The sequence below is a fragment of the Stenotrophomonas sp. K-6 genome, assembly GCF_056861555.1.
Genome location: NZ_JBSPUC010000003.1, coordinates 117,755 through 175,425, shown reverse-complemented (window position 1 = coordinate 175,425; position 57,671 = coordinate 117,755). Strand labels below are relative to the sequence as shown.

Here is a 57,671-nt window from a genome sequence, read left to right as displayed (position 1 = left end):
AAGCACGCTGGACCCCGCATTGGCCAACGCCACCGTGTTTGTGATCGCGCGCGCACCGGACGGCCCGCCGATGCCGATCGCGGTGCAGAAGCATCCAGCCAGCCAGTTGCCGCTGCGGGTCACCCTCGGCGATGGCGACAGCCCGATGCCCACCAGCACGCTTTCCCAGGTGCAGGAGGTCGAGGTCATTGCGCGGCTGTCGCGTTCGGGCCAGGCCAACCGCCAGCCGGACGATCTGGACACCACGCCGGTGCGGGTGCGCCTGCCGCATGCCGGGCCGGTGCCACTGGTGTTTGATCGCCCATGACCGATGCGCGGCCGCGACGCAGCGTGCCGCTCACCACTACGGCGCCATCGCGGCGCCCGGCTAAACTGCGCGCATGACTGAGTTCATTCCTCCCGGCACCCGTTATCACGCCCTGCCCTCGCCGTTCGCGTTCAAGCGCGGCGGTGAACTGCGCGACGCCCACGTCGCCTACGAAACCTGGGGCACGCTCGCTGCCGATGCCGGCAATGCGGTGTTGATCGTCACCGGGCTCTCGCCCGATGCGCATGCCGCAGCCAACGCCGACAACCCGGCTGCCGGCTGGTGGGAGGCGATGGTCGGCCCGGGCAAACCGATCGATACCGACCGCTGGTTCGTGATCTGCGTGAACTCGCTGGGCAGCTGCAAAGGCTCCACCGGGCCGGCCAGTATCGATCCGGCGACGGGCGAACTGTATGGCCTGCGCTTCCCCGAACTGTCCATCGAAGATGGCGCGCGGGCAGCGGTGGAAGTGGTGCGCGCACTGGGCGTGACCGAGCTGGCCTGCGTGATCGGCAACTCGATGGGCGGGATGACCGCCTTGGCGCTGCTGATGCTGCACCCGGGCATCGCGCGCAGCCACATCAATATTTCCGGCAGTGCCCAGGCGCTGCCGTTCTCGATCGCGATCCGCTCGCTGCAACGCGAGGCGATCCGGCTGGATCCGCAGTGGAATGGCGGTCGCTACACCGACCAGGCCTACCCGGAATCGGGTATGCGCATGGCGCGCAAGCTCGGCGTGATCACCTACCGCTCCGCCCTGGAATGGGATGGCCGCTTCGGCCGCGTGCGGTTGGATTCGGACCAGGCTGATGACGATCCGTTCGGCCTGGAGTTCCAGGTCGAAAGCTACCTGGAAGGCCACGCCCGCCGCTTCGTGCGCTTCTTCGATCCCAACTGCTATCTGTACCTGAGCCGCTCGATGGACTGGTTCGACCTGGCCGAATACGCCGATGGTGACGTGATGGCCGGGCTGGCGCGCATCCAGGTGGGCAAGGCGCTGGCAATCGGCGCCAACACCGACATCCTGTTCCCGGTGCAGCAGCAACAGCAGATCGCCGACGGCCTGCGCGCCGGCGGTGCCGATGCGCAGTTCATCGGGCTGGATTCACCGCAGGGCCACGATGCGTTCCTGGTGGATTTCGCACGGTTCGGACCGGCGGTCAGCGGGTTCCTGTCCTCACTCTGAGTTTACCCATGCGCCTTCAAGGAAAGATCAGCGAGTGGAACGACGCGCGCGGCTTCGGCTTCGTGCAGCCCAATGGCGGTGGTGAGCGATGCTTCGTGCATATCCGCTCGTTCTCCGCACGGGATCGGCGGCCGGTATTGGGCGATGTGATCACCTATGACGTGCAGAACGATGCGCAGGGACGCCGCAACGCCGTAGCGGTGCGGTTTGCGCTGGGTCGGGATGGAGGCAGAAATACGCTCACCTCCATTACCGCGACCACCGGCGGCAGAGACCGTCTTCCACGCAAGTTCGTCGCTGTGGTGTTCTTGATCAGCTTGGCCGCAGCTGCAGCTTGGCGGCAGTGGCCACTCTGGGTACCCATCCTGTACGTGGCCATGAGTGGCCTGACGTATCTCTGGTACTGGCACGACAAGTCAGCCGCGCAATACAAGCGGGGACGAACCCCAGAGAAGCACCTGCACATGCTTGCGTTGTTGTGCGGTTGGCCTGGCGCCTTGCTCGCCCAGTCCATCCTTCGGCACAAAAACCGCAAAGCGCCATTCCAACGCGTGTTCTGGCTGACGGTGGTCATCAACGTCACGGTGCTGGCGTGGCTGTTGCACGAAGGTCTGCTGCCCGGTTAGATCCACGCCGCGCCTGGATATCTTTCGCCGCTACCCTTCCAACCGTCCATCCCGCAGCCGATAGCTGCGATGCACGATGCCCTCTGGCAGTTCGTCATGAGTGATCATCAACAGACTGCGATTTCCCAGCGCATCCACCATGTCATGCAACAACGCATGCGCGGTGTCCACATCCAGGCCTTCGGTCGGTTCATCCAGCAACAGGATCGGCGCGTCACGCAGCAGCGCGCGCGCCAGCGCCAGCCGCCGCGCCTGCCCGGCTGACATGGTCGCGCCGTTTTCGCCCACCCACGCCGCCAACCCGCCGATCTGCTCGGCCCAGGCATGCAGCCGGACCTTCGTCAGCACCTGCCACAAGCGCGCGTCGCTGGCCTGTACATCGCCGAGGCGCAGGTTGTCCGCCACGGTGCCAGCGAACACCGGCGCGTTCTGCGGCAGCCAGGCGATCTGACGGTGCCAGTCGGCCTGCGCGAAACTGCGGATATCGGCATCGCCGTAACGCACGCTGCCAGCCTCTGGATCCCATAGCCGCAGCAGCAGCGAGGACAGCGTGGTCTTGCCACTGCCGCTGTCGCCGCGGATCGCGATCCGTTCGCCCGGCACGAGCTCCAGCTGCACATGGTCCAGCAGCACGCGCGCCTGTCCGGGCCAACGGAACACCACCTGATCGAACCGCAGCGTTGCGGGCACGGATGGCACCGCCACCGGCGCGTCGGCGTCCACCACGCCCGGCGCCTGATCCACGATCGCCTCCAGCCGCACCGCGGCGACGCGACCGGACAACCACGATTGCCAGGCCAACCCGATGCCGGCCCACAGCTCCAGCAGTGCCACGGTCAGGAACACCAGTGCGGCCGCCAGCGCGGCATCCACGCTGCCACGCTCGAAGGCATGCAGGGCCAGCCACAGCATCGCGACCAGCCCCCCCGCGCCACACAGACCGTGCAGCGCATTGCCACTGATCAGGCGCCAGCGGCGACGCTTGTCACGTGACTTCAGCTGCTTGGCCGCCACCAGCACGCGCTGGTTCCAATGTTCGCGCGCCTGCAGCGCGGCAAGATCGGCCGCACCTTCCAGCCCTTCGAACGATTGGGTCCGCAGCTGCGCACGGTGCAGGGCGCGGTCGCGTTCCTGGTCGGCCGCGCCACGCACGGTCAGCCACGGCACCCCCACCCCGATCAGCAAGGCGAGCACCGCCAGCAGAGCGGCCGCCGGCAGATAGATGATGCCGGCCGATACCACCGCCACCAGCGAGATGCCAGCCAGCGCCAACAGCGGGCCGATCGCGCGTACCAGCAGGCCATCGACCTCGCCGATATCGGACATCAGCCGCGCCAGCAGTTCACCGGTGCGTACACCGGCCAGGCGCGCCGGGGCCAGTGGCAGCGCGCGCCGGAAGAACCATACGCGCAGATCACGTGCGATGCGCAGGGTGACATCGTGGCCGACCAGCTTTTCAAAATAGCGCGACACGATGCGCGCCATGGTCAGCCCACGGATGCCCGCCGAGGGCGAGAAGAAGTTGAAGCCGTTGCCGAGCCCGGCCGCCCCGGCCAGGGCGGCGGCGGTGAGGAAACCACCGGACAGCCCGAGCAGCGCGGTGCCGGCCAGCATGGTGGTCCACAGCAGCAGCACGGTCAGCAGCAGGCGGCCGCGATGCCGGGCGAATACACCCTTCAGCGAATCGATGTGTGGGGCCTTCATGGCGTGACCTCCGAGGCCAGGCGCGCGCCGCCGGCGGTCAAGGTCAGGCGGGTGTCTGCCCAGCGCATCGCGGTCTCGCTGTGCGTGGCGATCACTACGCTGCGCCCACGTGCGAAGGCGGCCAGGGTACGCAGGAGATCGGCTTCGGTGTCCGGATCAAGGAAGGCGGTCGGCTCGTCGAGCAGCAGCAGCTGTGGATCGCGCAGCAGCAGCCGGGCCAGTCCGATGCGGCGCGCTTCGCCACCGGACAATCCGAAGCCGCGTTCACCGATCACCGTGTCCAGCCCCTGTGGCAGTGCGGCAGCGAAGCGCATCACCTGGGCGGCCTCGGCGACGGCGCGCAGATGCGCGTCGGTTGCGCCCGGTGCAGCCAGGCGCAGGTTGTCGGCGATCGTGCCGTGGAACAGATACGGGCGCTGTCCGGCGTAGCCCACGTCCAATCCCGGGCGCAGCACGATGCTGCCCTCGCGCGGTGGCAGCCAGCCGGCCAGCGCTTCCAGCAACGTGCTCTTGCCGCTGCCGCTGGGGCCGACCAGCGCCACGCGCTGCCCCGGCTCGATCTGGAACGAGAGCTGCTGCACCACATCGTGATGCGCCCCCAGTGGACGCAGGCTCACGTCGCGCACGACCACCGGGGGCGCGTGCTGTTCGAGCAGTTCCGGAACGCGTGCGGTCGCGGGCGATGTGTCCTCGGCGACGGGAGCCTCAGGCAGCTCGCCCAGCAGGCGCTCCACTTCCGCAGCTGCGGCCAATGCGTTGGCGCGGTCGTGATAATGCGCGGCCAATCGCCGCAGCGGTGCATAGAACTCCGGTGCCAGCAGCAGGCAGAACATGCCCACGCCCAGCGTCGGCACGTGTGCATGCAGCGACATCAGGCCGAGATAACTCAGGCCCAGATACAGCGCGACCATGGCCACGCTGACCGACGCGAAGAACTCGAGTACCGTGGAGGACAGGAAGGCGATCCGCAGCACTTTCAAGGTGCGCTCGCGCACGCCCTCGGCTGCCGTGGCTACACCATCCAGCTCGGCCTCGCCTCGTCCGTACAGGCGCAGCAGGCCGAGCCCCTTGATGCGATCAGCGAAGTGGCCACTCATCCGCGCCAGTTCGCCCAGCTGCGCACGCCCGGCGGCTTCAGCGCCCCAGCCGACCAGCATCATGAAGAACGGCACCAGGGGCGCGGTGAACAGCAGGATCAGCGCGATCACCCAATCGGTCCAGGCCACCGCGATGGCGATCAGCAGCGGAACCACCACCACTTCGATGCGGACGGGCTGATAGCCGGAGTAATAATTCTCGATCGCATCCGCATGGGCGAGCATCAGTTCGCCGAGTTCCCCGGTGCGTTGCTGGCGCAGCCACAGGGGCCCGCGCCCGAGCAGCCGCTGATAAACCCGTTCACGCAGCGCCAGCCGCGCGGCATCGGCGACATCACCGGCCGCCGCCTGGGTCGCACTGCCCAGCAGGGTGCGGATGCCCAGCACCGCCAGCAACCCCAGCAGCACGGGCGTAGCGTCGGCCAGCGGGCGGTGATCGACCAGCACCGCCTGAATCAACCAGGCGATGGCGGCCGCCTGCCCGATCAGCAAGGCGCCGGACAGGCAGATGCAGATCGCCGCCAGGCGCTGCTTGCTGCGGGCGGCCGCCGCCAGCCCACCCAGCCAATCCAGGCGACGGCGGCGCAGGGCGGTTGTCTCAACAATGGACGCGTCGGGGGGTATGCTCAAAACAAGTCACTGGCGGCCACAGGGAGGTTCCGTCGATTGTAGTAGGTGCTGGCCCCGCCCCCGTGCGGCCAGCGGTCGCAGGGGGTGGGATGCATACGATCCCCGCGCCGGTCTGTTTGTACATTGATCTGAATCAAGGCTGTTTGAAGTTGCTGGTCACAGAATTCACCCCGTAGACCCCCTTCCCGCCACCTGAAACGGCAAAACCCAACGAGGTAGCCAGGCCATGATTGATCAGACAGTCGTAGAACTGTCGCGGCTGCAATTCGCTCTGACCGCGATGTACCACTTCCTTTTCGTTCCCCTCACGCTTGGCCTGTCGTTCATGGTGGCCATCATGGAGAGCGTCTACGTCATGACCCGCAAACAGGTCTGGCGGCAGATGACGCTGTTCTGGGGCACGCTGTTCGGCATCAACTTCGCCATCGGCGTCGCCACCGGCATCGTGATGGAATTCCAGTTCGGCATGAACTGGTCGTATTACAGCCACTACGTGGGTGACATCTTCGGCGCACCGCTGGCGATCGAAGGCTTGATGGCGTTCTTCCTGGAGGCGACCTTCATCGGTCTGTTCTTCTTCGGCTGGAAGCGTCTGAGCCCGGTCAAGCACCTGACCGTGACCTGGCTGATGGCCCTGGGGACCAACCTGTCGGCGGTGTGGATCCTGATTGCCAACGGCTGGATGCAGAACCCGACCGGCGCGATCTTCAACCCGGAAACGATGCGCATGGAGGTGGTGGATTTCGCCGCCGTGCTGTTCAACCCGGTGGCGCAGGCGAAGTTCGTGCATACGGTCAGTGCCGGCTACGTGACCGGTGCGGTGTTCGTGATGTCGATCAGCGCCCTGTTCCTGCTGCGCAACAAGCACAAGGATATGGCACGCCGCTCCTTCGCGGTGGCGGCCGCCTTCGGCCTGCTGTCCTCGCTGTCGGTGGTCGTGCTGGGTGACGAAAGCGGTTATGCCGCCAGCGAACACCAGAAGATGAAGCTGGCCGCGATCGAAGCCATGTGGGAAACCGAGCGTGCGCCGGCTGACTTCACTGCCTTCGGCATTCCGAACCAGGCCACCCAGCAGAACGATTACGCGATCAAGATCCCCTACCTGATGGGCCTGATCGCGACCCGTTCGCTCAACCAGCCTATCCCGGGCATCCTGGAACTGGTGGAGCGTGCCGAGAACCGCATCCGCGGTGGCCAGCTGGCTTACGGCGCACTGGAACGCGTGCGCAAGGACAAGAACGACGTCGAAGCGCGCGAGATGTTCGACCGCCACTGGCAGGATCTGGGCCACGGCCTGCTGCTCAAGCGCTACCGCGAGGACATCCTCAACGCCACCCCGGAAGAAATCTCCAAGGCCGCGATGGACACCGTGCCGCGGGTCGCCCCGCTGTTCTGGACCTTCCGCATCATGGCCGGGCTGGGCTTCTACCTGATCGCCTTCTTCGCGCTGGCCTTCTACTACTCGTGCCGCCACAACTTCCAGGACAAGCGCTGGTTCCTCAAGCTTGCCCTGTGGTCGCTGCCGGCGCCGTGGATCGCGATCGAATGCGGTTGGTTCGTGGCCGAGTACGGTCGCCAGCCGTGGGCGGTGGACGGCGTGCTGCCGACCTTCTACGCCGCCTCGGGCCTGGCCCTGCATGAAATCCTGACCACGCTGGCCGTGTTCACCGCGCTGTACACGGTGCTGCTGATCATCGAAGTGAAGCTGATGCTCAAGGCGATCCGCAAGGGCCCGGACGACATCCTGCCGTCGCTGCAGGCTGCAGCCACGTCCCTTTCCCCCAATGCCGCTGCGCCGACCCACGGTCGGGCGTAAGGCAGGAGAACCCAGATGGAATTCATTGGACTCGATTACACCACGCTCCGCGTGATCTGGTGGCTGCTGCTCGGCATCCTGCTGATCGCCTGGGCGGTGATGGACGGTTTCGACCTCGGCGTCGGCACGTTGCTGCCGTTCGTGGCCAGGACCGATGACGAACGCCGGCTGGTGATCAACACCGTCGGCCCGGTGTGGGAAGGCAACCAGGTGTGGCTGGTGCTCGGTGGCGGTGCGATCTTCGCCGCCTGGCCGCCGCTGTACGCGGTCAGCTTCTCCGGCTTCTATCTGGCGGTGTTCCTGATGCTGTTCGGGCTGATCCTGCGCCCGGTCGCCTTCAAGTACCGCAGCAAGATGCCCGGCAAGCGCTGGCGCGAGAACTGGGACCGTGCGCTGTTCGTCGGTGGCCTGCTGCCGGCACTGATTGCTGGTGTGGCAGTGGGCAACGTGCTGGTCGGCGTGCCGTTCCACTTCGATGACAGCATGCGCATCTTCTACACCGGCACCCTGATTGGTCTGCTCAACCCGTTTGCGCTGGTGGCCGGTCTGGTCAGTGTGGCGATGGTGGTCTCGCACGGTGCCGCGATGCTGGTCCTCAAGACCGATGGCCCGGTGGCCGAGCGCTCGGCCCGCTACGGCAGCATTGCCGCGGTGCTGACCTTCGTGCTGTTTGCCCTGGCCGGCGTCTGGGTGGCCTTCGGCCTGCCGGGCTACCAGATCACCTCACAGGTGGTCACCGACGGCCCGACCAACCCGCTGCTCAAGACCGCTGCCGCCGGTGCAGTGGCCGGTGGCTGGCTGCGCAACTACCAGACCATGCCGCTGACCCTGCTGGCCCCGATCCTCGGGCTGGTAGGTGCGCTGGCCAGCGCGGTGCTGCTGAGGGCCCGCCGTGGTGGCCTGGCCTTCCTGGCCTCGGGGGCCTCGATCGCCGGCATCATCCTGACCGTCGGCTTTGCGATCTTCCCGTTCCTGCTGCCCTCCTCCAGCCAGCCGGGCTCCAGCCTGACCGTCTGGGACAGCTCCTCCAGCCACCTCACCCTGGGGATCATGCTGATCGCCACGGCCATTTTCCTGCCGATCATCATCGCCTACACCTCTTGGGTCTACCGCGTGATGAAGGGCAAGACCACGGCTGAAGAGATGGGCGACAACCCCAACGCTTACTGACGCGCCCCACGGCGCCATAGGAGACTCACCATGTGGTACTTCGCTTGGATTCTGGGTGCAGGGCTGGCTTCGGTCGTGGCCATTCTCAACGGCATGTGGTTCGAAGCCCGCGAGCAGAGCCGTACGGATCACGAAGAAGGCTAAAAAAAGGTTGCCGATCGGGTCTTCACACCGTATCCTTGTCGGCTCCTTCGGGGTGTAGCTCAGTCTGGTAGAGCGCTACGTTCGGGACGTAGAGGTCGCAGGTTCGAATCCTGTCTCCCCGACCACTCCGGTGGTCGTATTGAAGCCTGGGAACACGTTTCCAGGCTTCTTTATCAAGGGCCGTGGCAACACGGCACCGAAGGTGAAAAACGCGATCCCCCCTTGCCGCCGACCGGCGGGATCGATACAATAGGCGGCTCCTTACGGGGTGTAGCTCAGTCTGGTAGAGCGCTACGTTCGGGACGTAGAGGTCGCAGGTTCGAATCCTGTCTCCCCGACCATCTGATGGTCACAATCAAGCCTGGAAGACGTCACTGTCCTCCGGGTTTTTTTGTGCCTGGCGATTGGCACGCCGGGTAGCGGCTGCGGATGTCCCCTTCGCAGCTGCCGGTGTAGCGGTAGCCTTGGCCGAGCATGCAGCGCTGCAGATCATCGAACGTGCGGCCCAGGGCCTGCTGGATCGCCGCCGCGCTGGAACCCTCCGGCGTGGAGACGTGGTAACCGCCATTGGCGGCGCCGCCGCACGCCAGCCAATCGACATTGCGGGTCGCGCCGTCATTCCCTGCCTTCTGCCAGGTGTCGCGTGGCGGCACGAGGGTACGACCGACCGATGGATCGCCATTCATCCACATGCCGCCCATCCCGCAGGCGCTGAGGCTGAAGGCAAGGCACAGGGCGGTGACGGCGCGTGGGTGCCGCTCAATCACACACACCCCGCAGATACGCTTCCGCCCGCGATGCGGGTGACGCGGCCGAGGGTTCGGGCGGCACCGCGCGGAACGTGATGCCCGACTGCTCGGCAGTACTCTGCAGCCCCTGCATTTTCGGCGACGTGCCTACGACTGTCAGGGTCAGGTGCGAAAGGCGCTGCTGCTTGAAGGTATCAAGTGCCGACTGCACTGCCTTGCGCGTGACATCTTCGCTCTCACCCGCGACAACCAGGCGGGTCATGGGTGGTTCGGCGCCGCGGGCCATGAGGGCCTTCAATTGACCCATCCATGCGGCCTTGCCCACCACCGATCCCATCATCAGGTTGGCCACGCGGTTGCCCGCCGAGGGAACATCGATGTAGAACGCCGCACATTGCGCTGATGGCACTGGCTGCGGCGATTGAGGTACCTCCACCGGGTCGGCGCGCGCTGCGCCGGCGATGCCGAGAAGGCCCAGATACAGCACAACGCGGGCATACGTTCCAGGCAGTGGAAGAAAGGGTGACGGCATTTTCTCTGGCTCCCAAGCAGGGTGGCGATCATTGCATCGACATCACGGACGCCTGTGCGGCTCAGCGCGCCGGCACCACATCGTCCGCGCGCTGGCACGCGGGGAACCTGCTGGGAATCTCTCCTTGGCAGGTACCGGTGTATTGATACTCCTTACCCATCATGCAGCGTTGAATCTGGTCGAATTTCTCACCGGAGCGTGCCGCCGTTTCGGCACCTGTAGCGCCCGATACCACGGCATAGCTCCCCTTCTCCGTGCCGCCGCAGGACACCCAGTCGAGCTGACGCGCTTGAAGTGCTTTGGACGGGTGCTGCCACTCCTCCATCAACGAGGGCGGATTGGCCAACCGCTGATACGCCGCTTTGTTGCAGTGGGCCATCGGTGTCTGCGGGCCACAGATATGACCGTTGCCGATCATGCAACCGGGGAGAAGCGCCACGGCAAGCGCCGCAGCAGCGCTTCTCATCGGCCTCATCGCGTTCAACGCGGCGAGGACTGGCAGGCCGGATAGCGGCTCGGGATGTCACCTTCGCAGGTGCCGGTGTAACGGTAGCCTTTGCCCAGCATGCAGCGCTGTGCCGCATAGAGCTTGTCACGGGAAAGATTCGCCGTTTCCTTGCCCGTAGCACCTTGCCGGTCTGGCGAGATGTTCCCACTGCGCTGGCCACCGCAGGCCTGCCAGTCCGTGTCACGCGCCGAGGCGCCGGCGTCCGGCTTGCTCCAGTCATGGCCCGGCGGAACCAAGTGCGAGGTCGCATTGGGATTGCCATTCATCCACATGCCGCCGATACCACAGGCGGTCAGACCCGTGGCCAGGCACACCCCGAACACGACGCGAAAAACATGCTTGCCTTTCATTACCACCTCCTGAAAATCGTCCATGGCCAGCGTGCCATCCTCACCGCGAAGCGCGTGCAAGGATGGAGATCGCTTCCCATACCTGCGGTGGAAGTGCCTTGGCCATTGCGAATGGCGCAGCCACGGGAATGGCCACCACGCTCCATCCTTCATGCACCATCTTCAGCGGCGACGGGCGACCGCGGGTTGCATTGCCCTGCTCATCGTACAGGCCACCCCATTGGCCGCCGATCATGTCGTGCGGGCCGGCGAAGTACTCGATAAGCCTGTCCTGCCACGCGCCAGACGCGTACGGCGTGCCCTTCAAGGTGCCCTCGATGCCTTGGATGCCGCCGGTCAGCCCGCCCATGCCCTTGCCTGCCGGGCTCTGCAGAAACTCCGACAGCGTCATCTTCGCCTTGGCCGAATCCCACTGCACACGTCCCTTGTCGTCCAAGGCGAGTGTTTTGCTCCCCGGCAGGGTCATGCAGCGCTCGTTGCTCTCCCCGCACAGCTGATCCAGGTCGACGCGCGTGCCGCCCAGCTTGATCCCATCGCCGTCAACACCAACGCTGATCCCATTGATGTTGTTGAGCACCGTGGGATCCTTCGAGGTCGGGTCGACTTCGGGATTGGCAGGGTCCACCACGCCGGTGAAGATGCTGGAATTCTTGATCATCTCCTGCCGCATCCAGTCCGCCGCACTGGCCAGCGCCTCCTTGGACACCGCACTGGTCGCCGAGCCGGTCACCGCGCCGATCAGGATGTTGAGCATCTTCTCCTGCGTGCGCAGTTCATCGGCTTCAGCCTGCAGGGCCGCCTTCTGTTCCGGCGTGGAGGCTTCCTCGTAACGTTCCCTGATGCTGGCGCCGCGGCTGGCCACATAGCTGCCCACGGCGCTGTGAGCCTGCTGGGTAAAGGCCGCGCTGATCTGTGCTTCGGCCTGCACCTTCTGCGCCAGTTCCACCGGATCCCAGGTGCGGATCAGCCCATTGGCATCGTCGCCGCTGAGCACGCTTCGGTTGAGGCTGGCCAGGGTGTCGTCGATGCTCTTGCCGGTCCTGGCCAGCTGCGCGTTGCCATCGGTGATGGTCAGCGCGCCTGCGCTGATGCCGCTGCGGGTGGTGCTGGCATCGCTGCCCTTGTCGCTGGCATAGCCGGGTGCGGCGGCGCTGGCATCGTTGCCATAGTTCTGCCACGACCAGCTGCTGCCCTGCCCGGCTGCACCGGTGGACCCGGGCGTGCCGTCGTTGCCGCGGCCGCTGTTGCCGCCACTGGACGGGCCGCCTGTGCCGCTCTTGCTGAAGCCGCCGGACAGGCTCAGGCTGCTGGCCTTGTAGTCGCTGCGGTTGTCCAGATCGCGCACGCTCAAGGTGCTGGTGATCAGCTGGTTGCGACCGTCGGCGATGGCCTGTTCGCTGGAGGCGATCACGCCACCGATCAGATCGGTGTTGCCGCCCACACGCACCTGGTAGCCGCCGTCGCCCGCCTTGATCCCGCTCTGCTCGACCACGCTGGCGTAGTCGCCATCCACCTTGGTGTTGCCGTAGCTGGCGCTGCCGGAGAAGCCCAACCCGACCGTGACACTACCGCCGACACTGGTGTCCTTGCTGTGGAAGGTGGAGGTGTCCTGCAGGCTCTCGATGTTGAGGTCACCGCCGATATCGCCGATCACCTGGCGGCCACTGGCCACCGCGCCACGCAGGGTGGTGTCGCCGCCGGATTGCAGCACCAGCGTGTTGCCCGCATTGACGTGGCTGTTGGTCCAGTTCACGTCGGTGCCCTCGCCCTTGCCCTTGGAGCCACTGGCATTGGCGGTGATGCCGGCGCTGGCGCCACCGGAGCCGATGCTGATGGCCACGCCGACACCGCCGCTGGCCGCGCTGCTCTTGCGATCGGTCTCCAGCGTATTCTTCGCCGCCAGCAGGGCGATATCGCCATCGGCCCGCAGGTAAGCATTGTTGCCGGCGTTGATGTTGCTGCCAACCACGGTCAGATCCGAGTCCTTGCCCGCGCCGGTTGCGCTGATGCGCACGTCGCCGCCCGCGGTGATGCTGGAACCGGCTGCGTTGTCGTGCGTGGTGGTGGTCTTACTGTCGCTGCGTGCGCCGCCCACGGTGATGGAAATGTTGAGGCCACCCGCCGCACCTGGATCAGCCTGCACCGCACCGACCGCTGCCGCCGTGTTGAGCACGGTGGTCGCTGCCGCCAAGGTCTTCATGCGGCTGTCGTCGGTCTGGCTGGCCGCCTTCTTCATCTGCTCGGCGCTCTGGATCGCCGAGATCACCGGCGCGGTCAACGCCACCGTCAGGCCGGCCTGACGGAATTTGTCTTCCTGGGTGGCGACGCCGGTCTCGCGGGCTTCGACGATATCGACCTTGCGCGCGTGGATATCGACATCGCCCACGGGCGCGACGACGTGGCTGCCGACCTGCCGGTAGTTGTTGCCCGCCACCATCACCACGTTGCCCGCGGTGGAGCCGATGGTGGACGCCGCAGCACTGGTACTCACGTCCTTGGCATCGCGGCTCTGCATCTGCGTGCCGACGGTGAATGCGACGCCGCCGTTGTAGAGGAAGCCGCTTTCATCCTTGCGCTTGTAGTGGCTCTCGCCGCGCGTGTTGGTCGCCGCCTGCACGGTCAGATCGTTGTCGGCCAGCAGCACGGTGCCCGCATCGGAAACCACGTTGCTGCCGGTCACGGTGATGTTGTTGGCACGCACCGCCACCTGGTGCCCGCTGAGCGTGCTGGCGATGGCCTGGGTTTCCTCCAGGCTGTCGCGCGTGGTGTTGGTGGTGGACTTCAACAGCCCGCGATGGGTGTGCTTGCGACCCTCGCTCCAGTTGTTGCTCTGCTCGCCACTGGCGATGCTGACGTCGTTGTCGGCCATCACCGAGATCGCGCCATCGCTGCTGTAGACCTGCGCGGCGCGCAGGTTCGCATCCTGCCCGGCCTGCAGCTGCACTGCACCGGCAGTATCGATGGTGGTGCCGACCTCGCGCTCGTAGCCTTGGCGCAGGTAGTTGTCGTTGTTGCGGACGTTGTTCTCCTGCCGTGCTTCGGTGACCGTGCCCAGGGAGAGATCACGCCCCGCCGAAAGCAGGGTCTGGCCCTGCGCGCCGGTGTTGACCACCTGGGCGCCGTCCATGCGCAGATCGCGGCCGGCCTTGGCCAGCAACGTGGCGCCTTGATCACTCACGAACAACCCGGCCACGCGATCGATATTGGTCCGGCTGAAGTCGCTCAGCCCGGCCGTGTTCTGACCGCTGCGGGTGGTGGTGACCATGTTGAGATCACGGCCGGCACTGGCGACCAGCACGCTGCGCGCATCGATCAGGCCGCCGAGATTGTCCAGATCGGTCCGCGCGTTGGCGCTGACCGCATCACCGCTGATGCGGCCATCCAGGTTGCGCAGGTTCTGCGCGTCGATCTTCACCGCGGTGCGGCCAGCGATGGTGCCGCTGTTGACCAGATCGCCGCGCAGGTTCAGGTCCACAGAGCGGCCAGCCAGCAGCGTGCCGGTGCCGTCGATATCGCCGGGGCGTACGCGTACATAGACCTGCGGGACCAGCGCGGTGGTGGTACTGCCATCGGCCAGGGTGACGCGCTGCTCGACCAGCCAGACGATGTCGCTGGTGAGCTGGGCCATCTGCGCCGGGGTCAGCGCCACGCCGGGGCGCAGGCCCCATGCGTCGGCGATGGTGGCCGCATTGTCGAGCAGCGCGCGGTACTGCGCTTCATCGTCGGCGTAGCCATCCAGGAAGCGGCGGCCGGTGAGCTGGGCGACCTGATCGCGGACCAGCGTCTGTTCGTAGAACCCATCGCCCAACCGCTTCTGTACGTTGGCCGGGTCCACGCCCATCTTCTGCAGCAGGTACTCCGAACCGAGCCAACTGCGGTAGTCGGCAAAGCGCGGATCGGTCTCGACCAGGTACTGGCCGGCACCTGGGCCGCTCTGGAACAGGCTGCTCTGCGGCAGTTGGGCATCCACGCCGATGGTGCGGATCACCGTCGGCTGGTTGCCCGCCGCGCCCTGCGCGCCGGTGCCGGCGTTGCTGCCCGGGCCCGCCAGCGAGGCGACGCTCGCGCTGACCTCGGTCACCTGGCGCTGCCCAGCCATGGCGCCGGCGTCGGCTGCGCCGCCGACCTGCCCACCGACGGTACCGGTACTGACGCCGCCCACCTGGTAGCCGCTGCCACCATCGCGGGTGTTCTGCTCGGTGCGGGTCACGCCCAGATTGATGGTGCGCACTTCATCGGCCGGGCGATAGGCGATCTTCCCGTCCCACTTGCGTTCGTGATAGCGCTTGAAGCCACCGCGCCAGCGGCTGTAGGTGTACTGGCTGGTGCCTTCCTCATGCACACGGTACTCGCCGAATGCATCGATGTTGCGCAGGTTGCCAAGGTCGCCCAGCAACGCGCCGCCGGCCAGTATCTGGCTCTTGTCGTTGATCAGCTCATCCCCACGCAGGGTCATGTTGCCGCCCGAGATGATCCGGCCCGGCGCGCTGGAGGTGACCTGGGTTTCGTACTCGGTATGGGTGACGTCGTACTGGGTCCATGCCTTGACGTCGCCGCTGCCGTTCTTCCACCAGTACTTGCCGGCGCGGCTCCAGCTGGACCAGGTGAACTCGCTGGCATCGTGCATGCCCGGCGTGCCCTTGGGCTGGATGTACAGCTTCTTGGTCGGCCCGACCACCATGACTTCAGTGGTGGCAAAATGCTCGTTGCTGTTGAGCAGGCGCGTGGCATCGATGCTCAAGCCGCCCAGCGATTCGATGGTCGCGCTGGCATTGTGCACCGAGCCGGCGCGACCGACTGCATGCCCTTGCGCATCCAGCGCACCGCCGATGTTGAGTGCACTGTCGCCACCGCCGGCACTGAAGATCAGCGCCTGCTCGCGGTTGACCACGGTGCCGGCGCCGATGTCCAGGCGCTCACGCGCGGCAATGGTGGCGGCGCGAGTGACGCCCTCCAGCGTTTCGTCACTGTTGACCAGGGTGGTGGCACCGATCGACAGGCGGTCGCCATAGATGCGACCGGTGCCGACGTTGAGGATCACATCGGCATCGACGCGGGTATCCACGCCGTCGATCAGGCCTCGGTTGCCAAGCACGCCATCGGCGCGCACCTGGGTGCGGATGCCGCTGATCTCGCCGGTGGCGAGGTTGTCGATCTGGCGTGCATGCAGGTCCAGATCGCCGGCCTGCAGTTTGCCCGCATTGGTCCACAGTCCCTGCGTGGAGACCGTGGCCTTGCCGTTGGCGGTGATCTGGCCATCGTTGCGGTAATCCTGCTGCAGCGCCAGCACCAGATCGCCCTGCGACAACATCCGGCCCGTGCCGTTGAGCGCGTTGGCATGCAGCGTCTGGTTGCCCGCCGACAGCAGCGTGCCGTCGGTGTTGCCGACCTGACCGGCGCGCACGTCCAGACTGCCCGCCGAGGACACCAGGCCTTGCCCGTTGAACAGTGCATCGGTCGCCTGCAGCGCAATGCGCTGGTCGGCAGCGATCATGCCGCGGCTGTTGTCGATCTGCGCGGCAGTGAGGTCCACGCTGCGGCCCTGCAGCCCGAGCGCGGTGCTGCCACCGCTCGTGGCGCGGTTGTCGATGCGCGCGGCGTGGGCGACCAGATCGCCGCCAGCGACGGCGAGGCCAGCCTGGTTGACCAGCTCACCGCTCAGCTCGAGGGTCAGGTCCTGCGCCGCCTGCAGGCGGCCGCCGCTGTTGTCCACGCGCTGCGCCTGCAGCAGCAGCGAGGTGCCGCTGCCGACCTGCCCGCCGCTGCGGTTGTCCAGCGAAGCCAGCCGCGCGTCCAGCGCCGTCTGCGCCTGGACAAGGCCGGCACGGTTGTCCAGCTCACCGGCACGCAGGGTCAGCCCGGCACCGCTGACGATGCCGCCACGCGCGCCCGCGTCGGTATTGCCCAGCCGCTGGCCGTGCGTATCGATGCTCATCCCGCCACTGGACTGCAGCAGGCCAGCGCGGTTCTCCAGCGCACCACTGTCGATATCCAGCGTGCCGGCGGTGGCGGCGATGATGCCTTCACTGTTGTCCACGCCGCCCAGACCCGTATCCAGGGCGACGGAGGCGCCGGCCAGCGTGCCACGCACGTTGGTCAGCCCTTGGCTGGTCACCGACAGCGCACGCTCGGCCTGGATCACACCGGCGGTGTTGTCGATATCGCTCGCACTGTCGAGCGTGACATCGCCTTCGACCGAGGCCAGGGTGCCCGCATCACGGTTGATGATGCGCCCGGCCTGCACCTGCAGCGTGTCGTTGGCGGCAAGGGTGCCGGCGCTGTTGTCGAGGGTCTGGGCGACCGCCACGTCCAGCGTATCGCCTGCGTTGACGGTACCACCGCGGTTGTCGAGGCTGCCGGCGCGCAGCTGCTGCGCACCACCGGAGGCGATCAGGCCACCCTCGCGGTTGTCGAGCAGGCCGTCCACGGTGAGCTGCAGCGCGCTGTCACCGGCGGCCTGGAGGGTGCCAGCCTGGTTGTCCAGCAGTCCAGCCTGCAGTGTCAGGCCGCCAGCGCTGGCCAGCGTACCGCGTTGGTTGTCGAACGCGCCGGTCACCTCCAGCGTGGAGGCCGCGTTGCCCGCCGCCAGTAGTTTGCCGTCGCGGTTGGAAAGGCTCCCCGCCTGCCCGGCGAGCGCACCGTTGCCGATGATCTGGCCGCTGTCGTTGAGCAGCGCGTGGGTCACACGCAGGCCAAGCGTATCGGTACCGGTGGCGATCAACTCGCCACGGCGGTTGTCCAACTGCCCGGCGTCGATCTCCATGCGCACGGCCGAGGTGATACCGCCGGAGACGTCGATGCCCTGTCCCTGCAGGTACAGCGCGCCGTTGCTGAGCAGCTTGCCGCCTGCCCCGGCCAGCGTCGCTGCGGTGATGTCCAGGCGGCCGCTGCCGGCCTGCTGCACCTGCCCGCCGGCGTTGTTGAACAGCGCTGTGCCGATGGCCAGATCGCCGTTGCTGGCGAGCGTGCCACCGCTGTTGTCCAGCGCGGCCGCCGCCTGGATGCGGTTGGCCTGGCTGCCGGTCGCCAGCAGCTGGCCGCCACGGTTGTCGAGCGTGTCGACCTGGACGTCGAGCGTACCGGCCTGCAATTCCGCCTGGCGATGATCCACCTGCCCTGCGCGCAGGCTGAGCGTGCCTGCGGTGGCGAGCTCGCCGCGCTGGCCGTCCAGCGTGCCGGTGGTGAGCTGCAGGCCGTCGCTGCCGGCATGCATCAGCGTGCCGTCGGCGTTGACCAGCACTGCGCTGTTCAGCGCCAGCGAGCTGGCATTGCTGGCGAGACTGCCGTGTGTGTTATCCAGCGTGCCTGCCACCTGCAGCTGGGCCGGTGCCGTGCCGCTGTGGGTGATCGTGCCGCTGCGGTTGGACAGCTGCGTGGTGCTTACATCAAGGGCGCCGCCCACATTCAATGTGCCGGCGTCGTTGTGCAGTGCCTGGCCCTGCGCGCGCAGGTCGCGCTGGGTGGTCAGCTCGCCTCGCCGATTGGACAGCGCGCCGCCGTTCACGCTCAGGTCGCGCACGCCGATGCTGCCGCCGTCGTTGTCCAACTCACTGGCACGCAGATCGATATCGCCACCGGCCAGCACCGCGCCGGCATCGTTGTCGAGCAGGCCGGCAATCACCACGCGGCCCTGCGCGAGCGGCGCGGTGGTCGGCGGAATCACGCCCGGCGCGCTGCCGTCGGTGCTGCCGTTGCCGGTGCCCGGGGCGCCCGTCCCCTCCCCATTGCCCGGCGTGCCCGGCGTCGTCGGCGCGGCCCCATCCTGCTGGGCCAGTGCACCGATGCTGCCCTTGTCGCGGTTCTGCAGCTGCCCGCTCTCTACTGCCAGCGCCTGCACACCCGCCTGTTCGATGCGCCCGTCGCGGTTGGCCAGCGAGGCCGCTTCCACATCCAGCCGGGTGCCGTTGAGCTGGCCACCCCGGTTGTCCAGATCCTGGCCGGTGCGCAGGTTCAACTCGCGACCCGCGCTGACCAGACCTTCATTGCGCACACCGCCGCTGGCCGCGATACGGGTGTCGTCGCGCGCCTGCAGTTTGCCGGTGTTCTCCAGCCGGCCATCGACGGTGACCACCAGTTCGCCGGTCTGCGCGCCGAGGTTGCCGGCGTTGCGCACGCCTACGCCATGCTCGGTGCCCATCAACAGAATCTTGTTGGCATACATGCCGCCGAGCTGGGCGACATCGAGCGCGTACTGCGGCGTGCTGCCGTCAGCCGCCTGGGCCTGCACGCGGCTCAGATCGGCACTGACCGTATTGGCGCCAGTGGTGACCTGCAGCTGCTGGGCCCACAGGCCTGCGTTGAGCTGCACCGAGCGCGCGATCAGATCGGTGTAGTCCACCCGGCTGGCATCCATGCCGGCACCCAAGATACGGATGGCACCGCCCTGCACACGGTATCCCTCCAGCGCACCGCCGTTGAACGTCGGGGTGCCGGTAGTCAGGGTGATGCGGTTGGCGTTGATGAAGCCGCAGCCGTCGCAATCGATGCCGGCGGGGTTGGCGATCACCACCTGCGCGCGGTCGCCGGCCACTTCCACGTAGCCGCGCAGCTGGCTCGGGTTGGCGCCGTTGACCTCGTTGAGGATCACGCGTGCGGTGCCGCCGGCCAGCCAGGGATTGCCCTGCACCCAGCCGCCGAGCTGGGACTGTGTGTTGCCGCGCGAATTGTTGAGGATGGCGCCCTGCTGGTCGACATCGAAACGCTGGTAGGTGTTGCGCGAGACACCGGCCGCACTCGGGGTCTGGATATTGATCTGCGGCGTGCCGTTCGCCGTTTCCAGCACCGTGGGCCGCTGGTTGCCCGGCGCGTTCGGATCGGCCACCACCTGCGCCGCGGCCATGCCGGCCACCCCGACCCAGCCGAGCATCACCCACAACGCGAAGGCCATCGGGCGCAGTGCCGCCGTGCGATCACCGCTCTGCCCGGTACCAAGCCCGCCGGGGCGCGGGGTGATCTCCGCGGCGACCTGCCAGAGCTTGAGGGCGTGGTTGAACACGAGGCGGTACAGATGCTTGTTCATGACAGTTCCTTTGTGTGCGTGCGGTCGGCGCGGCGCGCAGGCGCCAGCGCGGGAATCAGAACGACCAGCTCAGGGTGAATCCGGTGACGGTGTACGCATTCTGGAAACCAGAGGGCTTGTTCAACGGGGCGCCGACGAAGCCGTCCCAGTAAAGGCCGCGATAGGACCCGCGCAGGCCGATCACGGTGCCTGCCAGGTCATTGCCCAGCTGCCATTGCGTGGCGCTGCCGCCGACATGGCCGTAATCGGCGCCGACGTAGAACTCCTGCCCACCGCCGAGTGCCAGGCCGATGTCGTTGCGGATGAGCCAACCACGCTCGCCCATCAAGGACATCTCGCCATCGAAGCCGCGCACGGTGTAGCGGCCCCCGATCGCGAAGCGGTCCTGAGGCACCAGCCCGCCACGGTTCCACTGCGCGCGCCAGCTGCCGGTGTAGCGCAGGCGCTGCTGGCCAAGCTGGAACGGGACGCTCAGCTGCGCATCGGCGAAGTAGATCTTCGGGTGTGAAGTGGCTTCACCGAACAGCTCCTCGGGCGCTGCGATCGAGCCGAATGCCCCGGTGCCGCGGCGGAAGCCGAACGTGCCATCCAGCGTCCCCTGGCCAATGAAATGACGGTGGTTCAGGCCGAGTTCCCAGCCGCCCATGCGCCGGCGCTGCACCAGGATTTCGGTATCGTCGATGAAGTTGCGCGAGTCGCGCTCCCATGCACGCAGGTACATGCTGGTCTTGCTGCTCGCAGTGCGGAACAGCAGGCGCGTGGCCCGCACTTCGGCGTTGTAACTCTCGCCGCTGTACAGATACGACTGCTGGTTGCCGGCCACGGTCTGCTCGTACTCGTAGCCGCTGCGGGTGGCGCCGAACAACCAATAGCCGACGGGCACGGAGTAGTGGAAGGTGAAGCCCTTGGTGCCGCGCTTGCCGCCACTGAACACGTCGTGGTTGAGGTTGACGTAGAACAGGTCGTTCTGGCGCAGCGCATGGTCCAGCGACATCGTCGCGCCGGCCTGGGTCTTGCCGGTGGCCTTGCTGCCGGAATCGTCCAGGCTCAGGTTGAAGCGCACCAGCCGCTGCTGCGACCACTGCACGACCAGGTCGCTCTGCCCGGGCGCGGCATCGGCGCCTTCGGCCGGGCTGATCTGGATGTCGGCCTCGGCGGTCGGCACCCGCTTGAAGTTCTCCAGCCCCTGTTCGATGTCACGCAGGTTGAGCAGGTCACCGCTCCGCGCCGGGATCGCGTTCCACATCGTGGCATCGCGGTGGGTGCCTTCGGCGAAGCGGATCTGACGCAGCGTGCCGGGCACCAGCGTCAGTTCCAGCGCGCCGGTGGTCAGGTCCTGCGGCTGGGCCAGCACGCGCGTGGTGACGAAGCCGCGCTCCACGATCGCGTTCTGCACGCGCGACATCACCACGTTGATCCCGGTGGTGCCCAAGCAACGGCCAAGCGCCGGATCGCCGTTGACGTTGGCCGCAGCCAACGCCCACTGGAAGCGTTCGGCCTGCTCGCCGCCCAAGGTGATGCGCTCGATCACGAAACACGGTGCCTCATCCTGGGGCAGCCGCTCCGGGGCCGCCACCGGGGCGTCCTGCAGGCGTGCATCGGGCCGTGTTTCAAGCTGCTCGCGCAGCGCGCGTTCGCGCTCCTGCTGGCGGAGCAGTTCCTGATCAGGGGCCGGCAGTTGCTGGGCACTGGCCGGCAGACAGATCAGGGCCAGCGCGGCCGCCAGCGGGGCCAGAAGGAGGGTGCGCCGGGAAGCGCCATGAGAACCGGCGCGAGCCGGGGTGGGTAGTACGTGGTTTGGCATGCAGGATCTCGAACGTGGGCTGGCACGAACCATCGTTCGCTATAGACCGCCCCTATGGAGGCCCGCCAATTTAAGAGCTATTCGCGACATGAAAACCGTCAAAAACCCCACTCGCCGGGTAGGAAAACCACCCACCTGCATGTAGGTATTTTCCTAAATAGTCATTTTTTTGACGCAGCTCACATGGAAGGGGATCGCGCGACCCTTGTTGTGAACACGTTTTCACACGTAGCGCCTGCCGAAGGGCTCGATGAGGGACCTGCCGGGATCGAACCCGTACAATGGCCGGTCCTGGCCCCGCCTTCGGCGGCGGCCCAGTCCCCTACCCCGCAGATGCCGGCCGCTGGCCGGTCTCTGCCGTTGCACCCGCGTGCCTGAGGCCGTGGTGCGCCACCTGTCAGGAAACATGCTGATGACTCACCCCACCTCACCGTCCCAGTCCCTGCTGCACGGGCGCCTGCTGGCCTTTGCCGCGATCCTGCTGGCCGCCTTGAACCTGCGAACCGCAGTCACCTCGCTGACCCCGCTGTTGGATGTGCTTGGCCAGACCTTCGGCTTCGGCACCACCATGACCGGCGTGCTCGGCATGCTGCCGACGGCCGCCTTCGCGCTGTTCGGCGTGACCACCCCGGCAGTGGCGCGCCGGCTGGGCCTGGAGCGCACCGCCCTGCTGGCGATGAGCCTGGCCACCGTGGGCCTGCTGCTGCGCTCGATGGCCGGCGGCGTGGGCAGCCTGCTGTTCGGCTCGGTGGTGGCGCTGGCCGGCATGGGCATCGGCAACGTGGTCGTCCCGCCGCTGGTGAAGCGTTACTTCGCCAACCGCGTGGGCACCATGAGCACGCTCTACATCACTGTGCTGCAGATCGGCACGATGATGCCGGCGTTGCTTGCCGTACCGGTTGCCCAGCAGGCCGGCTGGCGCGTGTCGCTGGGCATCTGGGCGCTGATGTCGCTGGCCGCGGCGCTGCCGTGGCTGATGCTGTCGCGTGCACGTCCGCACCCGGACACGATCAGCGCTGCCAACGATCCGGCCAGCACGCCGCACGGCAAGGTCTGGAAGACGCCGCTGGCCTGGGGCATGACCCTGATGTTCGGCATGACCTCGTTGATGACCTATTCGATGTTCACCTGGTTGCCGCGCATCGTGGTCGAAGCCGGTGCGACGCCGGCCTTCGGCGGCATCATGGTCGCCATCTTCGCCGCCTGCGGCCTGCTGCCATCGCTCACCATGCCGGCCCTGGCCGTGCGTCTTCGCAATCCCTTCCCGCTGGTGCTGATCGGTTTCAGTGCCTTCCTGATCGCTTTCGCCGGCCTGCTGTACGCACCGATGAAGGCGCCCTGGCTGTGGGCGGTACTGCTTGGCATCGGCCCGTCCACGTTCCCGTTGGCATTGACTCTGATCAACCTGCGCACGCGTACGCCGGCCGGCTCGGCGGCGTTGTCCGGCTTCATGCAGGGCGTGGGCTATGCCTTCAGCTGCCTGGGGCCGTTCCTGTTCGGCTGGCTGCACGCGGTCAGCGGGGGCTGGCACCTGCCGTTCGGCTTCCTGGTGCTGTGCGCGGTAGTGCTGCTCAGCGCCTCCTGGGTCGCCTGCAAGCCGCAGAAGCTCGAAGACCAGTGGTAAGCGACCCGGCGCGTCCATCTACACGCGCCGTGCGCAACTGCTGACGTAGCGTGTCGCTGACTGACCCGATCCAGAGGATCGGGGGGTGTTCGGAGCCCCCTGGCGCGGCCAGGTGGCTGAACAGCTTCATGGCGACGGAGTGCGCTTTCCCATGCTGGCGACATGGTGTGAATCCGTAGAAATTCAACGACTTGCCGTTCCCCTCCGGGTACCACCCGGGGGCTGATCTGTCGTACCCGCGTCTTAACGATTTGGCAGCAACTGCGCAGTCAGGCACGATTGGCATGTGATGTGCGTCACACTTTTGACGCAACACACCTTTGAAAGGATGCTCCAAGGGGGGTTCCATGTACGACCATCGGCCGCTGGCGCTCTGCGTCGGCCTGGCATGCGCGACACTCGCTTTTTCCGCTTCGGCGGCCCCGGCAGACAATGCGCGGGACAACGCCCTGGCCGAGATCGGCCAGTTCCGGGACCACGCCCAATGGCTGGATGCACTGGCCGCCATCGAGCGCGCACGGGCGCAGGCCCCGGACGACGAACTGTTGTATCGCCTGCAGGCGCTGACCCTGTCCGACATCGGTAATGCGCACCGCGCCTGGCAGTTGTACCTGGCGCGGCCCACCCTGTTCGATGCGGCACAGAAAGAACGGCTGGAAGGCAATTACCTGGCCAAGCTGGTGGGCTGGAGCCTGGCCTATGGCCCCAGCGAGGACACCCGCCTGGATGAAGCCGACGCGGCCCTGGCGCAGATGCAGCAGTACCTGGAACGCGATGGCACCACGGTGCAGCAGGCACCACTGCGGATCCGCTATGACCGGCTGATCCTGCTCAACCGGCTGGGCCGCCATGCGCAGGTGCGCGATGAGTACCGCACGCTGCTCGCCGAGGGCCACCCGGTGCCGAATTATCTGCTGGCCGCCGTCGGCGATTCGCTGATGGCCACGCAGCACCCGGCCGAGGCGATCCCGGTGCTGGAAGCTGCGCTCAAAGCTGATCCGTCGCTGCCGCAGGCGCGCTCGGAACTGGCCTATGCGTATCTGGAAGACGAGCAGGCCGACACCGCGATCGCTCTGCTGAAGAAGTGGCAGGCCGATGAGCCCGCGTGGCGCTGGGCGCATGGCGCCAGGGCACCGTATGCGAACTGGCCGCGCTACGAGGCCGACCTCAACCTGGCCATGGTGCGTGCCTACAGTGGCGACCTGCCCACTGCCCAGCGCGACCTGGAGAAAATGGTCGAGATCGGACCGGGCAACACCGGCACGCAGTCCTCGCTGGGCAACATCTATCTGATGCGCGGCTGGCCACGACGGGCACTGGAGCGCTACAGCATGGCCAACACGCTGGACCCGCGCGACGTCCCTGCGCGTCTGGGTCAGTACGACGCCTACGTCCAAGTGCAGCGCGATGACCTGGCGCGACCGGTCCACGACACGCTGCTTGCCGCCTACCCCAACCAGCCCTCCGTGCAGCGCATGGACCGCAGCTGGCGTGCGCACCGTGGCTGGCAGTGGCATGCCTACGCCGAAGGTGGGCGCAGTTCCGGCGGTGGCGGTACATCGCCGCTGGGCAACGATGACGGCCGCTACGGCGTGGAAGTGCAGTCCCCGGTGCTGGATGACCGCTGGCGTCTGGTCGCGTTCGCCGACCGGCGCAGCGTGGATTTCCAGGACCAGACCATCGACCCGCTGCGGATCGGTGCGGGCACGCGCTACCGCTACGGCCGCGCCGATGCGGAAGCCTTCGTCAACCGCGCCAACGACCACATCGGCGATACCGGCCTCAGCGCCGGATTCGGCTGGCAGTTCAGCGATCAATGGCATGCCGGCATCACCGCCGCACGCAACGATCCGGACGCCTCCATGCAGGCGCGGGTGTCGGGCATCACCGCCGACAGCATCGCACTGGCCGCCGACTACCGCCGCGACGAGCGCACCCACTGGAGCGTGGGCGCCAGCCAGTTCCGCTACGACGACGGCAACCGCCGCGATACCGTCAGCACGGCCATCGAGCAGCGCCTGATGACCCGACCGACCGTGTTCCTGGACGGGCTGGGCAGCGTGTATGCCAGCCGCGGCAGCCGCGATGATGCGCCCTACTTCAACCCGTCCGAGGACCACTCGGTGGAGATTGGCCTGCGCGTGGACCAGCAGTTGTGGCGCCACTACGAACGCCACTTCCGCCATCGCCTGACGGTTTCGGTGGGACAGTACTGGCAGCAGGGCTATGGCAGCGCGATCGTGCCCTCGGCGGAATACCGTCACGAGTGGCAGCTCGGCGAAGGCCGCATTTTCGAGTACGGCATCCGCTGGTCGCGACCGGTCTATGACGGACAGCGTGAACGACACATCGGCCTGGATGCCGGCCTGCGGTGGGGAGAATGACATGCGGAACATGGACATGAAGCGTTGGACCCACTGGCTGTTGCTGGCCCTGCTCACCGTGGTGGTAACGGCACAGGCGCAGCAACCGCCGGCCGTACTCGATGCCACCGACAACGGATTGCTGGTGCTGAGCTACCACGACATTCGCGACGAGGTGGCCGCCCGCGGCGATCCGGATGCCTATGCCGTGAGCACGCAGAACTTCGCCGCCCACCTGGACTGGTTGTCCGCACATGGCTACCACCCGGTGTCGCTGTCGCAGCTGATCACCGCTTCACATGGCGGCACACCCCTGCCCCCCAAGCCGGTACTGCTGACCTTCGATGATGGCCTGCGCAGCGTGTACAGCAAGGTCTTCCCGCTGCTGCGCGCCTACAACTATCCGGCGCTGGTCGCAGTGATCACCGACTACGTGGACATGCCGGCCGGGCGCCAGATCGACTACGGCTACCGCCCCTTCACCCGCGACGATTTCCTGACCTGGGCGCAGCTGCGCGAGATGCAGAAAAGCGGGCTGATCGAACTGGCCAGCCACACCGACAACCTGCACCATGGCGTGCAGTCCAATCCACAAGGCAACTCCACCCCGGCGGTGATCACAAGGACCTACGATCCCGCCCGAAAGACCTACGAAACCGCCGCCGAGTACGAAGCCCGCCTGCGCGCCGACCTGGGCCGCAGCGTGGAGCGCATCCAGCGCAATGTCGGCATCAGCCCGAAGGCGATCGTGTGGCCTTACGCGGCCTACAACGCACTGAGCAACACTATCGCCGAGCAGTTGGGCATGCCGGTCTCGTTCGATCTGGAAGGACGCAGCACGCCGGTCAAACGTGATCTGCACGGTCTGGCCCGGTTGCTGGTGACCAACAACCCCACCGTGGTGCAGCTGGCCTACGAGCTGCGCCGCGATGTTGAACGCGATGGCATGCGGGCGCTGCAGATCGACCTGGATGCGGTCTACGATGCCGACCCGGTGCAACAGGGCAAGAACCTGGATGCGCTGATCGATCGGGTCAAGAAGATCGGCCCGACCCACGTGTTCCTGCAGGCCTTCGCCGATCCGGACGGCAACGGCTCGGCCGATGCGCTGTACTTCCCCAACCGCCATCTGCCGATGCGTGCGGATCTGTTCAACCGCGTGGCATGGCAGCTCAAGACGCGCGCCGGGGTCAAGGTATATGCGTGGCTGCCGGTGCTGGGCTATGAACTCAAGGACCCGGCCATCCGCAAGGCGCTGGCCATCGAGAGCCCGGAAAGCGACGGCATCTTCCGGCTGGATTTCACCCGGCCGCAGGTGCGCCGGATCATCGATGACATCTACGAAGACCTGGCGATCAACTCGTACTTCGAGGGCCTGCTCTTCCACGATGACGCCTATCTGCGCGACACCGAGCTGACCCAGCTGCCGCAGGAAGGCGATGACGGCGCACGCACCCAGGCCCTGATCGACTTCACGCTGGAGCTGCGCACCGCGGCGCAGCGCTGGCGGCCCAAGCTGGGCACCGTGCGCAACCTGTATGCCCAGCCCGTGCTGGAACCGCAGAGTGCGAGCTGGTTCGCCCAGCGCCTGGACCTGTTCAACAAGGCCTACGACCACACCGCCCTGATGGCGATGCCGTGGATGGAAGGCAGCCGCAGCCCGGAACGCTGGCTGGACCGGCTGGTGGTGGCGGTGAAGCAACACGATCCGCAGTTGTCGCAGACGATGTTCGAGCTGCAGACGTTGGACTGGCGCACCGGCAAGCCGATCCCCGGCGACCGCCTGCGCGCGCAGATCCGTCGTCTACAGGCGCAGGGCGTGCGTCATTTCGCCTGGTATCCGGATGACTTCATCGCCGGACGTCCCTCCACGTATGACGCCCGCGCGGCCATGTCGGCCCGCAGCTTCCCGTACGAGGAAAAGTGAGTTCGCCATGCATCCTCTTCTCTATATCCTGTTCCAGTTCGCCTTCTTCTACCCGATGGTGATGGCCTTCTTCTGGATGTCCGGCGGCCTGTATTACTTCTTCCGGCGCGAACGCAAGGCACGCGACCGCGATGATCCACCGCCGATGGACGAGTACCCGTTCGCGTCGATCCTGATTCCCTGCCATAACGAGGCGGAGAACCTGGCCGACACGCTCGGCTCGGCACTCAGGCAGAACTACCCGGATTTCGAAGTGATCGCCATCAACGATGGCAGCAGCGACGATACCGGGGCACGGCTGGATGCCCTGGCCGCCCTGCACCCACGCCTGCGCGTGGTGCACCTGGACCGCAACCTGGGCAAGGCCAATGCGCTGCGCATGGGCGCGCTCGCCGCTCGCTCGGAGTTCCTGGTGTGCATCGATGGCGATGCGATGCTGGAGGAATACGCCACGCACTGGATGGTCTGGCACCTGACCTCCGGCCCGCGCGTGGGTGCGGTGACCGGCAACCCGCGCATCCGCAACCGCTCCACCCTGCTGGGCCGGCTGCAGGTGGCCGAGTTCTCCTCGATCATCGGCATGATCAAACGTGCGCAACGGGTATACGGGCGCATCTTCACCATCTCCGGCGTGATCGCCGCGTTCCGTCGCACCGCGCTGCACCGGATCGGCTACTGGGCCGATGACATGGTGACCGAAGACATCGACATCAGCTGGCGCCTGCAGCTGGATCATTGGGACATCCGCTACGAGCCCAATGCGCTGTGTTTCATCCTGATGCCAGAAACACTGAAGGGGCTGTGGCGGCAGCGCCTGCGCTGGGCCCAGGGCGGCGTGGAAGTGCTGCTCCGCCATGGCAGCTCGCTGTTCCACTGGCGCAAGCGGCGGATGTGGGGCGTGCTGCTGGAGTACATCCTCAGCGTGCTGTGGGCGTACACGATGCTGGCGATCATCGTGCTGTGGGCGCTGGGCAAGTTCATGGTGCTGCCGCCGGAGCTGTACATCGCCACGCTGCTGCCGCAGTGGCATGGCGTGATCCTGGCCCTGGTCTGTCTGCTGCAGTTCGCCAGCAGCCTGATCATCGACCGCCGTTACGAAACGCATATTGGACGTAATTACTTCTGGGTGATCTGGTACCCGATGGCGTACTGGCTCATCAGTCTGTTCACGACCCTGGTGGCGTTCCCCAAGACGATCTTCAAACGTCGTGGCAAGCGCGCGGTCTGGGTCAGTCCTGACCGGGGTATCCGATGAACACTGTCAAATCCACCCGCCGCTTCGACTCGCGACTGATCCAGAAACCGCGCCAGCAGCCGCGGCTGCAGCGTACCGCCTGGGGCTTTGTGACCATCGCCTTCTGGGCGTTCTACTTCTACCTGTGGGCCCCGCTGGTGACGCTGGTCTCCTGGGTGCTGGGCGGGCAGATGGCCTGGACCCAGCTGTATGAGCAGAAGCAGACGGTCGATCCGTTCGTGGTGATCGCACTGCCGGTGATGCTGGTCTGCTGCGCGGCGCTGCTGATCGCCTGGGCCGAGTACAACCGCATGCGGTTTTCGGGCAAGGAGCGTCGGCTGCCACATGACGATGTGACCCGCGAGGAGATGGCGCACGATCTGGGCGCGAGTGCCGGGGTAGCGGCGCTGTTGGCGGACGGCAAGGCCGTGACACTGCACATGGATGACCACGCGCGGCCGGTGCGGGTGACCGCGCAGGTGCTGACCGGTTGAGGGTCGTGCCGGCCGGCGGCCGGCACAACCCATTACGTGCGCGTCTGGCCTTCGCCGCGGACGACGAAACGTTCGACGGTCAGCGCTTCCAGTCCCATCGGGCCGTAAGCGTGCAGGCGGGTGGTGGAGATACCGATCTCCGCGCCCAGGCCCAGCTCGCCACCATCGGAGAAACGCGAGGAGGCGTTGACCATCACCACGGCCGAGCGCAGGGCGTGCACGAAGCGCTCGGCTGCCGCGGGATCGTCGGTGGCGATCACTTCGGTGTGGTCCGAGCTGTACTGCTGGATGTGGGCCAGCGCCTGATCGAGGTCATCCACCACGCGCACGGCGATGATCAGATCCAGATACTCGGCGGCGTAATCATCGTCGCTGGCCGCCTCGGCGTCGGGCAGCCACTGCCGCGCCACCGCATCGGCTCGCACCTGCACGCCGCGCTCGGCCAGCGCCTGCGCTGCAAGAGGCAGGAAGCCGGGTGCCATGTCGGCATGCACCAGCAGCGTTTCCAGCGAGTTGCAGGCCGATGGCCGGCTGCACTTGCCGTCCACCAGCAGGCGCAGCGCCAGTGCTGGATCGGCGGCACGGTCCACGTAGAGATGGCAGACGCCCTTGTAATGCTTGATCACCGGCACGCGCGCATGCTCGGCCACGAAGCGGATCAGCCCTTCCCCGCCGCGCGGGATCGCCAGATCGATCAGGTCGTTGAGCTGCAGCAGCGCCAGCATGGTCTCGCGGCGCAGATCCTCGACCAGCGTCAACGCCGCATCGGCAATGCCAGCCTCGCGCAGGGCGCGCTTGAGCGAGGCGGCAATCGCGGTGTTGGAGTGGATCGCTTCCGAGCCACCGCGCAGGATCACGCCGTTACCGGCCTTGATGCACAGCGCGGCCGCATCGGCAGTCACGTTCGGACGCGCCTCGTAGATCATCGCGATGACGCCCAGCGGCACGCGCACCTTCTGCACGCGGATGCCATTGGGACGCACGTCATCACGGGTCACCTGGCCGACCGGATCGGGCAAGGCGGCGACCTCGCGCAAGGCGGCGGCGATACCGGCCAGACGCTGCGGGTTCAAGGCAAGGCGATCCAGCATCGCCGTGCCGACGCCCTTCTCCGTGGCCGCCGCAAGATCGCGGGCGTTGGCGGCGAGAATCGCATCGGTATCGGCATCCAGCGCGGTGGCCATGGCCTCCAGCAGTTCGGCCTTCGCGGCGGAGGACAGCTGCGCGAGTTGCTGGGCAGCCTCACGGCAGGCCAGTACCTGGCTGCGGATGTCGGTAGTGGAGCTGGCGACCATCTCAATATCCTTGAAAGAACACAGTAGAGCCACGCCATGCGTGGCCGGGACGCAATTACAACAGCACCAGATCGTCACGGTGGATGACGTTTCCACCGTAGTTGTAGCCGAGCACGCTTTCGATGTCGCGCGAGTGGCGCCCGGCGACGCGGCGGATGTCGCTGGCCGAGTACTGGCTGACGCCACGGGCCAGGCAGACCTCGCCGTTCTCCAAGCGCTGGCGGATCTCGACCATGTCGCCGCGGCGGAAGTCCCCTTCTGCGCCGACCACGCCGCCGGGCAGCAGCGAGGCGCCCTTGCCACGCAGCGCATCGGCCGCACCGGCATCGACCAGGATCGCGCCCGGCTCCAGCGGTGCGTGCCGCAGCCAGTACTTTCGTGCGGCCACGCGGGTCTGTGCGGGATGGATCCGGGTACCGAACAACCGGCCCTGGCTGAGCGCGCGCACGACCTCGGCGCTGCGCCCGTTGAACAGGCATGTCTCGATGCCCACGCGCCCTGCCTTGGCCGCGGCCTCCAGCTTGGTGTGCATGCCCCCGGTGCCGGCACCGCTGCCGGCACCGCCGGCCATCGCCAATACTTCGACGGTCAGCTCGGGCACATCGTGGATCGGCCGTGCCTGCGGATCGCGACGCGGATCGGCGCTGTACAGGCCGTCGATGTCGGTGGCGATGAACAGCACATCGGCGTCGATCAACGCCGCCACGGTCGCAGCGAGATTGTCGTTGTCGCCGAGCTTGAGTTCATCCACCGAGACCGTGTCGTTCTCGTTGACCACCGGCAGCGCGCCGAGCCGCAGCAGCTCGTTGAGCGTGGCGCGTGCATTGAGATAGCGGCGGCGGTTGCGCAGGTCGTCGTGGGTCAGCAGCACCTGCGCCACCGGGCGCTCGAAGAAGCGCTGCCACAGCCCGATCAGCTGCGCCTGGCCGAGCGCGGCCAGCGCCTGCCGCGCCGCCATTGCCGCGCCGGCTTCCAGCGCGCGGGGCACGATCGCCCGGCCCGCCGCCACCGCGCCGGAGGACACGATCACCACTTCGCGCCCGGCCAATACATTGGCCGAGACGAACTGGGCCAGCCCCAGTGCGTGGCGTGGCGAGAGACCGCCGCCGTCAGCGGCCAGCAGACTGCTGCCCACTTTGAGGACGGCACGTTTCCACTGCGGAACGGCTTGTTCGGTGAACGGCGAAGGCACGGAGTGGTTCATGTGATCGGCGCGCTCAGCGCGTGCTCCATTCGTGGATACGGGCGGTGGCACTGCCCTGCACCAGCAGCGGGTCGGTGTCGACCAGCGCCTGTGCAGCGGCCAGATCGGCGATGTCCTGCAGCACGTAGGCGCCGCCGCTCTTGTCGGTGAAGCCCCCGGTCAGCAGCAGCTGCCCGCGGGCCCGCACCTCATCGAGAAAGCGCACGTGCTCGGCACCCACCTCATCGCGGAAGTCCGGCGTGCGGGTGACCATCACCAGATAACAGGTTTTCATGTGAGTCCTTTTCCCGGGCGCACCCGGCAAGACGTTACAAAAACGGCGGCCTTGCGGCCGCCGTAGTGATTACACCAGTACGGCCCAGCGGGCGCGCAGCGCATCCAGCCGCAGGTCGGCCGCCGCGCCGGGCGACACGCGCGCGGCCAGGCTGCCTTCGGGGGTACGCCCCTGCCCGGCCGTATCCGCGGCAGCGGCCGCCGCTTTGTAGGCCTCGCGGAAGGGCACGCCGGCGACGGCTGCTTCCACGGCGACATCCGTGGCATACATGCCCGAGTCGATCGCCGCACGCAGCTTGTCGTCGCGCCATTCCAGGTTGGCCAGCAGCGCCGGCAGCAGCTCCAGCGCGGCCAGGCCCCGGCCGAAGCCATGGAAGATCGCACCCTTGCTGCTCTGCAGATCGCGGTGGTAGCCCGAGGGCAGCGACAGCAGCTGCTCGATCTCGGTGCGTGCCGCGGCCACGCTGGCGTGGGTGGCGCGCATCAGTTCGATCACGTCCGGATTGCGCTTGTTCGGCATGATCGAGCTGCCGGTGGTGTACTGCGCCGGCAGCGCGACAAAGCCGAACTCGCCGCTGGTGAACAGCGACAGGTCCCAGGCGATGCGGCGCAGATCCAGCGTGGCGCCGCCCAGCGCTTCCAGCGCGGCCAGCTCGAACTTGCCGCGCGACAGCTGCGCGTAGATCGGCGAGATCTGCATCCGAGCGAAGCCGAGTGCCTCGGTGGTGTGCGCGCGGTCCAGCGGCAGGTTGACGCCATAACCGGCGGCCGTGCCGAGCGGATTGGCATCGACCAGGTTGAAGGTATCGTGCGCGCGGATCGCGTTGTCGATGAAGGCTTCGGCCCAGCCGGCCCACCACATGCCCGCCGAGGACACCACGGCGCGCTGGATGTGGGTGTAGCCCGGCACCGGAAGATCCTTCTCGGCCTCGGCGCGATCGAGCGCGACTTTGGCGATCTCGCGGCTCAGCTCGGCCACGCGCAGCAGCTTGTCCTTCAGCCACAGCCGGGTCGCCACCAGAATCTGGTCGTTGCGGCTGCGGCCGGTGTGGATCTTGCGGCCGGCATCACCCAGGCGCTCGGTCAGGCGCGCTTCGATCGCCGAATGGCAATCCTCGAAGCGCTCATCCAGCACGAACGTACCCCTGCGGAAATCCTCGGCCAGCACATCCAGCTCACGCTGCAGGCCGACGCGCTCATCGTTGCCGAGGATGCCGATGTTCTCCAGGCCCTGTGCATGCGCCTTGCTGGCCGCCACGTCGTACAGGAAGAACTCGCGGTCCAGGATCACATCATCGCCGGCCAGGAAGGTCTGGATCTTGGCGTCTACCGCCACGCCGGGCTTCTGCCACAGAAGGTCTGCCATGTCTTGCTCCGTAGGCGGATTCGCTCCGCCGGGTTGTCAGGGCGCGCGCACGACTGCGCTGCGCCGTGGGAATTCAGTGCGGGATGGAAGCCAGTTCGTCCAGGCCCAGCGCCAGGTTGAGGTTCTGCATCGCCTGGGTGGCCGCGCCCTTGAGCAGGTTGTCCAGAGTCGCCACCACCACCACGCGCTTGCCGCCCGGGGCCACGTCGAAGCCGCCGATCTGCACACCGTGCCGGCCGGCAATGCGGCTGACCCACGGTGCTTCGTCCAGTACTTCGATCAGCGCTTCGTTGGCGTAATACTTCTGGTACAGCGCGATCACGTCCTCGCGCGAGACCACCGTGTTGAGCCACAGGTTCACGGTCATGGTGATGCCGCGGAAGTGCGGCGCCACGTGCGGCATGAACTCGACCGGCACGCGCAGGTGCGCGGTGACTTCGCGCTCGTGCACATGGTTGGTCAGCGCGTACGGCATCAGGTTGTCGCGCAGCAGTTCGGGATTGTTCTTGTCCGAGGGCGTGGTGCCCGCGCCGGAGTAACCGGAGACACCGAAGCACTGCGGCGGGCCGGCCAACTGCTGCAGCAGCGGGCTGATCGCCAGCTGCATCGCGGTGGCGTAGCAGCCCGGGTTGCTGATGTGCTTCTGGCCCAGGTAATCGCCCCGGGTCAGCTCCGGCAGGCCGTAATACCAGCTGGGCTCGAAGCGCTGATCGGCCGAGAGGTCGACGATCACGGTGTCTGGCTTGGCCGCATCCAAGGCGTTGACGAAGGGCGCGGACAGCCCATTGGGCAATGCCAGGATCACCGCGTCCATGCCCTTGGCGGCGACGGCATCGGCATCCAGGTTTTCGAACTGCAGCTCACCGTGCCAGTCGCGGTGGTGATCGCTCACGCGCTGGCCGGCCAGTTCGCGCGAGGACACGAAGCCCAGCTGCAGGTGCGGATGGGCGGCGATCAGTTTGATCAGCTCGGCGCCGGTGTGGCCACGGGCGCCGACGATGCCGACGGTGAAGGTCTTGATGCTCATGCGTGTGCGTCCAGGCGGTGCTGCAGGTGGCGTTTCACCCCCTGCCATTCCGCATCGATGATGGAGAAGATGACGGTGTCGCGCGGGGTGCCGTCCGGGTGGCGCTTGTGGTTGCGCAGCACGCCGTCCTGCTTGGCCCCCAACCGCGCGATCGCGGTGCGCGAGGTGAAGTTGAACCAGCTGGTTTCAAACACCACGCTCAGGCATTCCAGCCGCTCGAAGGCATGGGTGAGCAGCATCAGCTTGGCCTCGGTATTGATGCCGGTGCGCTGCGCGGCCTCACCGTACCAGGTGTAGCCGATGCTCAGGCGCGGCACCTCGGCCTCCAGGCCGTAGTAGCGCGTGGTGCCGACCACTTCATCGGCCCCGTTGAGGACCACGAACGGCAACACCTTGCCCTCGACCTGCGCCTGCAGCGCGGCCTGGACATAGGCGGTCATGGTCTTCGCGCTGGGCACCTGGGTGTACCAGAGCTTGGACAAGGTGCCATCCCCCAGTGCACCGCGCAGGCCATCGATATGCGCCATCTGCAGCGGCTCCAGCCGGGCATGGGTGCCGGCCAGTGTGGGGACCTTGGTCCAATCGGCGAGATTCATCGGGTTCAGCCCTCCAGGCTGGGGGTACGTGCAGCGCAATGCTCGACGTACGCTTTGATGCGGTCGAAGCCGTCGGCGCCGAACCAGAACACCTTCCAGTGGCCCTGCTTGTAGCAGCCATCGGATTGCGCGTAGTAGAAGTGATTGATCGGGTTGCCGTTGCGCGAACGCCAGAACAGCTGCGGGGTTTCGTCCAGCATGACGTTCCAGACCGCACGGCCGAGGCCTTCGCCCTGGGCGTCATCGAGCACGGCGAACTTGTCCAGGTAGACGCCTTCGGGCTCGTCGGTGAGGATCACCGCAGTACGGTAGTTTTCACTCACGTACGCGCGCAGCAGCTTGGTCTTCTGGAAGTAATCCGGTACCAGGGTACGGCCGAAGCTGGATTCGATCAGCTGCTTCAGACGCGGCAGATCCAGTGCATCCCACGCGGTGGCGCGCAGCACTTTCTCACCCTTGCGCACCAGCGTGCCGGAGCCCTTGTGGGTGAACAGTTCCTTGGCCAGGTCCGCCGGCCGCGTGATCGACACCGAGGACTCCAGTGGCAGCCGATCCAGCAGGTCCTTGATCTGTTCGATCTTGACCCGCATGCCGCCATGGATCCACGGCTGCTGCATCAGCTGGTCGTACTCGGTGGAGAGGTTGATCGAGTCGATCACCTTGCCCTCTTCATCGAGCAGACCACCGGTACCGGTCAGGAAGATGATCTTGTACGGCTGCAGTTCCTGCACCAGCTCGTTGGCGGCGAAATCAGCGTTGACGTTGAGGATCTGCCCGCAGCGGGTTTCGCCCAGGCTGGTGATCACCGGGATCGAGCCGGCGCGCAGACTGGCTTCGATCGGGGCCAGGTTGACCTTCTTGACTTCACCGACCAGGCCGTAGGTGGTCTGATCCAGATACTCGGCTTCGAACACGCCGCCGGTAATCGAGGTCGCGCGCGCACCGTTCTGCTGCAGCGCTTCGACCAGTTGCAGGTTGGAGGCCTGGAACACCCGGCGCACGATCGCCAGGCCTTCGGCCGAGGTCACGCGCAGGCCGTTCACGGTCTGCTTCTCGATGCCGGCCGCCGAGAGTTCGGCGTCCAGCTGCGGGCCGGCGCCGTGCAGCACGATCGGAGTCAGGCCGACTTCCTGCAGGAACGACAGCGAGGAGGTCAGCGCCTCAAGGTCATCGCGCAGCACCGCGCCGCCCACCTTCACCACGGCGAAGCGCTTGGCGTCCAGCTGCGAGAAACGCTTGAGGTACTGACTGATCTCCTTCGCGCTGGCCATGCTCGAGAGCAGGCGCACGATGGTCTGACGGGTCTGGCGGTGGGGCTGGGAAGAAGGCATTTCGATATCGTCGCAGGCGGCCGCAGCCGCGATGGGAGTTCCGTCAGTGGGGGACCACGACGGCGTCATTCGATCAAGCGCCGTGCGCGATGATGCGGTGCACGGATTTGGTGTAACGCTGCAGCTGCTCCAGCGTCACGAACTCATCGGCGGTGTGCGCCTGGGCGATGTCGCCCGGGCCGTATACCAGCGTGGTGTACCCCCCGGCCGAGAACAGCGAAGCCTCGGTCCAGAAATCCACCGCGTTGCCGATCGGGATGTCCAGCGCATCGGCCACGTCACGCGCAGCCAGACGGCGGTTTTCTGCTTCGGCAATATCGCCGGCCGGGAAGCTGGGACCGCGGAAGGTCTCGGTGAACACCGCGGCCTCCGGTTCGGCGAAACCGGCAAAGGTGGCCAGCAGCGCATCGATATCCATCGACGGCAGCGGGCGGAAGCCGAAGCGCACCTCGGCGGCGGGCGCGATCATGTTGGCCTTGATGCCGCCTTCCACGCGCCCGATGTTGAAGCGCAGGCCGGTCAGCCCGCCAAAGCGCGCATGCGACAACGACTCGACATGGTCCAACGCGCGGTTGCCCCAGCGCATCGCCTGATGCAGTGCGCTGGCGGCCGCATCCTGCTTGCCCGAGGCATGCCCGGCGCGGCCCTTGAACTGCATCAGCACCGAGCTGATGCCACGGTGCGCGAGTACCGCTTCGCTCATCGTCGGCTCGGCCACCAGCACTGCCTCATACGCAATGCCACGGGCGAGGAACGCGGCGATGCAACGCGGGTCGTTGGCCTCCTCGTCGCTGGAGAACAGGAACGCGGCGTCGCCATCGCTGGCGTTCGCAGCCGCCACCAACGCCGCCGCGGCGCCCTTGATATCGCACACGCCCAGGCCGATCACACGATCATCCGCGCGCCGCATCACGTGCGGGTCGGCCGTCCAATGCGGCGAATCCGGCACGGTATCCAGGTGCACGTTGAACAGGTACTTCGGGGTGCCACGCACCGCATACAGGCTGACTGCACCGTCGCCATGGTCGATCACCTCCACGTTGAACCCGGGCAGGTTCGCGCGCAGATAATCGAAGATGCCGCCGGTGGTGATCGCACGCGGCGGATTGCGCGTATCGAACGACACGAGCTGCTGCAGATGATCGAGTGTCTGTTCAAGCATGAATCAACAATCCTGTGGATTTCCGCCGGGCATGGCCAGGCGCTGCTACCGGAATGCGTCTGGTGGAGAGCCCCCTTGGTATTCAAGGGGGCGCGCCAACGGCGCGGGGTTGAGGAAGAATGCGCGGGAGACGCGCGCGCAATTCAATCGCTCAGCGATTGACTTGCGCGTAAAGCGTCGAGCTCATGCCGAACAGCTTGATGAAGCCTTCCGCCTCTTCCACGCCCCAGTCAGCGGACTGCGCATAGGTGGCGCCCTTGGTGTTGAGCAGGTGCGGCGACTTCACCGCCACGGCGTCGACACGGCCGCCACGGGTTTCCAGCACCACTTCACCGTTCACCTTGGCCTGCGAAGACTTCAGGAAGGCTTCGATGTCGGTCTTCAGCGGGTCGTGGTAGAAGCCTTCGTACACCAGCTCCACCCACTTGCGTGCCACGTCCGGCTTGAAGCGGTTCTGCTGCTTGGTCAGCACCGCATCTTCCAGCGCGCGGTGCGCGGCCAGCAGCGACACCAGGCCCGGCGCTTCGAACACGATGCGGCCCTTCAGGCCGATCACGGTGTCACCGGTGTAGACGCCACGGCCCACGCCGTACGGGGCGAACAGCTTGTTGAGCTTGGCCAGGATCTGCTCACCCGGCAGCGCCTTGCCATCCAGCTCGACGGCTTCGCCTTCGACGAACTTCAACGTGACGGTCAGCGGCTCGACCGGCCATTCGCTGCGCGGGGCGCACCAGCCACGGGCACCCTCGCCCGGCGCTTCCCAACGGTCGATCTCGCCGCCGGACATGGTCAGGCCGAGCAGGTTTTCATTGATGGTGTAGGCCTGCTGCTTGGCACGCACGCCGAAGCCACGCTCTTCCAGGTACTTCTGCTCGTAAGCGCGGGTCTGGGTGTGTTCCTTCTGGATTTCGCGGATCGGCGCGACGATCTGGTAATCGCCCAATGCCTTCACGGCCAGGTCGAAGCGGACCTGGTCGTTGCCCATGCCGGTGCAGCCGTGGGCGATGATATTGGTGCCCAGTTCGGCGGCGCGCTTGAGCGCGGCATCCACGATCAGGTAGCGATCGGAGACCAGCAGCGGGTACTGGCCCTGGTAGCCTTCGCCGGCCCACACGAACGGCTTGACGAAGCCACTCCAGATCGCCGGGCCACCATCGACGGTGACATGGGTGGTGACGCCCAGCTCAGCGGCACGCTTCTCGATGAAATCGCGCTCTTCGTCATCCACGCCACCGGTGTCGGCGAACACGGTGTGCACGTTGTAGCCGCGCTCCTGCAGGTAGGGCACGCAGAAGCTGGTGTCGAGTCCGCCGGAGAAGGCCAGGACGATGTCTTTCTTGCTCATGGGGGTCAGGTCCAATAGGGGGGGTGAGAATTCGGTAGAGCCGACCGTTGGTCGGCTGGAATGTGGGATGCGCCGGTTGAGGAGCAGCCGACCAACGGTCGGCTCGACCCCTCGTCGGCTTTACCGGCCGATCAATGCCGACATGATCGCCTTCTGCACATGCAGGCGGTTTTCGGCTTCGTTGATCGCGATGCACTGCGCCGAATCCATCACGCCATCAGTCGCCTTCACGTTGCGGCGCAGCGGCAGGCAGTGGCTGAAGACACCGTTGTTGGTCAGCGCCATCTTGGCTTCGTCGACGATGAAGTGCTTGTACTGGTCGCGGATCGGCTTCTCCGGCTCCCAGTTGCCGAAGAACGGCAGCGCGCCCCAGCTCTTGGCGTACACCACGTCCGCGCCGGCGTAGGCGCTGGCGATGTCATGGCTGACCTGGAGCGAACCGCCACTCTCGGCCACGTTCTGCTCGGCCCAGCCCATGTAGCGCTCATCCAAGATGTAATCCGGGGTCGGGCACAGCAGGGTCACGTCCATGCCCATGCGGGTGGCGATGGTCAGGGCCGAGTTGGCCACTGCGGTGTTGAGCGGCTTGGGATGATAGGTCCAGGTCAGCACGTACTTCTTGCCGCGCAGGTCCTGGGTGCCGAAGTGTTCCTGCAGCGCCATCACATGGGCCAGTTCCTGGCACGGGTGGGTGATGGTTTCCATGTTGATCACCGGCACCGGCGAGTACTTGGCGAAGCTCTTGAGCACTTCGTCCTCGCGGTCCTTGGTCCAGTCGATGAACTTCGGGAAGGCACGCACACCGATCAGGTCCACATAGCGGCCCAGCACCTTGGCCACTTCGGCGATGTGCTCCTCGGTGTCCCCGTCCATGACCGAGCCCAGGTTGAACTCGATCGGCCAGGCGTCTTTGCCCGGCTGCAGCACGATCGCGTGGCCGCCCAGCTGGAACGCACCCAGCTCGAAGCTGGTGCGGGTACGCATGGAGGGATTGAAGAACACCAGGGCAATCGACTTGCCCTTGAGCTCGTCGCCCAGTTTGTTGCGCTTGAACAACGCGGCCTGGGTCAACAGGGCATCCAGGTCGGTGCGGCTCCAATCCTGGGTGTTCAGGAAGTGCTTCAGGGACATCGATCGATCCTTTGCGGCTGGTTTTCCACCGTTTCCGGCGGAGGTTGGGGGCGCCGGGGCGCGTTCAGGGCTCAACAAAACGTATACAGATGAAACTTTTCAAATCGCAGAAACGAAAAAACCCAGCGCGGGGGCTGGGTTTTCCGAACAGACAGCACGAAGCTCCGGTTACCCAGCGAAAATGTGGGGTTCCGGTCGGCGGGCACGCGACGTCATGCCCGTAGCCATACGGGCGGCGCTGGTGTCGTGCTGGAAGTCGGTGAGTTTCATGGCCGCCCATCTTTGCATGCACCCGGGGTGGGTGCAAGGCCTGAATGGAAATTCAGGTTGACCGCGACGACGGCTGGGGCGCAGGCGCGGGTCACGGGTTGGCGCCGCCAGCCTGCTCGTTGCCCACCCACGGGGTGATCGAGACCCGGATCTTGAGCCGGTTGCCCGGGTCCTCCGGCAGGCGGGAGCGGTATTTGGTGCCCTTGTAAACGTAGTCAACGTCATAGGCGATCGGCCGGCGGAACTCGCGGCCGACCGGGATGATCTTGCAGTCCCGGGTCAGCAGCGGCCCGGTATTGGCCGGCGGCTTCTCGACCACAACGGTCTCCGAATAGGTGCTCTCGTCCGTGCTGCCATCCTCCCGGCGGAAGATCGAGCGCACCGAATCCATGAAGCGGCCGAAGCGGCCCTTGTCTTCCTGCGGCTCCTCGCCGGTCACGTTGACCGGGGCCAGGGTGCGGGTGGAGACCGGCTCGCAGTGTTCTTCGGTGCGTGTGGCCCGCAGGGTCTGGAAGATGGGCTCCACGTTGAGCACCTGGGCGTAGTCGAACTTGACGTTCTCCACGATGACGACCCGGTTGCGCACCTCACTGTCCTGGGCGCGCACCCCGAAGGCGGCACTTCCGAGCACGCAGACCAGCGTCAACAACGAAGCGGATTTCATCGGCAACAGGGAAAAGGACAAGGGGGATAGTGTAGGCAGTGGCAGGCACAAGGGGCTGAACATTACCCGTCCGTGACGTTTCTGCCCATAGTCCGGACCGTCCGCTCGCCCGGAAGCCCACAACGGCGGGCCTCGTTCCCGGCGTGCCAGAGGTGTACCGGTGTCGTTCCAGTCAGTTACCCGCCGACAGCCCGCCCCGGCCACATCCCCCCCAAAGCCCCCGACACGTTCTAAAATCGACCGCTTACCCCCGCCCCAGACCCTCATGACCCTGCGCCTGCACAACAACCTGACACGCCAGCTCGAACCGTTCACCCCGCTCGATCCGACCTGTCCGACCCTGTATGTGTGTGGCCCCACGGTCTACAACTACGTCCACATCGGCAATGCCCGTGGCCCGGTAGTGTTCGGGGTCCTGGCCGATCTGCTGCGGCGCCGCTTCGGCGGCCTGCGCTATGCCCGCAACATCACTGACGTGGATGACAAGATCAACACGGCCGCACGCGAGCAGCAGGTCCCGATCAGCACCATCACTGACCGCTTTGCCGCCGCCTACCGCGAAGACATGGCCGCACTGGGCGTGGTGCCGCCGGATATCGAGCCGGAAGCCACCGCGCACATCCCGCACATCGTCACCATGATCGAGCAGCTGATCGCCAACGGACACGCCTATGCGGCCGAAGGCCACGTGTTGTTCTCGGTGAGTTCCTATGCGGACTACGGCAAGCTCTCGCGCCGCGACCCGGACGAGATGCTGGCCGGTGCCCGTGTGGACGTGGCCCCATACAAGCGCGACCCGGGTGATTTCGTGCTGTGGAAGCCCTCCAGCGACGACCTGCCGGGCTGGGCGTCGCCGTGGGGTCGCGGCCGGCCGGGCTGGCACATCGAGTGCTCGGCGATGGCCGCCGCGCATCTGGGGCCGACCATCGACATCCACGCCGGCGGCGTGGACCTGCAGTTCCCCCATCACGAGAACGAGATCGCGCAGAGCGAGTGCGCGCACGGCGGGCAGACCTTCGCCCGCTTCTGGCTGCACAACGGCATGCTCAACTTCGGCGGTGCCAAGATGAGCAAGTCGATCGGCAACATCGAGCGCGTGCACGATCTGGTCCGCCAGCATGCCCCGGAGGCGCTGCGCTATGCGCTGCTGTCGGCCCACTACCGGCAGCCGCTGGACTGGTCCGATGCGCTGATCGAGCAGTCGGTACGCACGCTGGACCGCCTGTACGGCACCCTGCGCGACCTTGTCGAGGTGGACGCCGCTGCGGTGATTCCGGCCGAGATCGAGGCCGCGCTGGATGACGACCTCAATACGCCGCAGGCACTGGCCGAACTGGCCCGTATCGCCGGTGAGGCGCGCAAGGCTGCCGAGGCCGACAAGGCGTACTGGAAGTCCGCGCTGCTAGGTGCCGGCCTGGCGCTGGGCCTGCTGCAGCAGGATCCGGGGGCATGGTTCGGCACCGCGGGCGGCAACGACGACGATGCGGCCATCCAGGCCCTGATCGACGAACGCTCCGCTGCCAAGCAGGCCCGCGACTTCGCCCGCGCCGATGCGATCCGCGACCGGTTGGCCGCCGAAGGCATCGTGCTGGAAGACACCGCTCAAGGCGTGCGCTGGTCGCGCAAGCGCTGAAAGACCGCCCGGCTGACCGTCGCGCGTTACCCGGCACCGCCCGAGCCACTGGGCATTGCCATGACATCGCCCCGGCCACGGACGGCCGGGCTGCCTCCCCCCGCACCTGTACGGTCACCCACGGACGGCGAACACCGACCCGGAGCCCCCATGACCCCCACCTCCCCGTTCCCGCTCGAACCCACTGCTGCTGAAGCCCAGGCTGCCATCGCCGAGGAATTCGCCTTCTTCGGTGACTGGTCCGAGCGCTACCAGTACCTGATCGACCTCGGCCGCAAGCTGCCCACCTTCCCGGAGGAATGGAAGACCGAGGAGCATCGCCTGCTCGGCTGCCAGTCGATGGTCTGGATCGTGCCGGACGGCAATGCCGAGGCGCTGCGTTTCCATGCCATCAGTGATTCGGCGATCGTCTCCGGCCTGATCTACCTGGCCCTGCGCGTCTACTCGGGCCGTTCGGCGGCCGAGATCCTGGCCACCGAGCCGAGCTACATCCAGGAGATCGGGCTGTCGCGTCACCTGTCGCCGACCCGCAGCAACGGCGTCGCGGCGATGCTGGCTTTCATCCGCGACACCGCTCAAGCGCAGTCGTGACGCTCTCCGCCGATCCGCAGGAGCCGGACAGCGCCCTGCAGCTTCTGGCCCGCCCGGGCTTTTCGCTGGTGCTGGCGTACCGCATCTTCGCGATGCTCTCCTACCAGATCGTTGCGGTGACGGTCGGCTGGCATATCTACGAAGTCACCCGCAATCCCTTCTCGCTGGGCCTGGTCGGCCTGGCCGAGGTGCTCCCATTCTTCTGCGTGGCGCCGTTTGCCGGCTACCTGGTCGACCACCTGCCCCGCCGCCGGCTGGGCATGGTTGCCTGCAGCGGGCTGGTGATGACCGCATTGGTGCTGACCTCCGTCGCCCAGGGCTGGCTGCCGTTCCACGGGGTGTGGCCGATCTATGCGGCGATCGCACTGACTGGCATGGTCCGCGCGTTCCTCTCGCCGATCTACAACGCACTGTTCGCCCGCGTGCTGGAGCGCACGCAGTACGCGCGTGGCGCGGGGCTGGGCGCAGTGGTGTTCCAGACCGGCATGGTGGTTGGCCCGGCCTTGGGCGGCGCACTGGTGGCGTGGGGTGGCAAGGGCGTGGCCTACGGGGTGGCCATGGGGGTATCGCTGGTCGCGCTTGGCTGCCTGGCGGCACTGCGGGTGTCCGAGCCGGTGCATACGGGCCCGGCGGCCCCGATCTTCAAGAGCATCGCCGAGGGCGGCCGTTTCGTGCTGGGCAACAAGATCATGGTCGGGGCCATGGCGCTGGACATGTTCTCTGTGTTGCTCGGGGGCGTGGTGGCGATGCTGCCGGCGTTCCTGCACGAGATCCTGCATCACGGGCCGGAGGGGCTGGGGGTGCTGCGTGCGGCGCCGGCGCTGGGTTCGGTGTGCGTGGGGCTGTGGTTGGCGCGCAGGCCGCTGCAGCGCAATGCGGGGCGTGTGCTGTTGTTCGCGGTGGCCGGCTTTGGTCTGTGTGTGATCGGGTTCGGGCTGTCGTCGAATTTCTGGCTGTCGGCGGCGATTCTGTTGTTCTACGGCGCGTTCGACGGTGTGTCGGTGGTGGTGCGTTCGACGATTCTGCAGTTGGCGACGCCGGAGGAGATGCGTGGTCGGGTGTCGTCGATCAATGGCATTTTCATCAGTTCGTCCAATGAGTTGGGCGCGTTCTATGCGGGCACGATGGCGAAGCTGTTGGGGCTGGTCCCGGCGGTGGTGCTGGGTGGCTTTGCGGTGTTGAGCGTGGCGGGCATTACGGCCTGGAAGAATCCGACGCTGCGGCGGTTGAATCTGCGCGATCTGCATTGAGGATTTGGCCGGCTGATTGCTTGGTGCTGCCCAGCTCGATGACTGGCCGGCTGGTTGGCTGGCGCTGCGCGGTTGGGGTGCATGCGTTGTCGGCTCGGCGCCTTCTTGATTCTGCGATTGGGCGGCCGGGCAGCGCAGTGCAGGACCCGCCGTGAACCCATCCATGGGGGCTCGTAGTGCGGCATCCATGCCGCACACGGTCCTTCACTGCGCTACCCGTCCACCCATGGACAGTGGGTTGCTTGCGCGGAATCAACAGCGAAAAGCGAACGGCGAACAGCAAATAGCGGACGTCTCACGGCTTATTACTCACGGTGTACAGCGCCGGTTGATCGCAGTTAGCTGTTGGCTGTTGGCTGTTGGCTGTTGGCTGTTGGCTTTCGGCATACCGCTTGCCTTTTATGAATTCGACACTGCTACGGCGTCCCGCGTCGACTTACGGCTTTGGCTGAAAGTGGATGCCGCGCAAAGCGCGGGACGAAGATCCGGACCAGCACCCAGCATGTCCCGACGATCCAGCCGGCACTGGCAGTCGGCCGAGACCGTGTCCGAAGCGGGAGTCCAAGCTCTTCCTGCCGCCAACCCATGAACCTGTCGGGAGTGGGTCGGGTAGCCCTGGCCGGGACCGTAGGGCGCCATGGATGGCGCACTACGAGCCCCCATGGATGGGTTCACGGCGGGTCCCGGCCAGGGCTACCCGACCCACTCCAGCCACGGATCAACCAAGGCGCCGACGCTTCAGGCGCCCACCCAACCCAAGCAACACAACCCAAAAGCGAACAGCCAAAAAAAACCCGGCCGAAGCCGGGTTTTTCGTAGAACAGCACAACCAACAGCGCGATCAGTCGCCCTGCTGCTTCTGCAGATGCTCCCAACGCTCCTGCGCATCGATCGTGCGCTCAGCGGTCAGGCGGGCTTCCAGACGATCCAGGCCAATCTCTTCGCCCGTATCCACACAGAAACCATAATCGCCATCTTCCAGACGCTTCAGCGTGCTGTTGATCTTGCCGATCAGCTTGCGATAACGATCGCGGGTACGCAGTTCCAGCGAGTTCTCGGTCTCGCGGGTAGCGCGCTCGGCCTCATCGCCGATATCACGCACTTCTTCCTGCAGATTCGCGATGGTCTGCTTGGATTCCTCCACCAGATCATTGCGCCAGTGCTGCAGGCGCTGGCGGAAATACTCCAGCTGCAGCGGGCTCATGTATTCCTCTTCCGCGCTCGGCTTGTAACCGTCGGGCAGGATCGGACGACCGGTGGCTTCGTCAGTCTTGTATTCGACCACCTTCACCTTGGTGCGAGGGGCCGGGGCGGCCGAACGCGCTGCCACGGCAACGGCGACCTTGCCGACCGGACGGGACACGGGCTTGGGGGCGGACTCGGACTTGGCGGGGGTTTTTGCAGGCGATTTCGAAACGGGCACGGGATTCTTGTTTTGCGGGGCCTTGGAGGCGGGGGCCGCTGCCACCGGCGCCGGCGCGGAGGCCGGAGGGGTAACAGGTTTGGCCGCGCTCTTGGCCGGGACAGACTTGGCCGGCGCCGGCGATGCCGGCTTCGGTGCGGACTTCACTACGGGTGCTGCAACCGGCTTGGCGGCCGGCTTGGATGCCACGGGCTTGCTGGCGGTCTTGCTGGCCTTCACCGGCGTGGCCGGTGCCTGCTTGACTGCGGTCTTCTTCGCCGGTGCCGGCTTGGCCGCCGGTTTGGCGACAGCAGGCGTCACGGTCTTCTTGGCTGCCGTCTTGCTCGCAGCGGCTTTCTTGACGGGCGCCTTGCTTACCGGCTTGCCTGCCGCGCGCTTGGCGGGCGTGGCAACCGGCTTGGCGACCGTCGACTTCTTGGCAACGACCTTCTTGGCGACGGTCTTCTTGGCCACCACCGTCTTGGCAGCAGGCTTCTTGGCGACAGCCTTCTTGACGGTCTTGGCCGGCGACGTGCTGGCCGCCTTTTTAACGGGTGCCTTCCTGGCCGCCGGTTGTTTGGATGCAGGCTTGCCCGCCGGCTTGGCGGCCGGCTTCTTGGCAACGGTCTTGGCCGCCAACTTCTTTACAACAGGCTTGGCGGTTTTCTTGGCGGCCTTGACGGCCTTCTTTGCAGTTTTTTTAGCAGCCACGAAACGCTCTTCCTTGGATTCCCCGGGGCCCGGGAAAGCGGGCCTTTATAGCCTACCCGACCAGCAGCAGCAACCACACCGCCTACTCCGTTCAGCCCCGGAGTCGCAAGGCGTGCGACCGGTCCGCCTGGCAGGCGGGCCGACGTGCGCAGTTCGGTACCTGACCCGGCGACACCGCCGGGGCGGCCCGTCGCGCGCGTGGGTGCGGACGGGTCCAACGCCCCATCCTGCGACAAATGCGCCCTTCATGCCAACTGGAATAAGATTGGGGGGTGATCTCACGCCTGCTCATCGCCCTGCTGCGCTTCTACAAGCGCTTCATCAGCCCGCTGCTGGGGCCGCGTTGCCGCTTCATGCCCAGTTGTTCTGAATACGCCATGCAAGCCATCGCCACCCATGGCCCCGCGCGCGGCAGCTGGCTGGCCGCGCGCCGGCTGGGCCGCTGCCACCCCTTCCACCCCGGTGGCATCGACGAGGTGCCACCGCGCGCCGCGCACGACGCCACCTGCCGCTGCACAGGAAAACACTGAATGTCCTCCACCCTCATCGTCAACGCCCGCCTGGTCAACGAAGGCACCATCACCCAGGGTGACCTGCGCATCGAAGATGGCCGCATCGCGCAGATCGGCCCCGGCCTGGAGGCCCGTCCCGGCGAAACCGTGGTCGATGCCGCCGGCCGCTGGCTGCTGCCGGGCATGATCGACGACCAGGTCCATTTCCGTGAGCCCGGCCTCACCCACAAGGGCGACATCGCGACCGAATCAGGCGCGGCCGTCGCCGGCGGCCTGACCAGCTTCATGGACATGCCCAACACCAACCCGCCCACGCTCAACGCCGAGATCCTGCAGTCCAAGTACGATGCCGCCGCCGGCCGCGCACGCGCCAACTACGGGTTCTACATGGGCGCCAGCAACGACAACCTGGCCCACATCCAGTCGCTGGATCCCAAGACCGCGCCGGGCATCAAGGTGTTCATGGGCGCCTCCACCGGCAACATGCTGGTGGACAACCCGGAAACGCTGGATGCGATCTTCCGCGACGCGCCCACCCCGATCATCACGCATTGCGAAGACACGCCGATGATCGATGCCAAGGCCAAGGAGTACGCCGAGAAATATGGCGATGCCCTGAGTGCCGAGCAGCACCCGGACATCCGCTCGCGCGAGGCCTGCCTGAAGTCCTCCGAGCTGGCCGTCTCGCTGGCGAAGAAGCACGGCACCCGCCTGCATGTGCTTCACATCTCCACCGCCGATGAGCTGGCCCTGTTCGAACGCGGCCCGCTGATCCGCGCCGATGGCAGCCGCAAGCAGATCACCGCCGAAACCTGCATCCACTTCCTGCGTTTCGACCGCAGCGATTACGCGCGGCTGGGCAACCTGATCAAGTGCAACCCGGCGATCAAGGAAGCCAGCGACCGCGAGGCGCTGACCCGTGCCGTGGCCGATGACGTGATCGACGTGCTCGCCACCGATCATGCGCCGCACACCTGGGAAGAGAAGCAGAAGCCCTATGCGCAGGCGCCGTCCGGCCTGCCGCTGGTGCAGTACGCGCTGGTCGCCGCGTTGGAGCTGGTGCACGAAGGCAAGCTGGAGATCACCCAGGTCGTGCAGAAGTTCGCGCACGCACCGGCGCAGCTGTTCGACGTCAGCCAGCGCGGCTACCTGCGCGAAGGCTACTTCGCCGATCTGGTGCTGGTCGAAGATGTGCCCTTCACCGTCAAGCGCGAAGACGTGCTGTCCAAGTGCGGCTGGTCGCCGTTTGAGGGCACCACCTTCCGTTCGCGCATCGCCTCGACCTGGGTCAACGGGCAGTTGGCGTGGGATGGCGAGAAGCTGGTGGGTTCGCCGAATGGCCAGCGCATGAGCTTCGACCGCTGATGCGGGCACGGGTGTTGAGCGCGGCCCTGGCGGCCGCCGGCGTCGTGGCGATGGGCAGTCTGCTGCCCTCGCCCGCCGTGGCCCAGGCTGATGCGCGCGTAGTGTTTCCGGCCAGCGCCTCGCAGGGCGCGATGGTGATCGGCAAGGTGCCGGCCGGCAGCGTCGTGCAGTACGGCGGCCGCAGCCTTCGCGTGAGCGGTTACGGCAGCGTGGTGTTTGGCATTGGCCGCGACGAGAAGGGTCCGCTGCAGGTGCAGGTGACGCGACCGGACGGCGGCAGTGAAACGGCCAGCATCGCGGTCACCCCGCGCGACTGGCCGACCGAGCGCGTCAACGGCGTACCGCCGAAGACCGTCAATCCGCCGCCGGCAATTGCCGAGCGGATCAAGCGCGAGCAGGCGCAGGTCACCGCCGCGCGGGCCCGCGATGACAACCGGGCGGACTTCGCCCAGGCCTTCATCTGGCCGGTGCAGGGCCGCATCAGCGGCCGCTTCGGCAATGCGCGCGTCTATAACGGCCAACCCGGTTCGGGTCACTCCGGCATGGACATTGCGGTGCCGACCGGCACCCCGGTGAAGGCACCGGCCGCCGGCGTGGTCACCTTCGCTGGCCCGGACCTGTATCTGACCGGCGGCACGCTGCTGCTGGATCACGGCTTCGGGATCAGCTCGAATTTCCTGCATCTGTCGCGCATCGACGTGAAGGTCGGCGACCGCGTCGAGCAGGGCCAGGTGATCGCGGCGGTCGGTGCGACCGGTCGCGCGACCGGCCCGCATCTGCATTGGGGCATGAACTGGTTCGATACCCGCATCGACCCGCTGCTGGTGCTGGAACGCAGCAAGTAACGGCGTGCCGGCCGCTGGCCGGCAGTCACCCTCAGCCTCGCGCAGCCCACCAGCTCTGCCACAGCGTACGCATCGGCGTGGCCTGGTACTGGCGGTCCTGCGCCCAGGTCTGCTGGCGGGCACGGGCCAACGCGGCGTACAGCCGACGGGGCCGCGGGCCGGCAACGCGCGCCGGCCACTTCGCCAGCAACTGCTGGGCCCATGTGCGCGACGCCTGGTTGTCATCCTCGGCCAGCAGCGAACGCGGAATGGCGGCAACGCCACTCTCATGCAGGCGCTGCGCCAGCGTCTGCACCAGCACCGGCGTCGCGACATCGCCACGTGCCGGGGTATCGAACATCACCGCTTCGACCGCCGCCACTGCGGCCGCATAGGCCTGCAGCGAACGCAGCGCGTGGCCCGGATCCACCGGCACCGCCCGCGCTTCAATCAGATCCGGCAGCGTTTCGGCCAGCGCTGCCCACGGTGCGCGCACCGGCTCGAGCACGCGGCCCAGCGGATGGCGCGAGCGCTGTGCGGACCAGCTGCGCAGCTCTTCGCCCCACCACGCCAGTTTGGCGTCGGACGGCATCGGGTCGCCGGCGGTATTGAGGATGTCGTCGAACTCCTGCAGCAGCGAGAACCACGCCACCACCAGGGTGCGCTGGCTCTCGGGCACGAAGCGTTCGGCCACCTGCCACTCGGGCCAGCGGGTCCGCCACTTGTCCAGGAAACTGTCCAGGGCGCTGGGAGTACTCACGGTGTATTCCTTGAAAGACTAGAGCGTGCGCGGAAGCGGCCACGCCTTGGCATGTTGCAGGTGTTCGGGAAGTGCGGTCAGCGTATCGGCGCCCCAGGCCGCGGGATCGTCGGCGTCGAGCCGGTAACCCCACAACGCGGCGACCGACGCCATGCCGGCGGCGTTGGCGGCGACGATGTCGCGCTCGTCATCGCCCACATAGACACAGGTGCCCGGGGCGACGCCCATGCGTTCGGCAGCGGCCAGCAGCGGCAGAGGATGCGGTTTGCGCTGGGCCAGGGTGTCGCCGCCGATCAGTACCTTGCAGCGCTGTTCCCAGCCCAGCTGCGGCACGATCAACCGGGCCAGGTATTCGGGCTTGTTGGTGACGATGCCCCAGACACAGCCGGCCGCATCGAGCGCGTCGAGCATGCCGGCGATGCCGTCAAACAGCACCGCGTGCTGTCCGATCAGGCCTTCGTAGCGTTCCAAGAACTCCGGCACCAGCGCATCACGTTCATCCTGCCCCAGCTCGGGAAAGGCCACCGAGACCATCGCGCGTGAGCCCTTGGAGACCACCGGACGCAGCGCGTCCAGGGTGATCGGCGCGCGCCCGCGGGCGGCCAGCATCGCGTTGGCGGTGGCCAGCATGTCCGGGGCGCTGTCCAGCAGGGTGCCGTCCAGGTCGAACAGCACCGCCGGCGGGAAACCGGACTCAGACACGCGCGGCGTCGTCCGGCTTGACCGCGTGGGCCAGGTAATTGATGTCGGTGCGCGTGCTCAGGCGGGCACGGTTGCGCCACGGCTCATAGGCCATGCCACTGACGTCACGCAGGTTGAAATCGGCCTCGCGCAGCCACTTGCCCAGCTCGGCCGGCTTGATGAAATCCTGGTAGTGATGCGTGCCCTTGGGCAGCAGCCGCGCCACATACTCGGCGCCGACGATCGCCACGGCGAACGCGGCCGGGGTGCGGTTGACGGTGGACAGGAACAGCTGACCGCCGGGCTTGAGCAGGCGGTGGCAGGCGGCGATGATCGCGCCCGGGTCCGGCACATGCTCCAGCATTTCCATGCAGGTCACCACATCGAAGCTGCCCGGCTGTTCGGCGGCCAGGTCCTCAGCGGCCTGCACGCGGTAGTCAACGGTGACGCCCGACTCCAGCCCGTGCAGGCGTGCGACCTTGACCAGCTCCGGGGCCAGGTCGATCGCGGTGACATCCGCGCCTTCCTTGGCCAGCGCTTCGCTGAGCAGGCCGCCACCGCAGCCGATGTCGAGCACGCGGGCGCCACGCAGCGTCACGCGCTGGGCCACGTACTGCAGGCGCACCGGGTTCAGTGCATGCAGCGGCTTCTGCGGGCCATCGACGTCCCACCAGCGGTTGGCGAGCGCGGCGAACTTGTCCAGTTCGGCCTGATCGAAATTGGTGGAGGCATGGGGGGTATTCATGGGGATCCTTGGTGCATCAAGCACGGATGTGTCGGATACGCTCGCGCCACTGGCGGGCGTTGGCGACGATCGCGGCGGTGTCCATGCCGACCAGTTCGCGCTGGACCAGCTTGGGCTGGCCGGCGATCCAGACATCGCTGACCTGATGGCGGCCGGCGGCGTAGACGAGCTGCGAGAGCACATGGTGAAGCGGTTGGGTTTCCAGTGCGGACAGATCCACGCAGACCAGATCGGCCTGCTTGCCGACCTCGATCGAGCCGATGCGGTCGCCGAAGCCCAGCGCGCGCGCGCCACCCAGCGTCGCCGCGCGCAGCGTGGTGGCCGCGTCCAGCGCGGTGGCGTCATTGGCCACGGCCTTGGCCAGGATGGCCGCGGTGCGGTTCTCGCTGAACATGTCCAGGTCGTTGTTGCTGGCGCAGCCGTCGGTGCCGATCGCCAGGTTCACGCCAGCGCGCTGCAGAGCGCAGGCCGGGCAGAACCCGGAGGCGAGCTTGAGATTGGATTCGGGGCAATGCACCACGCTGACGCCACGCTCGGCGCACAGGTGGATTTCGGCCTCGGTCAGCTGGGTCATGTGCACCGCGATCAGGCGGTCGTTGACCAGGCCCAGGCGGTCCAAACGCGCCAGCGGGCGCTGACCATGCAGCTTGATCGAGTCGCTGATTTCCTGCGCGGTTTCATGCGTGTGCAGGTGCACCTGCATGTCCAGCTGGTCGGACAACATGCGCACACGTTCGAAATTGGCGTCGTTGACGGTGTACGGCGCGTGCGGGGCGAACGAGGTGCCGATCAGCGGATCGTTGCGCCACTGGTCGTGCAGCTCGCCGGCCTTGGCGAAGTACTCGTCGTCGGTCTTGGCCCAGGCGGTCGGGAAATCGATGATCACCGCACCGACCAGCGCACGGAACCCGTGCTGCTTGTAGACGGCGGCCTGGACGTCGGAGAAGAAGTAGTTTTCGTTGGCGCAGGTGGTACCGCCGCGCAGCATCTCGGCGATCGCCAGGGTGGTGCCGTCGGCCACGAACTCCGGCCCGATCACCGCCGCCTCGACCGGCCAGATGTGCTGCTGCAGCCAGACCATCAGCGGCAGGTCGTCGGCGACGCCCCGCAGCAGGGTCATGGGATTGTGGGTATGCGCGTTGACCAGGCCCGGCATCAGCGCCGCGTCCGGGCGTGAGACGGTCTGCTTCGGCGCAAAGCGCTCGCGCGCCTCGGCACGCGGCAGGATCGCGATGATCTCACTGCCACGCACCGCCACGGCATGGTCTTCCAGCACCACCGCATGCGGTTCGATCGGGACCACGTAACCGGCTTCGATCAGCAGGTCACAGGTTTCGGGAATGCGGGCGGTGTCGGTCATGCGGACTCACTTTGCTGGAGAAACAGGTCAGCCTGCGGCAGGGCCTACCTCGAACCTTAGAAGACCGGCCCCATGCTGGACGGCTACCGCGATGCTTCTGGAGGACTGGCCCCTGAATCAGGGGGGCCGCGAAGCGGCGGGGTGCGGGTGCTGGTGAGTCGGGGCCCACGATCCGCAGCGCGGATCGTGGGAGCGCCAGCGCGAATGCGCTGCCGCGTACCCGGATTACTTGCCTGCGCGCGCGGAGTATTCGCCCGAGCGGGTGTCGACCTTGATGATTTCATCCTGGTTGACGAACAGCGGCACGCGGACCACCGCGCCGGTTTCCAGGGTGGCCGGCTTGCCGCCACCGCCCGAGGTGTCGCCACGGACGCCCGGATCGGTTTCGGTGATCTTCAGCTCGACGAAGTTCGGCGGCTGCACGAAGATCGGCTCGCCGTTCCACAGCGTGACGATGCAGGACTCTTCGCCCTTCAGCCACTTCTCGGCGCCACCCATGCCAGCCTTGGTGGCCTGGACCTGCTCGAAGGATTCCGGGTCCATGAAGTGCCAGAACTCGCCGTCGCTGTACATGAAGTCCATGTTGGTATCCACGACGTCGGCCTTCTCCACGTCATCGGTGGCCTTCATGGTCATTTCGACCACGCGGCCCGACTTGATGAAGCGGTACTTCATGCGGGTGAAGGCCTGGCCCTTGCCCGGCTTGACGTATTCGGTCTCGGTGATGACCGCTGGTTCATTGTTGACCAGGATCTTCATCCCGTTCTTGACGTCGTTCATGCCAACAGTGGCCATGCTGAAACTCCTGAATGGGCAAACGCCGCGCAGGCGCGGCGAGCCGGATAGAATGGGAAATCCCACCGACACCGGTGGGGTGACTCGATATTTCTGACCCACATGATAACCGCAGGCCCCCATTCCATGCAGCTTTCCGCCACGCCCCTGGCCGCCCCCGTCCGCTGGCAGCAACGGTGGCGCGAGGCGATCCGCGACCCGCGCGAGCTGCTGCGGCAGCTGGGGCTGGATCCGGCGGCACTGGGCGTCTCGGACGAGGCCGCCGGCCAGTTCGCGGTGCGTGTGCCGCAGGGCTTCGCGGCCCGGATGCGTCACGGCGACCGCCACGACCCCCTGCTGCGCCAGGTGCTGCCGATCACCGACGAGCTCAGGATCGTCCCCGGCTTCAGCCTGGATGCGGTGGGCGATGGCGCGGCCAAGAAGGCCACCGGGGTCATCCAGAAGTACCGCGGCCGTGCCCTGCTGGTCACCACCGGCAGCTGCGCGATCAACTGCCGCTACTGCTTCCGCCGCCATTTCGACTACGGCACCGAGAACGCGGCCCGCGAAGGCTGGCGCGATGCAGTGGAGGCAATCGCGCAGGACCCGGACATCGACGAGGTGATCCTGTCCGGCGGCGACCCGCTGTCGCTGGCGACCCACAAGCTGGTGGAACTGACCCACGCCCTGAAGCAGATTCCGCACCTGCGCCGCCTGCGCATCCACAGCCGCCTGCCGGTGGTGCTGCCCGAGCGCGTGGATGACGAGCTGGTGCAGTGGATCGCGTCGCTGCCGTGGCCGGTGGCGTTCGTGATCCATGCCAATCACGCCAACGAATTCGATGCGTCCGTGGATGCCGCCATGGCGCGCCTGCGCGCGGCCGGCGCCACCCTGCTCAACCAGGCGGTGCTGCTGCGCGGGGTCAACGATTCGATCGAGGCGCTGCAGGGCCTGAGCGAGCGCAGCTTCGCGGCGGGCGTGCTGCCCTACTACCTCTACCAGGTGGACCGGGTGGAAGGCGTGGCCCATTTCGAAGTGGCCGACGACACCGCCAAGGACCTGCATGCGCAGCTGACCGCGCGCCTGTCCGGCTACCTGGTCCCCAAGCTGGTCCGCGAGATCTCCGGCGACAGCAGCAAACGGCCGGTCTAGCGTCAGCGGCCGGCCTCGATCATCTGCACCACCTCGGTCGCGCTGACCGGGTGGCTCAGCCAGTAGCCCTGGCCCAGGTCGCAACCGCGCTGGGCCAGCAGGTCGAACTGCACTTCCTGCTCGATGCCTTCGGCGACCACGGTGATGCCCAGTGCATGGGCCATGGCGATGATCGCCGTGGTCAAGGCCAGGTCGTCCGGGTCGCGCTGCATGTCGGCCACGAAACTCTTGTCGATCTTGACCCCGTCCACCGGCACCTGGCGCAGGTGGCTCAGCCCGGAGAAGCCGGTCCCGAAATCGTCCAGCCAGACCTTTACGCCGGTCCGGTGCAGCTTGTCGAGCAGGGCGGCGGCCAGCATCTCATCGCCGATCACCGCCGTTTCGGTCAGCTCCAGGTGCAGGCGCGAGGCCGGCAGCCCGGTGTCGCGCAGGCAGTCGGCGACCAGCGTCGGCAGCTCGCCACCGCGCAGCTGGCGTGGTGACACGTTGACCGACACGAACAGGCCTTCACCATCAGCGCCCGCCGGCCACTGCACCGCCTCGGTGCAGGCCGCGCGCAGCACCTTGGGGCCGATCACTTCGATCAGGCCGCTCTGCTCGGCCACTTCGATGAACACCGAGGGCGGAATCGTCCCCAGGGTCGGGTGCTGCCAGCGCAGCAGGACTTCCACGCCGACCATGCGGCGGTCGCGGGTGCGGAAGATCGGCTGATAGGCCAGCCGCAACTCGCCGCGCTCCCAAGCCCCGCGCAGCTCCTGCTCCATGTGCACGCGGCGCTCGACCGCGTGGTCCATCGCCCGGCTGTAGTAGCGGTAGCAGTTCTTGCCGGCCATCTTGGCCTGGTACATCGCGATGTCGCCGTTCTTGAGCAGCGTGGTGGCATCGGCGGCATCGTCCGGGAACAGGGTCACACCGATCGAGGTGCCCAGGAACAGCTCCCTGCCCTGCACGACCAGCGGCTGCCCCAGCTCGCGCACCAGGAGTTCGGCAAGTTCGCGGGCGCGGGCGGCCACATCACCTTCACCGATCAGGATCACGAACTCATCGCCACCGAAGCGGGCCAGCAAGGCCTCATCGCCCCCGGCTTGCGCGACGGCAGCGCTGATGCGCTGGGCGAACTGCAGCAGCGCTTCATCGCCGGCTTCATGGCCAAGCGTATCGTTGACGCGCTTGAAGTCATCCATGTCGGCGAACAGCAGTCCCAGCCGATGGCCCGAGGCACGCGCGGCCATCAGCCGATGGTCCAGCGCTTCGCGGAAGGCCAGCCGATTGGTCAGGCCGGTCAGCGCATCGGTGTAGGCCATGTGCCGCACTTCACGGTCATGCCGGGCGATGGCCTGGCTCATCCGCCCGAACGCCCGCACCAGCTCGCCCACCTCATCCTGGCGATGGCTCTGGCGCATCTGCAGGTTGTAGTCGCCGGCTTCGATCTGGCGGGCGGCACCGGCCAGCCAGCGGATCGGCGTGACCAGCGTGCGCTGCACATAGATGATCACCACTGCGCCAATGCCGACCAGCAGGCCCAGCATCAGCAGCAGCCAGCCCAGATGCCGCTTGCCGACCTGCTGCAGCCGCTCGCCCAGGGTCTGGTTGGCTTTCTTCTCCATCGCCTGGACGTCATCCAGCGCCATGCCCACGCGGACACCGCCAATACGCTGGTTGCCGATCATGATCGGCATCGCGTTGTCGAGCACCTTGGGTGATTGCTGGACCACCAGCTCGCGCGCCTGGACCGCACCGCTCGCCAGTGGATCGCGCATCGGCTGACCGAACTCGAGCACGTCCACCGAACCGTCGTGGATCAGCCGGCCCTTCTCGTCGAACACCAGCACGTAGCGCACCACCTGCTGGCGCGAGGTGTTGCGCACCAGCGCACCGACCTGCTCCAGATCGTTGTAGTACAGCGGGTTGGCCAGCGCATCGGACAGCTCGCGCGCCAAGGCCTCCCCCCGGCTGCGCACGCTGCGGTCGAACAGGTCATGGATCACGTTGCCGCTGAGGTGCTGCACCTCGCCCTGCATCGTCGCCTGGCGCCCCAGCACCACCGCCACGATGGCCACCACCACCAGCATCGCACCGCTCATCGCCAGCACGAACTTTGCCTGCATTCCGGAACCCAACCGACTCATTCCACTTCCATCCGCACGCGCGTCAAGCCCAGTTTCAATTCATCCAGCCGGCGTTGCATCTGTGCATCCACACGGTGGAACCCGGAGGTACCAAAAAAAACGTTCAATGCACTGCGCCCCTGTGGATCCGAGGCGGCCTCCAGCAGGACCTGCTGCAGACGGTCGCGCACCCGCGGATCCAGCCCTTCGCGCACCATTTCCACCGCGCGCGGATAGGGCTCGGTGCGGTGGATGACACGGAAGTCACGCACGAAGTTGGCCGGGATGCGCTTGCCATCGGACCAGTCCACGCTGCTGACCGCCCCGGCATCCACCAGCCCCTTGTGCACGAAGGTGGCGATGTTGGACTCGGACCGCGCGAACACATACCCGACCGTGTCCGGCGCGGCAGTATCACCCAGCGAGGCCAGGATCTCCGGGGTCTGCCCGTGCTGCAGCAGGGTCATCACCGGCACCAGGTAGGCGCTGGTGGAGGCCACGTTCTGCAGTGCCAGCGTATGCCCGCGCAGGTCTTCCAGGGTCTGGATGGGGCTCTCGCGGCGCACGAAGAACACCGTGTGGTACTCGCGCACGCCGCTGCGTTCGGTCAGCAGCAGGGGCCTGGCGCCGCTGCGCAGGCCCAGCGCGACGGCGGTGCCGGAGGTTTCAGTGACCCAGTCGACCCGGCCGCGGCGCAGATAACTGGCCATCTGCTGGGCGTCCCGCGCCATCAGGATGCGACCTTCGGTAATGCCGACATCGCGCATGCGCGGAACCACGTAATCCAGCAGCGGCTGCAGCTGTGCATAGTGAGACTTCGGGTCGTCGCTGATCCTTCCCAGCACCAGCTCATGG

Annotated in this window: 45 protein-coding genes and 2 tRNA genes (2 of these 47 running past the window's edge); 20 read left to right on the top strand and 27 right to left on the bottom strand. The window is 66.7% G+C overall.

The window, feature by feature from the left end; translation table 11 throughout:
• The 3 genes from AC13F7_RS11190 to AC13F7_RS11180 all read left to right on the top strand — a co-directional run.
• A protein-coding gene (locus tag AC13F7_RS11190) for a tetratricopeptide repeat protein (protein WP_483001016.1) crosses the window boundary here: on the top strand, positions 1–307 show its 3' end. Its footprint begins 710 nt before the window's first position; 307 of the gene's 1,017 nt are visible here — the last part of the coding sequence; its start codon lies off the left edge, out of view; its stop codon occupies positions 305–307.
• 73 nt (positions 308–380) lie between these two features.
• The gene (metX, locus tag AC13F7_RS11185; RefSeq protein ID WP_481469500.1) at positions 381–1,493 is read left to right on the top strand and encodes a homoserine O-acetyltransferase MetX; all 1,113 of its coding nucleotides are present in this window, start codon (positions 381–383) and stop codon (positions 1,491–1,493) included.
• A gap of 8 nt (positions 1,494–1,501) precedes the next feature.
• Positions 1,502–2,119, top strand: a complete 618-nt coding sequence (locus AC13F7_RS11180) for a DUF1294 domain-containing protein (RefSeq protein WP_483000363.1) — start codon at positions 1,502–1,504, stop codon at positions 2,117–2,119.
• Positions 2,120–2,149: 30 nt separating this feature from the next.
• On the opposite strand, the gene cydC is transcribed toward AC13F7_RS11180, so the two are convergent.
• Together cydC and cydD are read right to left on the bottom strand one after the other, a co-directional pair.
• Positions 2,150–3,823, bottom strand: a complete 1,674-nt coding sequence (gene cydC, locus AC13F7_RS11175) for a thiol reductant ABC exporter subunit CydC (protein WP_483000361.1) — start codon at positions 3,821–3,823, stop codon at positions 2,150–2,152.
• Positions 3,820–5,550, bottom strand: coding sequence for a thiol reductant ABC exporter subunit CydD (cydD, locus tag AC13F7_RS11170; protein ID WP_483000359.1), 1,731 nt, complete (start codon positions 5,548–5,550; stop codon positions 3,820–3,822). Before cydD ends, cydC begins: the two co-directional genes overlap by 4 nt.
• A 226-nt stretch (positions 5,551–5,776) precedes the next feature.
• Here cydD and AC13F7_RS11165 point away from each other — a divergent pair, with 226 nt between their 5' ends.
• The 5 genes from AC13F7_RS11165 to AC13F7_RS11145 all read left to right on the top strand — a co-directional run bounded on the left by AC13F7_RS11165 (position 5,777) and on the right by AC13F7_RS11145 (position 9,021).
• The gene (locus tag AC13F7_RS11165; protein WP_483000357.1) at positions 5,777–7,366 is read left to right on the top strand and encodes a cytochrome ubiquinol oxidase subunit I; all 1,590 of its coding nucleotides are present in this window, start codon (positions 5,777–5,779) and stop codon (positions 7,364–7,366) included.
• Between the two features lie 15 nt (positions 7,367–7,381).
• Positions 7,382–8,536, top strand: a complete 1,155-nt coding sequence (gene cydB / locus AC13F7_RS11160; RefSeq protein ID WP_483000355.1) for a cytochrome d ubiquinol oxidase subunit II — start codon at positions 7,382–7,384, stop codon at positions 8,534–8,536.
• A 30-nt stretch (positions 8,537–8,566) separates the two neighbouring features.
• The gene (gene cydX, locus AC13F7_RS11155) at positions 8,567–8,680 is read left to right on the top strand and encodes a cytochrome bd-I oxidase subunit CydX (RefSeq protein WP_019182852.1); all 114 of its coding nucleotides are present in this window, start codon (positions 8,567–8,569) and stop codon (positions 8,678–8,680) included.
• 48 nt (positions 8,681–8,728) lie between these two features.
• A tRNA-Pro gene (locus AC13F7_RS11150) sits at positions 8,729–8,805 on the top strand.
• Positions 8,806–8,944: 139 nt separating this feature from the next.
• Positions 8,945–9,021 (top strand) — tRNA-Pro (locus tag AC13F7_RS11145).
• 30 nt (positions 9,022–9,051) lie between these two features.
• On the opposite strand, the gene AC13F7_RS11140 is transcribed toward AC13F7_RS11145, so the two are convergent.
• The 6 genes from AC13F7_RS11140 to AC13F7_RS11115 form a co-directional block, all read right to left on the bottom strand.
• A complete protein-coding gene (locus tag AC13F7_RS11140; RefSeq protein WP_483000353.1) occupies positions 9,052–9,372 on the bottom strand; it encodes a hypothetical protein in 321 nt (106 codons plus the stop codon).
• Positions 9,373–9,439: 67 nt separating this feature from the next.
• Positions 9,440–9,916 carry a hypothetical protein gene (locus tag AC13F7_RS11135; RefSeq protein WP_483000351.1) on the bottom strand — a complete coding sequence of 159 codons (477 nt, stop codon included), beginning with the start codon at positions 9,914–9,916 and terminating at the stop codon, positions 9,440–9,442.
• A 106-nt stretch (positions 9,917–10,022) separates the two neighbouring features.
• The gene (locus AC13F7_RS11130; RefSeq protein ID WP_483000349.1) at positions 10,023–10,400 is read right to left on the bottom strand and encodes a hypothetical protein; all 378 of its coding nucleotides are present in this window, start codon (positions 10,398–10,400) and stop codon (positions 10,023–10,025) included.
• Between the two features lie 41 nt (positions 10,401–10,441).
• Positions 10,442–10,843 carry a hypothetical protein gene (locus AC13F7_RS11125; protein ID WP_481469509.1) on the bottom strand — a complete coding sequence of 134 codons (402 nt, stop codon included), beginning with the start codon at positions 10,841–10,843 and terminating at the stop codon, positions 10,442–10,444.
• Positions 10,844–10,859: 16 nt separating this feature from the next.
• Complete coding sequence (locus AC13F7_RS11120; RefSeq protein WP_483000347.1) at positions 10,860–19,838, bottom strand: two-partner secretion domain-containing protein; 8,979 nt, start codon at positions 19,836–19,838, stop codon at positions 10,860–10,862.
• A 55-nt stretch (positions 19,839–19,893) separates the two neighbouring features.
• Positions 19,894–21,642: a ShlB/FhaC/HecB family hemolysin secretion/activation protein gene (locus AC13F7_RS11115; protein WP_483000345.1), complete on the bottom strand. Its 1,749-nt coding sequence runs from the start codon at positions 21,640–21,642 to the stop codon at positions 19,894–19,896.
• A gap of 412 nt (positions 21,643–22,054) precedes the next feature.
• Here AC13F7_RS11115 and AC13F7_RS11110 point away from each other — a divergent pair, with 412 nt between their 5' ends.
• From AC13F7_RS11110 to pgaD, 5 genes are all read left to right on the top strand, one after another.
• A complete protein-coding gene (locus AC13F7_RS11110; protein ID WP_481469515.1) occupies positions 22,055–23,266 on the top strand; it encodes a CynX/NimT family MFS transporter in 1,212 nt (403 codons plus the stop codon).
• 347 nt (positions 23,267–23,613) lie between these two features.
• Positions 23,614–25,650, top strand: a complete 2,037-nt coding sequence (gene pgaA, locus AC13F7_RS11105; protein WP_483000343.1) for a poly-beta-1,6 N-acetyl-D-glucosamine export porin PgaA — start codon at positions 23,614–23,616, stop codon at positions 25,648–25,650.
• A 16-nt stretch (positions 25,651–25,666) separates the two neighbouring features.
• Positions 25,667–27,556: a poly-beta-1,6-N-acetyl-D-glucosamine N-deacetylase PgaB gene (gene pgaB, locus AC13F7_RS11100; RefSeq protein ID WP_483000341.1), complete on the top strand. Its 1,890-nt coding sequence runs from the start codon at positions 25,667–25,669 to the stop codon at positions 27,554–27,556.
• Between the two features lie 7 nt (positions 27,557–27,563).
• The gene (gene pgaC / locus AC13F7_RS11095; RefSeq protein ID WP_483000339.1) at positions 27,564–28,811 is read left to right on the top strand and encodes a poly-beta-1,6-N-acetyl-D-glucosamine synthase; all 1,248 of its coding nucleotides are present in this window, start codon (positions 27,564–27,566) and stop codon (positions 28,809–28,811) included.
• Positions 28,808–29,284, top strand: coding sequence for a poly-beta-1,6-N-acetyl-D-glucosamine biosynthesis protein PgaD (gene pgaD, locus AC13F7_RS11090; protein WP_483000337.1), 477 nt, complete (start codon positions 28,808–28,810; stop codon positions 29,282–29,284). The genes pgaC and pgaD overlap by 4 nt, the downstream gene beginning before the upstream one ends.
• 32 nt (positions 29,285–29,316) lie before the next feature.
• Here the strand turns inward: pgaD and AC13F7_RS11085 are convergent, their stop codons facing one another.
• From AC13F7_RS11085 to AC13F7_RS11035, 11 genes are all read right to left on the bottom strand, one after another.
• Complete coding sequence (locus AC13F7_RS11085) at positions 29,317–30,579, bottom strand: glutamate-5-semialdehyde dehydrogenase (protein WP_483000335.1); 1,263 nt, start codon at positions 30,577–30,579, stop codon at positions 29,317–29,319.
• Between the two features lie 55 nt (positions 30,580–30,634).
• A complete protein-coding gene (gene proB / locus AC13F7_RS11080; RefSeq protein ID WP_483000333.1) occupies positions 30,635–31,783 on the bottom strand; it encodes a glutamate 5-kinase in 1,149 nt (382 codons plus the stop codon).
• Positions 31,784–31,796: 13 nt separating this feature from the next.
• Positions 31,797–32,057: a YciI family protein gene (locus AC13F7_RS11075; protein WP_346489868.1), complete on the bottom strand. Its 261-nt coding sequence runs from the start codon at positions 32,055–32,057 to the stop codon at positions 31,797–31,799.
• Between the two features lie 69 nt (positions 32,058–32,126).
• Positions 32,127–33,422 carry an argininosuccinate lyase gene (gene argH / locus AC13F7_RS11070; RefSeq protein WP_483000331.1) on the bottom strand — a complete coding sequence of 432 codons (1,296 nt, stop codon included), beginning with the start codon at positions 33,420–33,422 and terminating at the stop codon, positions 32,127–32,129.
• Between the two features lie 73 nt (positions 33,423–33,495).
• Entirely contained in the window at positions 33,496–34,449 is a 954-nt protein-coding gene (argC, locus tag AC13F7_RS11065; RefSeq protein ID WP_483000329.1) for an N-acetyl-gamma-glutamyl-phosphate reductase, read from the bottom strand.
• Entirely contained in the window at positions 34,446–35,045 is a 600-nt protein-coding gene (locus tag AC13F7_RS11060; RefSeq protein ID WP_483000327.1) for a GNAT family N-acetyltransferase, read from the bottom strand. The genes argC and AC13F7_RS11060 overlap by 4 nt, the downstream gene beginning before the upstream one ends.
• A gap of 5 nt (positions 35,046–35,050) precedes the next feature.
• Positions 35,051–36,376 (bottom strand): acetylglutamate kinase, encoded by a 1,326-nt coding sequence (locus tag AC13F7_RS11055; protein WP_483000325.1) that lies wholly within the window; start codon positions 36,374–36,376, stop codon positions 35,051–35,053.
• A 73-nt stretch (positions 36,377–36,449) separates the two neighbouring features.
• Positions 36,450–37,538: an acetylornithine deacetylase gene (locus tag AC13F7_RS11050; protein WP_483000323.1), complete on the bottom strand. Its 1,089-nt coding sequence runs from the start codon at positions 37,536–37,538 to the stop codon at positions 36,450–36,452.
• A gap of 151 nt (positions 37,539–37,689) precedes the next feature.
• The gene (locus AC13F7_RS11045) at positions 37,690–38,883 is read right to left on the bottom strand and encodes an argininosuccinate synthase (RefSeq protein ID WP_481469140.1); all 1,194 of its coding nucleotides are present in this window, start codon (positions 38,881–38,883) and stop codon (positions 37,690–37,692) included.
• A gap of 120 nt (positions 38,884–39,003) precedes the next feature.
• Positions 39,004–40,014: an N-acetylornithine carbamoyltransferase gene (locus AC13F7_RS11040; RefSeq protein WP_346472005.1), complete on the bottom strand. Its 1,011-nt coding sequence runs from the start codon at positions 40,012–40,014 to the stop codon at positions 39,004–39,006.
• A 361-nt stretch (positions 40,015–40,375) separates the two neighbouring features.
• On the bottom strand, positions 40,376–40,948 hold the full coding sequence (locus AC13F7_RS11035; protein ID WP_483000321.1) for a hypothetical protein: 573 nt from the start codon (positions 40,946–40,948) through the stop codon (positions 40,376–40,378).
• Positions 40,949–41,213: 265 nt separating this feature from the next.
• Between AC13F7_RS11035 and cysS the strand changes: the two genes are divergently transcribed.
• The 3 genes from cysS to AC13F7_RS11020 all read left to right on the top strand — a co-directional run bounded on the left by cysS (position 41,214) and on the right by AC13F7_RS11020 (position 44,422).
• Positions 41,214–42,581: a cysteine--tRNA ligase gene (gene cysS, locus AC13F7_RS11030; protein WP_483000319.1), complete on the top strand. Its 1,368-nt coding sequence runs from the start codon at positions 41,214–41,216 to the stop codon at positions 42,579–42,581.
• A gap of 150 nt (positions 42,582–42,731) precedes the next feature.
• The gene (locus AC13F7_RS11025) at positions 42,732–43,172 is read left to right on the top strand and encodes a SufE family protein (RefSeq protein ID WP_483000314.1); all 441 of its coding nucleotides are present in this window, start codon (positions 42,732–42,734) and stop codon (positions 43,170–43,172) included.
• Positions 43,169–44,422, top strand: a complete 1,254-nt coding sequence (locus tag AC13F7_RS11020; protein ID WP_483000310.1) for an MFS transporter — start codon at positions 43,169–43,171, stop codon at positions 44,420–44,422. Before AC13F7_RS11025 ends, AC13F7_RS11020 begins: the two co-directional genes overlap by 4 nt.
• An 841-nt stretch (positions 44,423–45,263) precedes the next feature.
• On the opposite strand, the gene dksA is transcribed toward AC13F7_RS11020, so the two are convergent.
• Positions 45,264–46,535, bottom strand: a complete 1,272-nt coding sequence (dksA, locus tag AC13F7_RS11015) for an RNA polymerase-binding protein DksA (RefSeq protein ID WP_481469149.1) — start codon at positions 46,533–46,535, stop codon at positions 45,264–45,266.
• Positions 46,536–46,807: 272 nt separating this feature from the next.
• Between dksA and yidD the strand changes: the two genes are divergently transcribed.
• The 3 genes from yidD to AC13F7_RS11000 are packed head-to-tail and all read left to right on the top strand — an operon-like array spanning position 46,808 to position 49,257.
• On the top strand, positions 46,808–47,065 hold the full coding sequence (yidD, locus tag AC13F7_RS11010; RefSeq protein ID WP_121038212.1) for a membrane protein insertion efficiency factor YidD: 258 nt from the start codon (positions 46,808–46,810) through the stop codon (positions 47,063–47,065).
• Positions 47,066–48,412: a dihydroorotase gene (locus tag AC13F7_RS11005; RefSeq protein ID WP_481469150.1), complete on the top strand. Its 1,347-nt coding sequence runs from the start codon at positions 47,066–47,068 to the stop codon at positions 48,410–48,412.
• Complete coding sequence (locus AC13F7_RS11000; protein ID WP_483000307.1) at positions 48,412–49,257, top strand: M23 family metallopeptidase; 846 nt, start codon at positions 48,412–48,414, stop codon at positions 49,255–49,257. Before AC13F7_RS11005 ends, AC13F7_RS11000 begins: the two co-directional genes overlap by 1 nt.
• A 31-nt stretch (positions 49,258–49,288) precedes the next feature.
• Here the strand turns inward: AC13F7_RS11000 and AC13F7_RS10995 are convergent, their stop codons facing one another.
• From AC13F7_RS10995 to efp, 5 genes are all read right to left on the bottom strand, one after another.
• Positions 49,289–49,996, bottom strand: coding sequence for a squalene/phytoene synthase family protein (locus AC13F7_RS10995; RefSeq protein WP_483000305.1), 708 nt, complete (start codon positions 49,994–49,996; stop codon positions 49,289–49,291).
• An 18-nt stretch (positions 49,997–50,014) separates the two neighbouring features.
• Positions 50,015–50,698, bottom strand: coding sequence for a phosphoglycolate phosphatase (locus AC13F7_RS10990; RefSeq protein WP_483000303.1), 684 nt, complete (start codon positions 50,696–50,698; stop codon positions 50,015–50,017).
• A complete protein-coding gene (ubiG, locus tag AC13F7_RS10985; protein WP_121038225.1) occupies positions 50,691–51,422 on the bottom strand; it encodes a bifunctional 2-polyprenyl-6-hydroxyphenol methylase/3-demethylubiquinol 3-O-methyltransferase UbiG in 732 nt (243 codons plus the stop codon). Before ubiG ends, AC13F7_RS10990 begins: the two co-directional genes overlap by 8 nt.
• 16 nt (positions 51,423–51,438) lie before the next feature.
• Positions 51,439–52,782 (bottom strand): TRZ/ATZ family hydrolase, encoded by a 1,344-nt coding sequence (locus AC13F7_RS10980; protein WP_346471994.1) that lies wholly within the window; start codon positions 52,780–52,782, stop codon positions 51,439–51,441.
• A gap of 225 nt (positions 52,783–53,007) precedes the next feature.
• On the bottom strand, positions 53,008–53,577 hold the full coding sequence (gene efp / locus AC13F7_RS10975; protein WP_019182820.1) for an elongation factor P: 570 nt from the start codon (positions 53,575–53,577) through the stop codon (positions 53,008–53,010).
• A 126-nt stretch (positions 53,578–53,703) separates the two neighbouring features.
• Here efp and epmB point away from each other — a divergent pair, with 126 nt between their 5' ends.
• Positions 53,704–54,708 carry an EF-P beta-lysylation protein EpmB gene (epmB, locus tag AC13F7_RS10970; RefSeq protein ID WP_483000300.1) on the top strand — a complete coding sequence of 335 codons (1,005 nt, stop codon included), beginning with the start codon at positions 53,704–53,706 and terminating at the stop codon, positions 54,706–54,708.
• Positions 54,709–54,710: 2 nt separating this feature from the next.
• Here the strand turns inward: epmB and AC13F7_RS10965 are convergent, their stop codons facing one another.
• On the bottom strand, positions 54,711–56,837 hold the full coding sequence (locus AC13F7_RS10965) for a putative bifunctional diguanylate cyclase/phosphodiesterase (protein WP_483000298.1): 2,127 nt from the start codon (positions 56,835–56,837) through the stop codon (positions 54,711–54,713).
• Positions 56,834–57,671 carry the 3' portion of a phosphate/phosphite/phosphonate ABC transporter substrate-binding protein gene (locus AC13F7_RS10960; RefSeq protein WP_483000296.1) on the bottom strand. Its footprint extends 86 nt past the window's final position, so only the last 838 of its 924 coding nucleotides appear in the window; its start codon lies beyond the right edge, outside the window; it ends in the stop codon at positions 56,834–56,836. Before AC13F7_RS10960 ends, AC13F7_RS10965 begins: the two co-directional genes overlap by 4 nt.

Bases quoted from the DNA above. Each gene is read 5' to 3' on its own strand.
- metX (WP_481469500.1), top strand. From the start codon at position 381: ATGACTGAGTTCATTCCTCCCGGCACCCGTTATCACGCCCTGCCCTCG.
- AC13F7_RS11180 (WP_483000363.1), top strand. From the start codon at position 1,502: ATGCGCCTTCAAGGAAAGATCAGCGAGTGGAACGACGCGCGCGGCTTC.
- cydC (WP_483000361.1), bottom strand. From the start codon at position 3,823: ATGAAGGCCCCACACATCGATTCGCTGAAGGGTGTATTCGCCCGGCAT.
- AC13F7_RS11165 (WP_483000357.1), top strand. From the start codon at position 5,777: ATGATTGATCAGACAGTCGTAGAACTGTCGCGGCTGCAATTCGCTCTG.
- cydB (WP_483000355.1), top strand. From the start codon at position 7,382: ATGGAATTCATTGGACTCGATTACACCACGCTCCGCGTGATCTGGTGG.
- cydX (WP_019182852.1), top strand. From the start codon at position 8,567: ATGTGGTACTTCGCTTGGATTCTGGGTGCAGGGCTGGCTTCGGTCGTG.
- AC13F7_RS11140 (WP_483000353.1), bottom strand. From the start codon at position 9,372: ATGTGGATGAATGGCGATCCATCGGTCGGTCGTACCCTCGTGCCGCCA.
- AC13F7_RS11125 (WP_481469509.1), bottom strand. From the start codon at position 10,843: ATGGACGATTTTCAGGAGGTGGTAATGAAAGGCAAGCATGTTTTTCGC.
- AC13F7_RS11120 (WP_483000347.1), bottom strand. From the start codon at position 19,838: ATGAACAAGCATCTGTACCGCCTCGTGTTCAACCACGCCCTCAAGCTC.
- AC13F7_RS11115 (WP_483000345.1), bottom strand. From the start codon at position 21,642: ATGCCAAACCACGTACTACCCACCCCGGCTCGCGCCGGTTCTCATGGC.
- AC13F7_RS11110 (WP_481469515.1), top strand. From the start codon at position 22,055: ATGACTCACCCCACCTCACCGTCCCAGTCCCTGCTGCACGGGCGCCTG.
- pgaA (WP_483000343.1), top strand. From the start codon at position 23,614: ATGTACGACCATCGGCCGCTGGCGCTCTGCGTCGGCCTGGCATGCGCG.
- pgaB (WP_483000341.1), top strand. From the start codon at position 25,667: ATGAAGCGTTGGACCCACTGGCTGTTGCTGGCCCTGCTCACCGTGGTG.
- pgaC (WP_483000339.1), top strand. From the start codon at position 27,564: ATGCATCCTCTTCTCTATATCCTGTTCCAGTTCGCCTTCTTCTACCCG.
- pgaD (WP_483000337.1), top strand. From the start codon at position 28,808: ATGAACACTGTCAAATCCACCCGCCGCTTCGACTCGCGACTGATCCAG.
- AC13F7_RS11085 (WP_483000335.1), bottom strand. From the start codon at position 30,579: ATGGTCGCCAGCTCCACTACCGACATCCGCAGCCAGGTACTGGCCTGC.
- proB (WP_483000333.1), bottom strand. From the start codon at position 31,783: ATGAACCACTCCGTGCCTTCGCCGTTCACCGAACAAGCCGTTCCGCAG.
- AC13F7_RS11075 (WP_346489868.1), bottom strand. From the start codon at position 32,057: ATGAAAACCTGTTATCTGGTGATGGTCACCCGCACGCCGGACTTCCGC.
- argH (WP_483000331.1), bottom strand. From the start codon at position 33,422: ATGGCAGACCTTCTGTGGCAGAAGCCCGGCGTGGCGGTAGACGCCAAG.
- argC (WP_483000329.1), bottom strand. From the start codon at position 34,449: ATGAGCATCAAGACCTTCACCGTCGGCATCGTCGGCGCCCGTGGCCAC.
- AC13F7_RS11060 (WP_483000327.1), bottom strand. From the start codon at position 35,045: ATGAATCTCGCCGATTGGACCAAGGTCCCCACACTGGCCGGCACCCAT.
- AC13F7_RS11055 (WP_483000325.1), bottom strand. From the start codon at position 36,376: ATGCCTTCTTCCCAGCCCCACCGCCAGACCCGTCAGACCATCGTGCGC.
- AC13F7_RS11050 (WP_483000323.1), bottom strand. From the start codon at position 37,538: ATGCTTGAACAGACACTCGATCATCTGCAGCAGCTCGTGTCGTTCGAT.
- AC13F7_RS11045 (WP_481469140.1), bottom strand. From the start codon at position 38,883: ATGAGCAAGAAAGACATCGTCCTGGCCTTCTCCGGCGGACTCGACACC.
- AC13F7_RS11040 (WP_346472005.1), bottom strand. From the start codon at position 40,014: ATGTCCCTGAAGCACTTCCTGAACACCCAGGATTGGAGCCGCACCGAC.
- AC13F7_RS11035 (WP_483000321.1), bottom strand. From the start codon at position 40,948: ATGAAATCCGCTTCGTTGTTGACGCTGGTCTGCGTGCTCGGAAGTGCC.
- cysS (WP_483000319.1), top strand. From the start codon at position 41,214: ATGACCCTGCGCCTGCACAACAACCTGACACGCCAGCTCGAACCGTTC.
- AC13F7_RS11025 (WP_483000314.1), top strand. From the start codon at position 42,732: ATGACCCCCACCTCCCCGTTCCCGCTCGAACCCACTGCTGCTGAAGCC.
- AC13F7_RS11005 (WP_481469150.1), top strand. From the start codon at position 47,066: ATGTCCTCCACCCTCATCGTCAACGCCCGCCTGGTCAACGAAGGCACC.
- AC13F7_RS11000 (WP_483000307.1), top strand. From the start codon at position 48,412: ATGCGGGCACGGGTGTTGAGCGCGGCCCTGGCGGCCGCCGGCGTCGTG.
- ubiG (WP_121038225.1), bottom strand. From the start codon at position 51,422: ATGAATACCCCCCATGCCTCCACCAATTTCGATCAGGCCGAACTGGAC.
- AC13F7_RS10980 (WP_346471994.1), bottom strand. From the start codon at position 52,782: ATGACCGACACCGCCCGCATTCCCGAAACCTGTGACCTGCTGATCGAA.
- efp (WP_019182820.1), bottom strand. From the start codon at position 53,577: ATGGCCACTGTTGGCATGAACGACGTCAAGAACGGGATGAAGATCCTG.
- epmB (WP_483000300.1), top strand. From the start codon at position 53,704: ATGCAGCTTTCCGCCACGCCCCTGGCCGCCCCCGTCCGCTGGCAGCAA.
- AC13F7_RS10965 (WP_483000298.1), bottom strand. From the start codon at position 56,837: ATGAGTCGGTTGGGTTCCGGAATGCAGGCAAAGTTCGTGCTGGCGATG.